General features: G+C 62.8%; 35 protein-coding genes and 2 pseudogenes. 13 read left to right on the top strand and 24 right to left on the bottom strand.

The genetic code is table 11. The annotated features are described in order from the left end of the window. Window positions 1-178: 178 nt before the first annotated feature. The 5 genes from BST14_RS16225 to BST14_RS16245 are packed head-to-tail and all read right to left on the bottom strand — an operon-like array spanning window position 179 to window position 4022. Window positions 179-994, bottom strand: a complete 816-nt coding sequence (locus BST14_RS16225; RefSeq protein WP_083065374.1) for a mycofactocin-coupled SDR family oxidoreductase — start codon at window positions 992-994, stop codon at window positions 179-181. A 9-nt stretch (window positions 995-1003) separates the two neighbouring features. Further along, window positions 1004-1222 carry a hypothetical protein gene (locus BST14_RS16230; protein WP_083065375.1) on the bottom strand — a complete coding sequence of 73 codons (219 nt, stop codon included), beginning with the start codon at window positions 1220-1222 and terminating at the stop codon, window positions 1004-1006. Window positions 1223-1227: 5 nt separating this feature from the next. After that, window positions 1228-1683 (bottom strand): Zn-ribbon domain-containing OB-fold protein, encoded by a 456-nt coding sequence (locus tag BST14_RS16235; RefSeq protein ID WP_083065376.1) that lies wholly within the window; start codon window positions 1681-1683, stop codon window positions 1228-1230. After that, window positions 1680-2879, bottom strand: a complete 1200-nt coding sequence (locus tag BST14_RS16240; RefSeq protein ID WP_083065377.1) for a thiolase C-terminal domain-containing protein — start codon at window positions 2877-2879, stop codon at window positions 1680-1682. The genes BST14_RS16235 and BST14_RS16240 overlap by 4 nt, the downstream gene beginning before the upstream one ends. A 3-nt stretch (window positions 2880-2882) precedes the next feature. Further along, window positions 2883-4022, bottom strand: a complete 1140-nt coding sequence (locus BST14_RS16245) for an amidohydrolase family protein (protein WP_083065378.1) — start codon at window positions 4020-4022, stop codon at window positions 2883-2885. A 126-nt stretch (window positions 4023-4148) separates the two neighbouring features. On the opposite strand from BST14_RS16245, the gene BST14_RS16250 reads away from it, so the two are divergent. Next, on the top strand, window positions 4149-6665 hold the full coding sequence (locus BST14_RS16250; RefSeq protein WP_083065379.1) for a CaiB/BaiF CoA-transferase family protein: 2517 nt from the start codon (window positions 4149-4151) through the stop codon (window positions 6663-6665). After that, window positions 6658-7290 (top strand): TetR/AcrR family transcriptional regulator, encoded by a 633-nt coding sequence (locus BST14_RS16255; protein WP_083065380.1) that lies wholly within the window; start codon window positions 6658-6660, stop codon window positions 7288-7290. Before BST14_RS16250 ends, BST14_RS16255 begins: the two co-directional genes overlap by 8 nt. A 926-nt stretch (window positions 7291-8216) precedes the next feature. On the opposite strand, the gene BST14_RS16260 is transcribed toward BST14_RS16255, so the two are convergent. Further along, entirely contained in the window at window positions 8217-9431 is a 1215-nt protein-coding gene (locus BST14_RS16260) for an IS110 family RNA-guided transposase (protein WP_083065381.1), read from the bottom strand. Between the two features lie 691 nt (window positions 9432-10122). On the opposite strand from BST14_RS16260, the gene BST14_RS16265 reads away from it, so the two are divergent. Together BST14_RS16265 and BST14_RS16270 are read left to right on the top strand one after the other, a co-directional pair. Continuing rightward, the gene (locus tag BST14_RS16265) at window positions 10123-10761 is read left to right on the top strand and encodes a TetR/AcrR family transcriptional regulator (protein WP_245845438.1); all 639 of its coding nucleotides are present in this window, start codon (window positions 10123-10125) and stop codon (window positions 10759-10761) included. Window position 10762: 1 nt separating this feature from the next. Continuing rightward, entirely contained in the window at window positions 10763-11674 is a 912-nt protein-coding gene (locus BST14_RS16270) for an SAM-dependent methyltransferase (RefSeq protein WP_083065382.1), read from the top strand. Window positions 11675-11785: 111 nt separating this feature from the next. Here BST14_RS16270 and BST14_RS16275 read toward each other — a convergent pair whose 3' ends face one another. Then, on the bottom strand, window positions 11786-12619 hold the full coding sequence (locus BST14_RS16275; protein ID WP_083065383.1) for a TetR/AcrR family transcriptional regulator: 834 nt from the start codon (window positions 12617-12619) through the stop codon (window positions 11786-11788). A 122-nt stretch (window positions 12620-12741) separates the two neighbouring features. Between BST14_RS16275 and BST14_RS16280 the strand changes: the two genes are divergently transcribed. Genes BST14_RS16280 through BST14_RS16290 form a run of 3 tightly spaced genes read left to right on the top strand, consistent with a single transcriptional unit; the run spans window position 12742 to window position 16570 of the window. Then, window positions 12742-13185, top strand: a complete 444-nt coding sequence (locus tag BST14_RS16280) for an MmpS family transport accessory protein (RefSeq protein ID WP_083065384.1) — start codon at window positions 12742-12744, stop codon at window positions 13183-13185. Further along, on the top strand, window positions 13182-16094 hold the full coding sequence (locus BST14_RS16285; protein WP_083065385.1) for an MMPL/RND family transporter: 2913 nt from the start codon (window positions 13182-13184) through the stop codon (window positions 16092-16094). The genes BST14_RS16280 and BST14_RS16285 overlap by 4 nt, the downstream gene beginning before the upstream one ends. An 11-nt stretch (window positions 16095-16105) precedes the next feature. Continuing rightward, the gene (locus BST14_RS16290; protein WP_083065386.1) at window positions 16106-16570 is read left to right on the top strand and encodes a hypothetical protein; all 465 of its coding nucleotides are present in this window, start codon (window positions 16106-16108) and stop codon (window positions 16568-16570) included. A gap of 47 nt (window positions 16571-16617) precedes the next feature. On the opposite strand, the gene BST14_RS16295 is transcribed toward BST14_RS16290, so the two are convergent. Continuing rightward, window positions 16618-16863 carry a hypothetical protein gene (locus BST14_RS16295; RefSeq protein WP_083065387.1) on the bottom strand — a complete coding sequence of 82 codons (246 nt, stop codon included), beginning with the start codon at window positions 16861-16863 and terminating at the stop codon, window positions 16618-16620. Between the two features lie 310 nt (window positions 16864-17173). Beyond that, the gene (locus BST14_RS16300) at window positions 17174-17965 is read right to left on the bottom strand and encodes a TetR/AcrR family transcriptional regulator (protein ID WP_083065403.1); all 792 of its coding nucleotides are present in this window, start codon (window positions 17963-17965) and stop codon (window positions 17174-17176) included. A gap of 349 nt (window positions 17966-18314) precedes the next feature. Here BST14_RS16300 and BST14_RS16305 point away from each other — a divergent pair, with 349 nt between their 5' ends. The 6 genes from BST14_RS16305 to BST14_RS16330 all read left to right on the top strand — a co-directional run bounded on the left by BST14_RS16305 (window position 18315) and on the right by BST14_RS16330 (window position 24662). Further along, entirely contained in the window at window positions 18315-19142 is an 828-nt protein-coding gene (locus BST14_RS16305) for a class I SAM-dependent methyltransferase (protein WP_083065388.1), read from the top strand. A gap of 196 nt (window positions 19143-19338) precedes the next feature. Next, window positions 19339-19974, top strand: coding sequence for an HXXEE domain-containing protein (locus BST14_RS16310; RefSeq protein WP_158085879.1), 636 nt, complete (start codon window positions 19339-19341; stop codon window positions 19972-19974). A gap of 98 nt (window positions 19975-20072) precedes the next feature. Beyond that, on the top strand, window positions 20073-20495 hold the full coding sequence (locus BST14_RS16315; RefSeq protein ID WP_281252808.1) for an MmpS family transport accessory protein: 423 nt from the start codon (window positions 20073-20075) through the stop codon (window positions 20493-20495). After that, a complete protein-coding gene (locus BST14_RS16320) occupies window positions 20492-23365 on the top strand; it encodes an MMPL/RND family transporter (protein WP_083065390.1) in 2874 nt (957 codons plus the stop codon). Before BST14_RS16315 ends, BST14_RS16320 begins: the two co-directional genes overlap by 4 nt. A 51-nt stretch (window positions 23366-23416) precedes the next feature. Continuing rightward, complete coding sequence (locus BST14_RS16325; RefSeq protein ID WP_083065391.1) at window positions 23417-23941, top strand: hypothetical protein; 525 nt, start codon at window positions 23417-23419, stop codon at window positions 23939-23941. 28 nt (window positions 23942-23969) lie between these two features. Next, on the top strand, window positions 23970-24662 hold the full coding sequence (locus tag BST14_RS16330) for an HXXEE domain-containing protein (RefSeq protein WP_083065392.1): 693 nt from the start codon (window positions 23970-23972) through the stop codon (window positions 24660-24662). 60 nt (window positions 24663-24722) lie between these two features. Here BST14_RS16330 and BST14_RS16335 read toward each other — a convergent pair. The 15 genes and pseudogenes from BST14_RS16335 to BST14_RS16410 all read right to left on the bottom strand — a co-directional run. Next, a pseudogene (locus BST14_RS16335) lies at window positions 24723-25088 on the bottom strand (IS110 family transposase); the annotation flags it as partial. 119 nt (window positions 25089-25207) lie between these two features. Then, window positions 25208-26404 carry an IS110 family RNA-guided transposase gene (locus BST14_RS16340; protein ID WP_083065393.1) on the bottom strand — a complete coding sequence of 399 codons (1197 nt, stop codon included), beginning with the start codon at window positions 26402-26404 and terminating at the stop codon, window positions 25208-25210. 632 nt (window positions 26405-27036) lie between these two features. After that, the gene (locus tag BST14_RS16345) at window positions 27037-28272 is read right to left on the bottom strand and encodes an IS30 family transposase (protein WP_083065394.1); all 1236 of its coding nucleotides are present in this window, start codon (window positions 28270-28272) and stop codon (window positions 27037-27039) included. A gap of 348 nt (window positions 28273-28620) precedes the next feature. Next, window positions 28621-29229: a TetR/AcrR family transcriptional regulator gene (locus BST14_RS16350; RefSeq protein ID WP_211280735.1), complete on the bottom strand. Its 609-nt coding sequence runs from the start codon at window positions 29227-29229 to the stop codon at window positions 28621-28623. A 63-nt stretch (window positions 29230-29292) separates the two neighbouring features. Further along, a complete protein-coding gene (locus BST14_RS16355) occupies window positions 29293-32157 on the bottom strand; it encodes an MMPL/RND family transporter (protein WP_083065396.1) in 2865 nt (954 codons plus the stop codon). Further along, window positions 32154-32585, bottom strand: a complete 432-nt coding sequence (locus tag BST14_RS16360; RefSeq protein WP_142279433.1) for an MmpS family transport accessory protein — start codon at window positions 32583-32585, stop codon at window positions 32154-32156. Before BST14_RS16360 ends, BST14_RS16355 begins: the two co-directional genes overlap by 4 nt. A gap of 404 nt (window positions 32586-32989) precedes the next feature. Then, window positions 32990-34242: pseudogene (locus tag BST14_RS16365) on the bottom strand (IS30 family transposase). A 326-nt stretch (window positions 34243-34568) separates the two neighbouring features. Beyond that, window positions 34569-35945 carry a replicative DNA helicase gene (dnaB, locus tag BST14_RS16370; RefSeq protein ID WP_083065397.1) on the bottom strand — a complete coding sequence of 459 codons (1377 nt, stop codon included), beginning with the start codon at window positions 35943-35945 and terminating at the stop codon, window positions 34569-34571. 530 nt (window positions 35946-36475) lie between these two features. Next, window positions 36476-36934 (bottom strand): 50S ribosomal protein L9, encoded by a 459-nt coding sequence (gene rplI, locus BST14_RS16380; protein ID WP_083065398.1) that lies wholly within the window; start codon window positions 36932-36934, stop codon window positions 36476-36478. Between the two features lie 32 nt (window positions 36935-36966). Beyond that, window positions 36967-37221 (bottom strand): 30S ribosomal protein S18, encoded by a 255-nt coding sequence (gene rpsR, locus BST14_RS16385; protein WP_003874730.1) that lies wholly within the window; start codon window positions 37219-37221, stop codon window positions 36967-36969. Between the two features lie 43 nt (window positions 37222-37264). Next, the gene (locus tag BST14_RS16390; RefSeq protein WP_083065399.1) at window positions 37265-37783 is read right to left on the bottom strand and encodes a single-stranded DNA-binding protein; all 519 of its coding nucleotides are present in this window, start codon (window positions 37781-37783) and stop codon (window positions 37265-37267) included. A gap of 126 nt (window positions 37784-37909) precedes the next feature. Next, complete coding sequence (gene rpsF / locus BST14_RS16395; RefSeq protein WP_083065400.1) at window positions 37910-38200, bottom strand: 30S ribosomal protein S6; 291 nt, start codon at window positions 38198-38200, stop codon at window positions 37910-37912. A gap of 134 nt (window positions 38201-38334) precedes the next feature. Further along, on the bottom strand, window positions 38335-38976 hold the full coding sequence (locus BST14_RS16400; RefSeq protein ID WP_083065401.1) for a DJ-1/PfpI family protein: 642 nt from the start codon (window positions 38974-38976) through the stop codon (window positions 38335-38337). Further along, on the bottom strand, window positions 38973-40628 hold the full coding sequence (locus BST14_RS16405; RefSeq protein ID WP_083065402.1) for a glycosyltransferase family 87 protein: 1656 nt from the start codon (window positions 40626-40628) through the stop codon (window positions 38973-38975). Before BST14_RS16405 ends, BST14_RS16400 begins: the two co-directional genes overlap by 4 nt. After that, window positions 40625-40862: hypothetical protein (locus BST14_RS16410; RefSeq protein ID WP_211280734.1), on the bottom strand; the 238-nt coding region annotated here is incomplete at its 5' end. The genes BST14_RS16405 and BST14_RS16410, both read right to left, overlap by 4 nt.

Below are 40862 nucleotides of genomic sequence, written 5' to 3' on the forward strand. Positions count from 1 at the left end.
AGACCGCGACCTCGGCCGCACCCCCGCGGCCACCACCACTGAGGAATAATCACCACCACCACCCCAGGGGGTCAATTTTCACTTGCCGCCAGGGGGTCAAAATTCAGATGCCGTCGACAGACGTGTCGACTGTTGCGCTTGACATTCGAATCATCCGTTCCGTCAGGAGATTTGAAGACTATCGGACCGAGAAACCGGCATCCAGTGGCCACGCGATGCCGGTGATGAATTTGGCTTCGTCGGAGACCAGCCAAGCGACGGCTCCCGCGATGTCCTCGGGTTGCAGGATGGGGATCGGAAGCGTGTTTTGCATGGTCGCGAGCGCCGGGTCGTTGGACTCGAACAGCTTGGCCATCGTTTCGTTCATCACCATGCCGGTGGCCACGCCTGTTGGATGAATGGTGTTGACCCGAATTGAGTGCTCGCCCAAGTGATTGGCCCACACTTGCATCAGCCCGACCAGGCCACGCTTGGCGGCCGTGTAAGCCTGTCCACCGGCGCGGTCGGTGCCGGTGCCCTTCAGGCCGGCGCTGGAACTGGTGAGCACGATGGATCCGCCGCGTCCGCCCGCAACCAATGCAGGAATAGCGGATTCCACGGTGTTCCACGCGCCGATCAGGTTGACATCGATGATGTCACGGAAGACCTGTCGGCGGTCGGATCCATTGGTGAGGCGGATGATTCCCGCGTTGGCTATGACGATGTCGAGACGGCCAAACGCATCGACGCCTTCTTGGACAACGCCCTCGACTGAATCGGCGTCACGCACATCAGCCTGCAGTGCGACGATGCGCCGGCCTCTGTCCTCGACAAGCTTGACCGTCTCCCCGAGGTCGGCGGGTGTTGCGTTCGGATAGTCCATCGAGTCGATATCGGCGCAGATGTCCAGCGCGATAATGTCCGCGCCGTCAGCGGCAAGCCGAACGGCGTGGGCGCGGCCCTGTCCACGTGCGGCGCCGGTGATGAAAGCGACTTTGCCTTCGAGGCTTCCCACAGCTGCTCCCTACGTCCCATCGGGTTGGTTGCCGGTATGGGCCCGCGCAAGTCGTAGGCCCTCTTCGGAGTCGTCTACCTCGACACTCCAGTTGCCGCATGAACATGAGGCACGAAAGTGCCCGTTCTCCGGCAGGATCGACTGCCCATCGCAGCTGCCGTCGGTGTTGGCGATGCTGCTGAGGAACTCGAGTGGTTTCTCATGGAGTGCGTTGTCGTCGTCAGCCATGACGATTACTCCTGTGGGCCTTCGGGTCTCACGGCACGGAACACCGGGAGCACCCAGCCGTCGGTGATCGGTGAGAAGTCGACCCGCAACGGCATGCCGATTTCCACATCGGCCGGCACCACGTCGATAATGTTGGTGACCAGGCGCGCGCCGGGCGCGTCGGGCAGATCCACCACCGCTGCGACCACAGTCAATTCGGGCATGCCGGGTATTCCATGCAGGATCGCGAAGCTGTATACGGTTGCCTCACCGCTGAGTTTCACCCAGTCAACTTCCGTGGACTGGCACGAGGGGCAGAACGGAGTCGGCGGGAGCCGGAAGGTGCCACACTTCCCGCATTTCGGCGCGGTGAGGCGACGGTCCTTTGCCGCCTGCCAGAAAGGTTCGGTGTGCCTGTTGACTGCGATGCGCACGTGTTCCCCCGGGATGGTGGTCGCCAATTGGGCGGTGCTGGTGCTCATGCGGCCCGACCAAGGATCAAGCCGCTGACCGGAAGGCTGGCCGGCCCGCCGGTGATCAGAGCTAGTTCGGCGTCGGGCACTTGGTTGATGGCAGTGCCGCGCATCTGCTCGACCCCCTCCATGATGTGGGTCATGCCGATGATGTAGGCCTCGGAGAGCTGGCCACCGTGGGTGTTGACCGGTATCGAGCCGCCGTCGTAGCGGACGGCTCCGCTTTCGACGAACGCTCCGCCTTCACCTTTCGGGCAGAATCCATAGTCCTCTAGCTGCATGAGCACCATCGGGGTGAAGTGGTCGTAGAGCAGTGCGACATCGATGTCGGCGGCGGTGATTCCGGCTTGCCGGTAGAGCCGTTGGGCGATGGGTTTGTTGCCAGAGGACGCGAAGTATTCGTCGGGCATGCCCATCCATGCGAAGGCTCGCCCCCACTCCTTGACTCCACCGTGTGCGGCGGCAACCACCGGAACCGGTGGTTGCCGAAGGTCGCGCGCGCGGTCGACGGAGGTGGTGATCACCGCGGCGGCGCCGTCGGTCTCTTGACAGAAGTCATAGAGGCACAACGGTTCTGAGATCATGCGTGCGTTGAAGTAGTCCTCCAGCGTCAGCGGCGTGCGATGGATCGCCTTGGGCCGATTGAGTGCGTTGGTTCGGGTGGAGATGGCCACCTCTGCGAAGGCTTCGCGCCGGGTGCCATACAGGTACATGTGCCTGCGCGCCAACACCGACATCAGCTGACCAGGCCCCGCCAAACCGGACGGCTGGAGGAACGAGTTGATCGGATCGGGCTCGATCGCGGAAAAGATCGTTCCCAGACGTTGTTTCGATTGTTGCAACGCCATCACGGTGACCACGACAGAAGCGTCGCCGGCAACGATCGCTGCGCGGGCCAACCCGATGGCGCCGGCGGATCCCCCGCCGCCGGATGTCAGGGCTGCGCTGAATCGGACCTCGGGGATGCCGAGGGTTTCCATGAAATCCCCGGTGTCCATCTTGTCGGTGTAGCCGGCATTGGCACCCGAGTAGTAGGCGAACCCGTCGATGTCCTTGACGGACAGTCCCGCATCCGCGCAGGCGGCCAGGATCGCTTCGCCGGCCATCTCGTACATGGTTCTCGGAAGCGATTCGCCGCGCTTGTAATACGGTGTGGCGCCGATCCCGACGATGGCGACGTCAGGTAACCCGTTTGACTTCGGCACGGCTCAGATCGCCTCCGCCGGCACGGGCGGGACGTCGGGGAACAGCTCGTAAAACGTGCCCTGGGTAATGCGCAGCCGGGTCTCGTCGCTCACCCCGTCGAACAGGCCCTTGAGCGTGTCCTGGGTGTGGCCGAAGGTGCCTTCCATGTGCGGATAGTCGCTGCCGAACATCACGTTCTTGTAGCCCATGTGGTCGAAGGCGGCGACCGCCGACTCGTCGTGCTGGAACGACGCGTAGACCTGACTGAATAGGATCTCCTTTGGATTGCGGCTGAGCTTGGGACGCACCGCCATGTGGTGCTGGCGGTAGCCCTCGAGGAGCCGATCCCCCAGGAACGGCACCCACGTCGCACCGCCCTCCGACACCAACACCTTCAGATTCGGTTGGCGGTCCAAGGCCCCCGAGGCCACCATCTTCATGGTCGCGCGCTGGCCGGAGAACGTCGTCTCGGTGTAGTTCATGATCGCCCCGCCCGGACCCCGATACACCTGACCCATCCCACCGGTGGCGCTGTTGCTCATGGTGATGTCCACCGGATCGGTGCCGATATGAAATGCCAGCACCACGCCGGCCTCTTCGGCGGCCGCCCAGAAGGGCTCCCAGTCATTGCGATGCCAGTCCGGGGCGCTCGGATGCGGCGTCGTTGGCAAGAACACCGCCTTGAAGCCCTTGTCGGCGGCCCACTGCAGCTCCTCGACCGCGTCGTCCACCACCAGCGTGGGCACCTGAGCCGTCACCACGTAACGGGGCGACACCGCCACAATCTCCTCGAGCGCCCACTCGTTGCTGGCGCGCATGCAGGCCTTGAGCAGCTCCGGCGTCCGGAACATGGAGGCCCACATACCCAGCGACGGGAAGATGACCTCGCCCCACACACCTTCTTGGTCCAAATCCCCCAAACGCGCACGAGCGTCGCGGATGCCCTTTGGTTTGGCACTCTCCTCGGCGAAGAACACCATGGCCGACGACGGCAGTTTGCGCCGGAAAATCTGGCCATCGACGAAAACGGTCTCGTACTCGCCGTCGGGGTCCTTCTCCGTGCGCGGGGTTAGCTCGGCCAACCGCTTGGGCAGCCGCGATTGCCACAGATCGTCGGGCTCCAGAAAGTGGGAGTCCCCCGAATTCGTCCAGATTTTCGTCATCAGGTCCTCTGCATTCGCCGTAGATCGCGAAAAATTGATTTTCAGAAGACTATGGGGTGGGTTTTGCCGTGTCAACCATCGATTATGCGAGTTGCGGACTTCCCATGATGATCGGGGCGGATTAGGATGCAATCCAACTCACAATCAGTACGCGAAGCGAAAAACATATTTTCGAGGAGAGCGCCCGTGACAGCCGCCGCCAGGACCCCGGAAGACACCGTTTCGCCCCTGGCCGGGATTCGTGTCATCGACCTGTCCACCACCCTGCCCGGCGCGATCTGCACACAATTCCTGGCGGATGGCGGCGCCGACGTCTTGATGCTGGAAGCGCCCGGCGGCAGCCCTGTGCGCGGGCTGCGTGGGTGGCCTGCACTGGGACGAAACAAGCGCAGCCGCGTTGCACACCTGAAGACCGAGGCCGGCGCCGCCATCCTCGACGAGGCACTCGCCGGCGCCGACGTGTTAGTCACCACTTTCAGCCCGGCGGCATTGGCCAGAGTCGGTATCGACTCCCAAGCGCTGTCGGCTGCACATCCGCAGTTGGTAATTGCGCACATCACTGGGTGGGGACGAAGCGGGCCATGGCGCGATTTGAAAGGGTATGAGGCTCTGGTGCACGCCAAAGCCGGCTTGTCGCATGCCCTGCGCCGGATGGCCAATCCACCGCAACCTGCCTACATCACCACCCCGTATGCCAGCTTCGCGGCCGGCCACATCGCCGTACACGGCATCCTGGCCGCCATACATGAAAGGCGCCGCAGCGGGATCGGGCAGATTGTGGACGCGGATCTGGTGCGCGGAGTGCACGCCATCGACGCTTGGAACTGGTTCGGCGAGTTGGTGGGTATTCGGTGGCCGGACTCCTACACCACGGCCGAGGCATGGACGCCTGAAGGCGCGCCGCAGAGTCCGCTGCTGCTGGCGCTGTTGGCCGGCACCACCAAGGATGGCCACTGGTTGCAGTTTGCGCAGGTGTCGCCCCGCTTGTTTCGGGAAATGCTGACCGAGTTCGGTGTGCTGCCGCTGCTTGCCGATCCGAAGTGGAAGGGATTTCCCGCGCTGGAGGATCCGGGGTTGTACAAGGAATTCTGGTCCATCCTGTTGTCGAAAGTAGCGGAGCGAACTCTCGCCGAATGGACACAGTGCTTCGAGAACAACCCAAACCTGTGTGCCGAACTGTTTCGGTCCGGACCGCAGGTCTTCGACCATCCCCAACTCGTGCACGACGGACGCTCGATCGTCGTCGACGATCCCGAGGTCGGTCCAGTGCGGCAGCCAACGACACTGATTCACACTCGGCGGGGTCCGCTACGCTGTCCGCGTCCGGCACCCCGGATCGACGACGCGGCAAGCGATCGGCCGATGTTGGGGCGTCAAACCGCATCGGAGAAAGGCGGTCTCGCCGACGCGCCGCCGCTGGCGGGTGTGACCATTCTGGAGTTCGGCGAAATGTTCGCCGCTCCCTATGCGTCGAGTGTGCTCGCCGATCTGGGCGCTCGCGTCATCAAATTCGAAGCGATGAACGGCGACAACATTCGGACGTTGCTACCATTCCCAGAAGCCGCCGGCGCCAAGGTGATGCAGGGCAAACAAAGCATCCAAGTGGACTTGCATACCGACGAAGGCCGTGCCATTGCGCACCGGCTGGTGGCCTCCGCCGATGTTGTGTTGCAATCCATGCGATCCGGCGCCGCCGACCGGCTGGGAATCGGTGCAGACACCCTGCGCGCGATCAACCCCGACCTCATCTACGTGTCGGCTCCAGGTTACGGCCAGGACGGACCATTCGGCGATCGGCCTGCGTACGCACCCAGCATCGCGGCTGCCGGTGGGATCGCCCTGACGAACATGCCGGATGCCATGCGGGCAACTGCGGACCTCGACGACACCATGCACCAGGTGCCGCGAGTGACAGCCGCCGGGGCAGCGCCGGAGCTGCAGTGCGATGGTCTGGCGGCGCTCGCCGTCGCCTCGACCATCCTGACCGCACTGGTCGGTCGCGACCGGGGTCGCCCCCTCGGCGCGGTTCGCACGTCGATGCTCGCCACCGTTACCCATGTGTTGACGGATTGGGTCGTTGACTATCCGGGGGCTCCCGAACCGGTAGCTCCAAAGCATGGTGTGTACGGCTTGTCGGCCCTCTACCGCATCTATGAGGCCAGTGAAGGGCGGATTTTTTTGGCAGCGCCGCAACCCAAGGAGTGGCCGGCTTTGGCCGCGGCGCTCAGTGCGTTCACTGACCTGGCCGACGACGAGCGCTTCGCTACCCCGGAAGGCCGCGAAGCGCGCGACAGTAAGCTCGCCGAGCACCTCTCGGAAGTATTCGCCAAGGAATCGGCCGCAACATGGGAGAAGCACCTCAGCGCGGCCGGGGTCGGCTGCGTACAAGTCCACGACGGCGCGCCAGCTCGACTGCTGCAAGTTGACCCGCAACTGGCGGCCGAATACACCGCGCGTGCTTTCAGTCCCATTTTCGATGAACACCTACGGCTTTCGCCGTTGGTCAACATGAGTAGGTCATCGACCCTCTCGCCGGGAGGATGCCTGGCCGGCCAACACACGGACGCGGTGCTGCGGGAGTTCGGCTACGATAGCGAGGCCATCGCAAAATGGCAGGATACCGGTGTAATCCACTGTGGTTGAGTCAAAGACGAGTCGCTCATCGGAACGACAGCACATCATCGACGCCGCGTACCGGTGCATGGACCGCAATTCTGGTGCCTCGACGTCCATCACCGAAATCCTCAATGAAGCCGGGCTGAGTACCCGCGCCTTCTACCGAAACTTCAGCACCAAACACGACCTCCTGCTCGAGATGTTTCGGCGGGATCGTGAGGCGGTGCTCGCGCAGCTTCGCGAAATAGTCGCGCGCGCACCCACCCCGACCGAAGCGCTGCGGCTGTGGATGATGCACATGTTCGAAATCGTCTCCGACCCGCGCAAGCGCAAAAGGATGGCCACCTTCTACTCCGAGGAGATGCGCCGCACACCAGGGTATGCCCGAGAACTCGAACTCGTCGCCACCGCCGAGGAAAGCGCGCTCGCCACTATCCTGCACAGAGGACGAGCCGACGGCACCTTCACCGCATGCGCTCCCGAAGCGGATGCGAGGACGATACGCGCGGCTTTCGAAGCAGCCTTCCTCGACCGGTTTCACCAGAAATCGACCACCACTGTGGCCGAGGACGTCGACCAGCTACTCGGATTCGTACTGCGCGGAGTTGGGGCGCTTGAATCCAGTCACGCAGCTCTGTCCTCAGCTGAATAGTCGGATGAGATTTGTTGGACGACTTTCGATTTGGAGTGGCGCTATCGACGCTGAAGTCGCGAGACCAATGGCGGGCCGCGCTGCGTCGTGCCGAAGACTTTGGTTAGGACACCTTTGGTTCAAGGCGTCGTCGAGGCCCTGCGCCAGTGCCTGCACTAACGCATCGAGTGCGGCATGATCATCGTCGCCTCCATCAGGTCAGAGATGGTCCCTGACTGGACGTTATTGCAGTGCAGAGTTTCTCACCGAAGCTAGCACGCTACCGTCACAAGCGACTTGACTCGGGAACGAGCCAGGATGCGATCATGGCAAGTATGGACTGTGGTGACCGGTTAAACTCGCATTAGAAAGAGCGGAACAACAAGGAGCAGGAAGAACCTGATCTCAAATACCGTAAACCACGCTCCGAACCGAGCCAACTCAAACTTTCACCGCGCAACGGTCAGTTCGTCCGGGCACTATCGGCACTGGCAGCCAGCCTGGAGATCTATCAGCGCACCCCGGCGCGGGTCTTGCCCAAGATCGACTTCGACGTCCCGTCCTGGCTGCGCATCCATTTGCGGCCGGCGTGGTCAGCGCCATCAATGTCCTCGGCCGGGTCGCGCCTATCGCAATACGAGTGGTAAAACACTGCCGCTGCAGCCAGTTTCGAACGATTAGGGCAACGTTGGTGCCGATTTTGTCGGCCTTCCTATTCATGCTCCATACGATTGGTTCGATGCCCTGATATCGCCCTGAGTCTTACCGTCTGCGTGAAACGCAGCCGACCGACTTTCACCGTGATCCACACGGCGACAAGACCTGCCGCTTGGACGCGCTATGAAGGTAGATAGATGCGCTAATCACCTTGTTTAACAATCCGGCGCGTTTGTTCATCTTCGTTGCATCTCGACCCCCCAGTGTAGATATCCCAGGGTCGTAACTTGTCAAGCCGCTTGGGCGGTTTGACGGTGGGCCCAGGCAGTTTGTTCGCTGTAGTGGGTGTCGTGGCGGAGGCAGCCGTGCAGGATGCCGACGAGTCGATTGCCCAGGGCGCGTAGGGCTTGGTGGTGGAGGTCGCCGGCGGCGCGGTGCTGGTCGTAGAACGCTCGGGCGCCGGGGCTGTTGTTGATGGCGCCCAGGGCCCATTGGTCGATGACGTCGTAGAGTCTTCGATTTCGGACCCGGCGCGCCAAGATGGCGCGTTTCTTGCCGGAGGCGACGGTCAAGGGTGATGTTCCGGCGTAGTTTTTGCGAGACTTGGCGGTGGTGTATCGGTTCGGGTCGTCCCCGAACTCACCGAGCACCCGGGCGCCGAGCACAGCACCAAGTCCTGGCAGGGAGAGGTAGATGTCGGCGTCCGGGTGTGTTTCAAAATGTGTGACCAGTTCGGTTTCAAGCTCGCTGATCTGGCGGTTGAGTTCGCCGATGATGCCTATCGCAGCGCGGGTGGTCGCGGCGAACGCGGCGTTCAACGGTCCGGGAGCGGCGAGGTGTTCGGTGTGCAGCGCCGCTGCGATCTCTTGGGCGCGAGTGTCGATATTGCGTTGACGCCCCGCCTTTTTGAGGGCGGATCGGATCTTGGCCAGGCTCAAGCGCACACCTTGTTCCGGGGTGGGAGCGCGGCCCAAGACTGCCAAGGAGTCGCGGTCATGCAGGTTCTCGAAGGCCTCCAATGCTGCCGGGTAGTACTCCCGCAGCGCGCTGCGCAGCGCGTTGGTGTGCCGGGTGCGGGCCCAGATCAGGTTTTGGTGTGCTCGGGCGAGGACCTTGATCGCTTCGGCCTCGGCGCTGTCGCCAGCCAGGGCGCGGTGGTTGTGCCGGTCGGTGCGGACCAGGTCCGCCAGCACTTTGGCGTCGCCGGCGTCAGATTTCGCACCGGACACTTGATGGCGGTCGCGATAGCGGGCGACTGCCAGCGGGTTGATCGCGAAGACCTGATACCCGGCTGCGCCCAGGGCCTGTACCCATAGACCGCGGTCGGTTTCGATGCCGATCACTACGTCGCTGGGTTCGTTGGCGTGAGTGGCGATGATCTCGTGCAACCCCGCAATACCAGCCAGTCCTTCGGGTAACCGCCGCGACGCCAACCTTGCTCCGTCAGCAGCCATTAGGTAGATATCGTGGTGATCCTCGGCCCAATCGTCACCGACGAAGATCATTCATCGGCCCTCCTAATCCCGTTGTGGTCCAACCAATTCAGAGCCGAAGGACACCCGGCTGCGACCTAATGGACCAGTGCTCTGCCGGCACGACATCCCATCAGCGCTACAGGCGGCCTCACCAAACCGGCTGGGGCACCTTCTACAGCTAGAAGTCGACTCACGCCACAGGTTCTCACCAGTGCTCACCCAGCCGGCGGCTCGGTGATCAGCTTCCCCGCAAACCAGCCATAAGGCCGCCAACGGCACGCCGATCGGATCCCATTAGGTTCCCAATCTTCCTGGCGGATGGCGCCGCCACTACGTCGGGGTTTGCAGAATTCTCATCAAAATGGCGGATCCGCTTTTCTCATCTTTATGGCGGATCCGAGAACCGGACGGTTGTGCCTACTGTGGTCGCTCAGTTCGCTAACGGCAACGAGGTTCGGCGGTTGGCGACAAGGCCGCTTGCTTGCGCCGCTGGCTGGACGAGAACGCCGAACGCAACGCAATGAAATCGACAGGCTCCCAACGGAACTAGCGGTTCTCTATCTCCTTGCAACGAACCTTCGGAGTCGGGTCCGACGCGCGTAACGTGTTTCAACACTTAGAGCAACTCCGCGAAGAAGACGTTCCGCTCGAGTCGAAAAAGCACCATGCTTGCGCATAAGGAACAGCTGTCCTTTAAGGCACACATGTGTATGATTGCGACGTGACATTTGCTTCGACCTTGTCCCCACCGACGGACCGCCGGGTGCGACGATCACGTGCGGCGCTGATGTCCTCCGCCATCGCGGTGGTGACCACCCACGGCACCACCAATGTTGGACTATCCGAGATCGCCGAGCGAGCGGATGTGAGCCGCAAAGTCGCTTATCAGCAGTTCGGAGACCTCCAAACGCTGCTGCTGGAGGCCGGACTGGACCTCGCGCGACGTGAATTGGTACCCGACGTCGAGACGCTGCCCCCCGGTCGTACGCGGGCTCTGGCTTGCGCACGACACTTCGCCGAGCACCGGGTCTTCTACCGGGCACTGCTTACCAGCTCCAGCGGGTTCGCCCTGGAAGCCGGTTTGGCGCAGCTACTTTGGCCCTATACCCGAGACCGCCTCGAGGAGCTTTTCGGCGGTGAATTCGACCCACAGCTGATCGGCGACCTAGCCGTACACCTTGGCGGTGGTGCGATGGCCATGCTCAAGGCCTGGCTCACCCGCGGTGAGAATCACTTGGATGCCGAGGCATTCGCCGACCGGATGCTTCGTGTGGCGTACTTTTTGGTGCCCGCGGGCGCCGCGAGCTTGACCGACAACGGCGTCGACGGAAGCCCGACGCCATCGAACGGAGGAACCTGACATGGTCCGCCAAGCGAACGACACCTGGGACCTCACCTCGGGCGTCGGCGTGACTGCCACCAGTTGCGCGGCAACGCGTGCTGTCGCATCACGTCGATACCCGCATCTTGTGTGCGATCCCTACGCGGAGGCGCTCGTCGACGCCGTCGGCATCGACGCCTACTCGAAGCTGGCCCGCGGTGAACTGACATCGGAAAACGCGACTGCGTTGGACGAGTCGGCGATCGCCTACACCGTGGCACGCACGAAATTCTTTGACGACTTCTTACTCGACGCCGCGATCGATTATGGCATCCGCCAAGTCGTGATCCTGGCCTCCGGCCTCGATACCCGCGCCCACCGATTGGCGTGGCCCCCGGCTACGGTGGTTTTCGATGTTGACCAGCCAGAAGTCGTGTCGTTCAAGACGCGCACCTTGCACCGAGTCGGTGCCGCCGCCGCGGCGTTGACCAGGGACGTCGGTGTCGACCTACGCGACGACTGGGCGACCGCCCTGGAGACCGCCGGCTTCTCGACACTGCAGCCCACCGCCTGGATTGCCGAGGGCTTGTTCGGGTATCTGCCACCAGATGCCCAGGACCGGCTGCTCGATCAGACCACCGCTTTGTCCGCGTCGACCAGCAGGTTGGCGATCGAGTACGTCGATGCGCCCAACCTTATCGAGGCGATGAACGCCGACCGCGCCAGCAGCGCCCTCCACAGCGCCGACGGCGCGTCGGAGAGCACGACGAATCTGGTGTACGGCGGGCCACGCCACATCATCGGCGACTATCTGTCGAGCTTGAAATGGTCTGTCTCGGAGGTGAAAACCGCCGACTTGCGAATGAGGTACGGACTTCCGCGCGCCACCGACCCCGACTCGTTGGTCAATCGATTCGCTTACGTCTCCGCGTTGCTGGCACCAGGTGACTGATCGAGTTCGATTCCGAGCTCGAACCCGCTGGTAAACCGAAGCACGTCGATTTCGGGCGCCGACCGCCGATCTGCAATAACCGCAGATGGTCAACGACGACGCCCTGATGCGTCAATCGGCAGCCACGGCTCGCACGAAGTTAGCGGTGAATTCCTCGCACGTAGTGTCCATGTCAGGCACATCGATCACAGCGGCGGTGGATAGCGCGGGTCGGCCAAGCATGTGTAGCACCATCGGGCCCATCAGTTGCTGAATGAGCAACGGCGTGGGCGAATCGCGTATCCGTCCTCGCTGCGCCTGTGTATTCAGCCATGTACCAAGCACTTCCAGCATCCGAGGAATGGCGTGTTGGGCAAGCGTCTGGACGGTCGGGCTGGTGGGACGGGCGAACACCTCGGCGAGGATCGCCGGCGCGACCCGCGGCTCGCGGCCCAGCGCTGTGGCCAGCGCCTGATACAGGCGCCGCACCGTAGCGGTCAGGTCATCAGTGGCGGTGTCGAGGACATCCTCGAGCTCAGGGATGGGGCTGTGGTGTTCGAACACGATCCGCAACAGTTCATCGCGACTGCCGAAGGCCATGTAAAGGCTGTGCGCCGCACAGTCGGCACGGGTGGCGATGGCCTCCAAAGTAGCTGCAGCCAAACCGGATTCGCTGATCAACGCCGCCGCCGCGGCCAACGCCCGAGTGCGGACCGGCACCTGACCACCAGGATCCACCCCGGCAGCGCGGACAGCCTCGTCCAACGCGGCCCGAGTGCCGCCAAGGCGGCGCAACAGGGTGCTACGCGAAATCCCAGCCTCACGCGCGATCACCAGTACCGGCACATCGGCTACGTCTACGCCCCGCTTCTCGGCAGCCCGCAGGGCCGCTTGCACGAGTTCCCCGGCAACCGGGAGTTCCTCAACATCAAGGCGGCTGTCGAGCCTAGATGGCGCGGCAGTCATGCTATAAACTCCTGTGGAACTAGATACAAGCCCAAATTACTTTCTGTACCAATTAGGTTAACACGGTGAGACGGCAGTCGAGCATGGTGGCGCCACGGCGCAGCTGAATGAGAACGGGATCAATGAAGAGGTTTTCGATCGGCCGCCGCCTACAACGGTCCTGGGTCGTTGTGGTTGCGCTCGTCGTGATCGCCGCCGCGGGCTCGGGCGTCTATCGACTGCACGGCATTTTCGGCTCGGATAACGACACCTCGACCCCCGGTCCCATCGGCAATGACGTCAACTACAACCCAAAGCACATCACCTTGGAGGTGTTCGGCCATCCCGGGACGGTGGCCACCATCAACTATCTCGACATCAACGTGCAGCCGCAGAAGGTCATGAATGCGCCCCTGCCGTGGTCGTTGCAGATGGTCACCACTCAACCCGGGGCGTTCACCAACCTTGTCGCACAAGGCAATAGCGACTCGCTGGGCTGCCGCATCATCGTGGACGGCGAAGTCAAAGACGAAAGGATCGTCAACACCGTGAATGCCTATACGTTCTGCCTGGTGAAGTCCGCATGACCGACCGTGGCGGACCCCGGCGTTCGGTACCGCGGCTGCTCCTGCGGTTCTCGGTGCCGATTGCGGCTTTCTGGCTTGCCGTGGCCGTAGTCACCAATGTCTACGTGCCGCAACTGGAAAAAGTTGCCCAGGCCCACAACGTGTCACAGAGCCCGCAGGACGCACCGGCTCTGCTGGCCAGCAAACGCATCGGCAAGGTGTTCAAGCAATTCGACTCCGACAGTGCGGCCATGATCGTGTTGGAAGGCGATCAGCCACTCGGCGCCGCCGCGCATCGCTACTACGACGGCCTGATCAAACAGCTCGCACATGACACGAAGCACGTTCAGCACATCCAGGATTTCTGGGGGGATCCGCTGACCGCCTCGGGCTCCCAGAGTGACGACGGCAAGGCCGCCCTGGTGCAGGTCAATCTCGCCGGTAACCAGGGCCAGTCGCTCTCCAATCAGTCCGTGGATTCGGTGCGCGACATCGTGGCCCACTCGTCGCCGCCGCCGGGGGTCAAGGTATATGTCACCGGCGCCGCCCCGCTGGTCACCGACCAGTTCGAAGTCGGCAGCAAAGGGACTTTGATGGTCACGTTGATCACGATCGCGGTGATCGTGGTCATGCTGTTTTGGGTCTACCGTTCTCTGGTCACCGCCATTCTCGTGCTTTTCACGGTGATGATCGAGTTGACCGCATCCCGCGGAGTCGTTGCCCTGCTGGCGAACTCCGGGATCATCGGCCTGTCGACGTACTCGACGAATCTGCTGACGCTGCTGGTGATCGCGGCCGGAACCGACTACGCGATCTTCATCCTCGGCCGCTATCACGAAGCGCGGCATGTCGGCCAAGACCGTCGGGAAGCCTTCTACACGATGTACCGCGGGACCGCACACGTCATTTTGGGCTCGGGCCTCACAGTCGTCGGTGCGGTGTTCTGTCTGCACTTCACCAGACTTCCCTACTTCCAAACTATGGCCATTCCGGCTGCGACCGGCGTCCTTGTCGCGCTGGCAGCCGCACTGACCCTGGCCCCGGCGATTTTGGCCATCGGGCGCCACTTCGGTCTGTTCGACCCCAAGCGTGCGATGCGCACCCGGGGTTGGCGGCGCATTGGCACCGCCATCGTCCGCTGGCCCGGACCGATCCTTACCGCGACGGTGGCCGTGGCGCTCATTGGTCTGCTGGCCCTGCCCGGATACACGACGAGCTACGACGCGCGCAAGTACATGCCCGCCGATTCGCCGGCCAACCTCGGCTATGCGGCCGCCGAGCGGCATTTCGGCGCAGCCCGGCTCAATCCCGAACTGCTGATGGTCGAGGCCGATCACGATATGCGCAATCCCGCCGACATGCTTGTGGTCGAAAGGATCGCCAAAGCGATCTTCCACCTGCCCGGCATTCAGAAAGTGCAGGGGCTCACCCGGCCCCAGGGCACCCCTATCGTGCACACCTCGATCCCGTTTCAGATCAGCGCCGGAAACGTCGGAAACATCGAGAACCAGCAGTACCAGAAGGACCGCGCAGACGACCTGCTCAAGCAGGCCGACCAGATACGCCACACGGTCAGCATCTTGAACCAGCAGTACTCACTTCAGAAAAACCTCGCCGCCTCGACCCACGACGAGACCCAAGCCTTTCATGACACCATCGGCACCATCAATGAATTGCGCGACGAGATCGCCGATTTCGACGACTTCTTGCGCCCGATCCGCAGCTATTTCTACTGGGAGAAACACTGCTACGACATCCCGGCCTGCTCCGCGATCAGAAACGTCTTCAACGCCATCGACGGGATCGACCAGCTCAGCCAACAATTCACCACACTGACAGCGAGTCTGGACAAGCTGGATGCGGGCCAACAAAAACTCGTGACGCTGCTGCCGCCCCAGATCGCCGATCAAGAGAAGAATCTACGGCTGACGCTGTCCAACTACGCCACCAACTCCGGGATCAACGCCCAAACCCGGGCCAACACCGACACCGCGACCGCGCTGGGCCAGGCCTATGACGCCGCCAAGATCGACGACTCTTTCTTCCTGCCGCCCGAGGCCTTCGCCAACCCCGAGTTCCAACGGGGCCTGAAACTGTTTTTCTCCCCGGACGGCAAAGCCACCCAAATGATCATCACCCACGAAGGCGACCCCGCCACCCCCCGGGGCATCGCCAGTATCGACGCGATCAAAAATGCGGCCAAAGACGCGGTGAAGGGCACCATCTTGGCCGGCTCGCACATCTACCTCTCCGGCACGGCCGCGACCTATAAGGACATCCAGGAAGGCGCCACCTACGACCTGATGATCGCGGCGATGGCGGCGTTAAGCCTCATCTTTTTGATCATGCTGTTCATCACCCGAAGCCTGATCGCCGCGATCGTCATCGTGGGCACGGTCGCACTGTCGCTGGGCGCCTCGTTCGGCCTGTCGGTGCTGCTTTGGCAGGACATCCTCGGCATCCAGTTGTACTGGATCGTGTTGGCGCTGGCCGTCATCCTCCTACTGGCGGTGGGGTCGGACTACAACCTGTTGCTCATCTCGCGGTTCAAAGAAGAGATCCACGCCGGAATCAATACCGGCATCGTTCGTGCCATTGCCGGCAGCGGATCGGTGGTCACCTCCGCCGGTCTCGTCTTCGCGGCCACCATGGCCTCCTTCGTGTTCGCCGATCTACGGGTGCTCGGTCAGATCGGGACCACCATCGCGCTGGGCCTGCTGTTCGACACCCTGATCGTGCGTGCGTTCATGACCCCGTCCATCGCCGCGCTGCTGGGGCGCTGGTTCTGGTGGCCATTGCGGGTGCGGCCGCGCCCGGCCAGCACGATGCTGCGGCCCTACGGACCGCGCTCCGCGGTCCGCCAGCTGCTGCTGTGGGAGGACGGAGACCCTGTGGTGACCCCCGACAGCACCGTCAAAGCGAAGACATAGGAGCTTCAACGATGGCCTACGGTCTATACAGCTTCCTCACGATAGTCGTTGCCGCGCTGGGATTTACGTTTATCGGCTGCGCGTTCCTGTTCATCAGGCGGCTAGAGGATCGACGGCCCGCCGCGTTGGGTGAAACAATAGGCGCTCACAAAACAGTTCTGGCCAAACTCCGCAAGCGCCAACCCATGTCCGCAGACGAGATCGACTACGCGCGCGAAATCGTCTCGGACTGCCGCTCACCGCTCGCCTACTCGATACCGGCCACCCTGTTCGCGATGGCGTGCTTCTATGTGTTCGGCTGTCTGCAGCAACTCCACGGAGCCCCACCATCGATTCGCACATTCATCGGGGGGCTCCCCGCCATCGGAGCCACCAATCTGACCATGCAGCTGCTCAGGGTCGCGCGGCTGAAAGGGCGTCTGCAGAAAGTGGTTACGGCAGCGCGCGAGTCGCCCGATGCGCTGATTACGCGGTAGCCGGCGTGCCCGCAGCTCCAAAGGACCCGAGGCGACGATCGCGGCCGTCATAGCCGTAGCAAGCCAAATGGTGTGAACCATCTACGATTAGCGAGTTCGTGGAAGTAGTCCTTCAGCGATCGCGGTTCCCGGCCGAGGATCGCGCGCAGCACCAAAGCGTTGCCGCCGGGTAGGCCATGGCGGTCGTAATGGGCCAGCATGCGGGCCATGCCATCGCGGAACGACCCTTCGGGCATCTTGGACGTGAACTGCTCCGCCGGAAGGTGTGACGCAGTGATCGACCGTCCCAGCACCTCACTGAGGATCTCGGCGGCCTCTTAGCTGTCGAAGTTGCCCGGGGCGCTGAATTCAAAGGTGCCGCAACTGAGCTGGGAGCCGGTCATCGCGAGCGTGGCGACTTCGGCGACGTCGCGGTAGTCCACCCAGAACCCGCATGTGTCGGCACCTCTCTTAGGCTTTCAAGGTCTGCGGAGACCGACCACGCTCCGCATAAACCTCGGCGTTCGCCGCGAACTCGGTATAGACGTCGCCGATGTGTCGGTCACCGTGATCGACATCGAAAACTGCCTTCCCACCTTCTCGGTGCAGCCGCCGGGCGCAAGGCTAGGAGGATGACGGGGCGATACCGGCGGCCCGTACGAAGCCGTCGGCGAAAACGTCACAGACGACGTCGATATCAGGGAGGTCGGTGCCCAGTAGATTCGCCGCGTTGGGCCGCAGGAGCATGTGAATCACCATGGGAGCGAGCAGTTCCTGGATCAGAAGCGACACCGGCAGGTCGCGAATATGACCTGCCTGAATTTCAGCGGTCAGCCATTTCCCGATCACGGCGAGCACCTGTGGACCCTTGTGGTTGAGCAACGTCTGCATCGCAGGGCTGGCGGGCCGGGAAACCGCTTCGGCGAACATGGCCGGACCGACCCGGGGTTCCCGGCTGAAGGAGTCGGCCAGTAGCGCGTAGAAGCGCCGTACTGTCCCGAAAAGGTCGGTATGGTCCTCGGCCAGGAATTCTTCGATGTCAAGCAAGGGGCTGTGGCGGTCAAAGACGGTGCGCAGCAACCCATCACGTGTGCCGAAGATGGCGTAGAGGCTTTGCACCGAGCAGTCAGCGCGGACCGCGACGGCTTCCAGCGTGGCTGCACTCAAGCCACTTTCAGCGATCAAGGCCGCCGCGGCATCGAGGGCCCGGGTGCGTACCGGTGGCACCCCACCAGGATCGACGCCCCGACTGCGCACCGCCTCGTCGAGTGCGGCACGTGAGCCACCGAGCCGGCGCAGCAATGTGCTGCGCGAGATGCCGGCGTGGCGTGCGATCACCGTGACCGGCACGTCCGCGACATCCTTGCCGAGTTCCTCGGCAGCTTGCAACGCCGCCTCGACCAACGCATCGGCAATGGTCGAAACATCGGACGAGGCCGTTGCATCACTGGCTGCGTCTGTTGCTTCACGCGTGTTCATGACTGCCTCAGCATAAAGGTCGCGACGTCGACAAAGACCCAGCGTTTGGGATATGGCGCCGCGGCTCCCGCTGTGATACGTTATCAGATGTTAACTCTATACGAGTGTCAGCGGCGCGGTTTCGTTCGGCGTCCCTCGCCCCGACAACGACGGCGAAACGCGCCGTCAAACGGCCGAAAACGCCGGCGGTGCAACGAAACCTGGTCTGACGACCAAACAGGAGTTGTACTGCGCAGCCAACCCGAGGTGCTGCGAACACTCAGCGATACTTCGAAGGAGAGCTGCGATGAATGCGGAAGCGCCCGATCGCACGATCGCCTCGATGCCTCGGGGCGGCCCCGATGCGTCATGGCTGGATCGCCGATTTCAGACCGATGAACTTGAGTACCTCGACCGCGAGGATGCCCCCGACGAGGTCAAGCAGAAAGTCATCGCGATGCTTGATCGGCTGGGTGGATTGTTCAAAATGCATGAAAAGGACGCCCGCACCTCGCTGGACGTTGTGCAGGACGTCCCGAGTCCGCGGATCCTGGAATTAGGCGCAGGCCATGGCAAGCTGTCGGCGAAGATACTCGAATTACACCCGAAGGCGACCGTTACGGTCACCGATCTGGACCCGACATCGGTGGCCAACATCGGCGCCGAGGAACTGGGGACCAATCCACGGGCGCGTACTCAAGTGGTCGACGCCACCGCAATCGATGCCGAGGACGACAGCTATGACCTGGTGGTGTTCGCGCAGGCGTTTCATCACCTGCCCCCGGCGGTCGCCTCCCGCGCTATCGTCGAGGCCACCCGCGTAGGCAAGTCCTTCCTGGTCATCGACCTCGAGCGACGCACACCAGTGGGGTTCGTGCTGTTTTGGGCGCTGCGGCCGCTGTTGCAGCTGTTGACCCTGCCGTCGTCCTCGCTGCGACCCCTGCTCCACGACGGCTACATCAGCGCGCTGCGTGCCTACAGTCCTTCGGCGCTGCAGGCCCTGGCTCACGCCGCCGATCCGGCCATGAGCATCGAATTTCTGCCCAGGGCAAAGGGCTTCGGCCTCCAGTCAGTGGCTATCCTGTTCCGCCGGCCGGACCCAGCCACACAAGCAGGTCACTCGGGAACGTTCTGACCCCCGCGGGCCTCCCCCAAAACCTAGTGCGCAGTGGCCCGGCGTGATACGTTAATGAATGTCTACTCTAGTAGAGTGCCGGCAAAATACCGTTCGTCAATCGAATTACCCCTCAACATGTTTGGCTAGCGCAGTGAAATGGAGACTCAACGTGAGCACGAGATACTTAGACATTTATCGTCGGGAATGGCCTCGGGTGGCCGCGGTGCAGGCGATGGTGCTCGGCGGAGTGAGCCTGCTGGTCGGGCGCAAAACGCAAACAAATCTTCGCGCCTTGTCGGTGATGAACGCTATGACGATGTGCGCCCATCAATACGAGGAATACGTCGATCCTGGCTGGTTCCCGGGCATGGTCAACGTCGCCCTATTCAAGAGCGACCAGCCATACAACTATCCTTTCAACGCACATTCGGCAATGTGCGCCAACATTTTCTTCCGTGCCCTCTACGTGCCTGCGATGATCTTCCCGAAGGTCAAATGGCTCGGGCTACCGCCCGTGCTGCTCGGCATATTCCAAGCATTCGGCCATGCCATCGTGATACCCCGGGCGATCCATACTAAGTACAGTCCAGGCGCCCTGACCGCAGCGTTTCTGCATCTTCCAATCGGCATCACCTACCTTTCCGCATTGCGCGCCCAAGGACCGATCGGCCGCGGTAACTGGGTCAAAAGCGCTGTGGTGCTGTTGCTTTTCCTGATCTTCGGTGTCGCGACGCCCAACCTTCGCGGTCGCGACAAGAACAGTCCCCACGCCTTCACTGAGCATCAAATGGGTCGCTACGCCCCCGGCAAGATATCGCCAGAGCCAAGCACTCCCGGCACAAACGGCTAGCAGGGCCGAACGATCTCGGCGGCGGCGCATCACCCCGACGCGGACGCAACGATTATGGCCTTACGACAACAAAGACAAGGGATTTCATGATCAGGAGAGTGCTGCACGCCTGGTTGCCGTTGCTGGTGTTGGCCGCGATCGCGCTCGGGGTGTTCGTAATCTTCCGGCTGCACGGAGTTTTCGGGTCCGACACTGAAATTCGTCGCGAAGGCTCGGGGCTCGCCAAGGACGCCAAGCCGTTCAATCCCAAGCGGATCACGTACGAGGTATTCGGGCCGGCGGGAGCCGTCGCGACTATCAACTATCTCGATCTGTCGTCGAATCCTCAAAGTATCAAGCAAGTTCCGCTTCCATGGATCCTCACGCTGACAACAACGGCGCCGGCGAGCACGCCGATCCTGCTCGCCCAGGGCAACGCTGACACGATTGGCTGTCGGATCACGGTGGACGGCATGGTCAAAGACGAGAAGTCGGCTGACGGCGTGGACGCATTCACGTTCTGCCAGGTGAAGTCGGCATGACCATCCATCGCGCGGGAGTGCCGCCGTTCATTCCTCGGTTCATTCACACGTTCGCGGTGCCGATACTGCTCGGATGGGTGGCGCTCACCGTGTTACTCAACGTCGCGGTGCCCTCTTTGGAAGTGGTGGGTCAAAAGCACTCCGTATCGTTGAGTCCCGACACCGCCCCATCCACGAAAGCGATGAAGCACATCGGCCGAGTCTTCAAGGAGTCGGACTCGAATGCCTCGGCGATGGTCGTGTTGGAAGGCGATCAGCCGTTGGGGGATAAGGCCCACCGGTATTACGCGGACTTGATCAAGAAGCTCGAAGCCGATCCCGCGCACATCACCCACGTGCAGGATTTCTGGGGAGACCCGCTGACGGCCGCCGGAGCGCAAAGCAGCGACGGTAAAGCCACTTATGTGCAACTGAATCTTGCCGGCAATCAAGGTGAAGCTCTGGCCAACCAGTCCATCGACGCAGTCCGCAAGATCATCGCCAGCACCCCCGCACCGACAGGAATCCACGTCTATGTGACCGGGGCGACCGCGCTGACCGCCGATCAGCAACACGTCGGGGACAGCAGCCTGAAACTGGTCACGATAATCACGCTGCTGGTCATCTTAATCAGTCTGTTCATCGTGTACCGCTCTGTCGTCACCGTGTTGCTGGTCCTGGTGATGGTGGTCCTGGAAGTGGCGGCCAGCCGGGGCGTGGTCGCTGCCCTCGGGTACTACAACCTGATTGAATTGTCGACGTTCTCGGTGAACCTGCTGACCATGTTGGGCATCGCCGCGGGTACCGACTACGCCATTTTCGTCCTGGGCCGCTATCACGAGGCGCGTACTGCCGGTGAGGACCGACACGCCGCCTTTTACACGATGTATCGCGGTACTGCGCACGTCATCCTTGGTTCGGGTCTCACCATCGCCGGCGCGACCTACTGTCTGCACTTCACCCGGCTACCCTACTTCCAAACGCTGGGTGTACCACTGGCACTCGGCATACTGGTGGCGGTGCTGGCATCGCTGAGCATGGCGCCGGCGATTCTAATTGTGGGCAGTCGGTTTGGGCTCTTCGAGCCCAAACGCGTTGCGCGGACCCGCGGTTGGCGGCGGGTGGGGACCGCAGTGGTTCGCTGGCCGGGCCCGATTCTCGCAGCGGCCTGCGCCCTGGCGCTCGTCGGGTTGGCCACGTTGCCCGGGTATAAGACCAGCTACAACGACCGCAAATTCATGCCAACCAATATTCCAGCACAGCAGGGATTCGCCGCCGCCGACCGGCACTTCTCCCAGGCCCGCATGAATCCGGAAATCCTGATGCTCCAAGCGGATCAGGATCTGCGTAACTCCGCCAACATGCTCATCATTGAACGCATTGCCCGCAACATCTTTCACACACCAGGGATCGCACGGGTACAAACGATCACCCGGCCGTTGGGCACCCCGATGGACCACACCTCCATCCCCTATCAAATGGGAATGCAAGGCGTGGGTCAGCAATTGCAGCGCGACTACATGAAGGGCCAGATGGACCAGATGCTGGTCATGGCCAACCAGATGGGCACGATGGTGACCACCATGGAAAGCATGATCGAAATCATGAAGGAGATGACGGGCATCGTGCACAACCTCGTGGCACAAATGAAATCCATGGTCACCGAGATGAACGACCTACGCGACAAAATCTCTGACTTCGATGATTACTTCCGGCCCATCCGCAGCTACTTCTACTGGGAGAAACACTGTTTCGACATCCCGGCTTGCTCGGCGATGCGGTCGATCTTCGACGCCCTAGACGGCATAGATGACCTCACCGACCAAATCTCGCAGCTGATGCCGCAGATGCAGAAGATGGACGCGATCATGCCCGAGATTCTCAAAATCATGACACCGATGGTCGCGATGATGAAGTCGATGCACACCATGATGCTGTCGATGCACAGCACCATGGCCGGAACCCAAGACCAAGGCGCTGCCATGCAAAGCAAGGGCAACCCCATGGGTCAAGCATTCGATACCGCCAAAAACGATGACTCGTTCTACATGCCCCCAGAAGTGTTCGACAATGCCGACTTCAAACGGGGTATGAAGATGTTCATCTCCCCGGACGGGAAAGCGGTGCGCTTCATCATCTCCCACCAGGGCGAACCCGCCACGCTCGAAGGTATCGCCCACATCAACGCAATCCGCAACGCCGCATTCGAAGCCATCAAAGGCACACCGCTGGAAGACTCACGCATCTACATCGCCGGCACCGCGGCCACCGCCAAAGACATGAAAGAAGGAGCCACCTACGACCTGCTGATCGCCGGAGCCGGAGCACTGATCCTGATCTTCATTGTCATGCTCGTCTTGACCCGCGCCGTCATTGCCGCAACCGTCATCGTCGGCACCGTTCTGTTGTCGCTAGGTACGTCCTTCGGACTGTCAGTGTTGTTGTGGCAGTATATTTTAGGAATCCAATTGCATTGGATGATCCTGGCCATGTCGGTCATCATCCTGCTGGCGGTCGGATCGGACTACAACCTGCTGTTGGTATCCCGGTTCAAAGAAGAAATCCACGCGGGAATCAAGACCGGCATCATCAGGGCCATGGCCGGCACCGGCGCGGTCGTCACCTCGGCCGGCCTGGTCTTCGCCTTCACCATGATTTCCTTCGGGCTCAGTGCGCTGCTCATCCTCGCCCAAGTCGGCAGCACAATCGGGATGGGCTTGCTGTTCGACACTCTCATCGTCCGCTCGTTCATGACGCCGTCCATCGCCGCATTGATGAGCCGCTGGTTCTGGTGGCCCCAGCGTGTCCGCAGTCGGCCGGCACGAACGCCGGCCCTGGCAATCGCCACCGAAGGCGACACGCTGCGTTACCCCACCCCGGTAAGCCGATGAAGCGCGCCGCCGCCGATAGTGCCCAACCGATCGACACGAGGCGGTGACGCAATGTGGCCGCCGACGGACGAGCAGATCCAGGCGATGCCCCCGCAGGAGCGACGGGACTTGATCCGCCGCCTCGAACGGCCGGTGTCGGAACGGATAGACCCGGCAACGCGACGGGCACGGGTGCGGGTGATGGTCGCCGGATCGCTTGCCTTGATCCCCTGGATGGTTTACCTCTGGGCCACCCTGCCGGTCCGCCATCTAGTCACCAACTGGCCTTTCACATGGGTCGGCTTTGACTCGCTGCTGATAGCACTGGTGGCAGCGACAGCCTACCTCGGCGCGCGCCGCCGCATCGTTCTCACCGCGTTCGCCACCGCGGTCATGCTGATTTGCGACGCCTGGTTCGACGTCACCACCGCGGGACCCCACGACGTCTCGGTATCGGTTGTTACTGCGGTATGCGCGGAAGTGCCCCTCGCCGGGTTGCTGATCCTCGGAACGGTTCGCCTGATGCGAACTATGGCAAGCCGTCTCTGCCTGCTGACGCCCGATATGTACCTGTGGCAGCTGGAATTACCCGTCTGATGGCACCCAAGTAATAGAGGAGTAGACAATGAGTCCGGCAAAACTCTTTCGGCGGCATTGGCACGACATCGGGCTGGGTTCGGCTGTCGTGGCGGCAGCGTGGCTAGTGGTCGGCTGGGAGAATTTCGGCGTCCTACAACGGCTGCTCATAATCAACTTCGTCATCGTGCTGCTCCACCAGTTCGAGGAGTACAGCTGGCCAGGCGGATTTCCAGCGGTGGCGAACGTGGTAATGGTTCCGATGTTCGGCAACTCCCGGTACTTCAAGCCGCTCAACCAGCTCTCCTCCGCGGCGGCGAACGTCACTTTTGCTTACGTGTTCTACTTACTTCCGGTCTTTTTCCCGCGCACCATCTGGCTGGGGCTGGCCACCATCATCGTCGGGGCAGTTCTGCAGGTGATCGGCCATGCCATCGTGGTGAACTACCAGATCCGGTCCTTCTACAGCCCCGGCGTCGCCACCGCGGTTTTCGGCTGGTTGCCATTAGGTGCGGTCTATGTGCATTACATTCACCACCACGAACTGGCTACCGGGTGGGATTGGCTAGCCGCCGTCGCATACATGGTCGTCGCCATGGCTCTGATTTTTTACGTGATCGAGCAAGTCATCTTCGGCGGCGACAATCCTCCGTTCCCGTTCGAACAAGACGAGATGGAGCGCTTCCAAATTCCCGAAAAGCTTGCGGCCGCCCGCCGCAAGCGAGATGGCACTCCCCTCTGATTAGGGCAAGGACACCAGGATGAGCACATCCACCCTCGACGTCTACCGCAAGCACTGGCCACCCGCCAGTGCGCGGTGGTTGTGCCGGTCGGTGCGGACCAGGTCCGCCAGCACTTTGGCGTCGCCGGCATCAGATTTCGCACCGGACACTTGATGGCGGTCGCGATAGCGGGCTACTGCCAGCGGGTTGATCGCAAAGACTTCATACCCGGCCACGCCCAGGGCCTGCACCCATAGACCGCGGTCGGTTTCGATACCGATCACTACGTCGCGGGATTCGTTGGTGTAGCCGGCGATGACCTCGTGCAACCCAGCAATACCGGCCAGTCCTTCGGGTAGCCGCCGCGACGCCAACTTCGCTCCCTCAGTAGCCATTTGGTAGATATCGTGGTGATTTTCGGCCTAATCGTCACCGACAAAGATCATTCATCGGCCTCCTAACCCTGTTGTACTGCAACCATTCAGAGCCGAAGGACGCCCGGCGGCGACCTAATGGACCAGTGCTTGTATCGGCACGACATCCCATCAGTTCCCTGAGTCAACCCCTACGCAGCGGTTGGCTGCTTGGCCGGTTCGTGTCGAGCGGGGTCGTATGCGGTTTTGGTGCGCCAGCAGGCCCAGATGATGCGCAGCCAAGCTCGGCCTATGGTGCGCAGAGCGTGTGGGTGGCGTTGTCCTCGGGCGCGTGCGGCAGCATAGCGTTGCTGGGCCCAGTCACTGGATCGGCGGCTGTTGTCCAGCCAGGTGTGCAGTGCCTGGCGCGCGCGGCGGTTGGTGGCGTGCCGAAACGGCACCGTGTGTGTCTTGGAGGCGCGGGTCACCGGGGCGAGGCCGGTTTCGGCGGCGAGTTGGTCAAAACTGGTGGCGCGTTCGAGGATCGGCCCGACCGCACCGATGATCTGGGCCAGGTTGAGGGTGCCGATGCGCGGCAGAGCGGCCAGCAGCCCCGCGTAGGGGTGTCCTGTCGCCTTCTCGGCGATCATGGTGTCGAGCGTGTCGATGCCGGCCTGCAGGGCACGCACGACTGCGACCTGGGCACGGATCATCTGCCCCACCACCGGCTCGCTGAGCCGACTGGCCGATATCGGGGCATTGCCCAGACGGTTCAGCAATTCGGCGCCGCTACGACGGCCGCTGTATCCGCGGCGGCGGCAGAGCGCCTCAATCCGAGCAGGCGTGAGCCCAGTGGCGGCCTGCGGTGTCGGATAGCGGTCGAGGAAGTCCAGCGCGATCGGCGAATGCAGTTGGGCGAAAATGGTTTTCCCGCCGGGCCAGTACTGGTCCAGCAGTGCCGTCAACTGGTTGACCGCAGCGATGCGCAACCCGAGCTGATCGTCACGTTGACCGGTCAGCGCCTGCAGCTCGAGGGTTTCGGGCAGGGTCGGCGCCAACACGGGCAAGCGGTGGATGTCGGTGCGGGCGTAATCGGCCAGCTTGAACGCGTCGCCAGGGTCGTCCTTGGCTCTGGCTGCTCCCCATCGTGGACGCACGGCGTAAAATGCATTCGGGTGCACCGGGATCACCGGGTATCCGGCGGCCAGCAGCCGGTCCACGACCAGCCCGCGAGTGCTCTCGATCGCCACCGGCAGCCCGCCGGGATCACCATAGTCGGCCAGCTTCGCCACTGCCCGCGCGATGCCGTCCTCGGTATGCGGGATCGCCATGCGGTGCACCGGCTCACCGGCGGAGTCGATCACGGTCACGTCGTGGACAGTGCCGCCCCAGTCCCAGCCGACGAACAACGGCTGTCTCCTTCGAGGTCGATCCTCACCTCTGCGGAATCGAGAGCCGCTGCCGGAAGCTCACTAATAGGCCCTCCCACGGGCATGTCCCTGACGCCGGTCCACGGCCCTCGGCCCGGCAGGGCTGGCGGAACTGATGGTGGCCATCAAGTGGCTCGCGCTCAGGGCCATGCACCCGCCGAGACCGAGAGGTCACAACCCTAAGCTGTTCGGGCTGCAGCAAGGATGGTGCCCTAGTGAGCGCTACAGGCGACCTCACCGACCGGCCGGGGCACCTTCTAAGCTAGAAGTCGACTCACGCCAGAGGTTCTCACCAGTGCTCACCAGCCGGCGGCTCGGTGATCAGCTTCCCCGCAAACCAGCCATAAGGCCGCCACGGCACGCCAATCGGATCCCATTAGGTTCTCATTCCTTCTGGCGGACCACGTCGTCTACACCTGAATTTCGCGGGATTCTCGTCAAGATGGCGAATGCGCTTTTCTCATCTTGGTGGCGGATCTTGCAACCGTACGGTTGTGCAAATCTGCATCGTCACGCCAGTCCGCACCGCCGCGCCACATAAATCTTGCTGAGATGAGGTGGCTGTCGACGGCATCTGAATTTTGACCCCCTGGCGGCAAGGCGGCTTCTAGTCAACGTCGCAACAGTTGATGGTCTGGTGAGGTTAGCAGCGCGGTGAATAGTTCGGCGGGACTGCGGTCTTCGAGGGTGTGGCGGGGGCGGTTGTTGATCTCGTATTCGACAGCGCGCAGATGGTCGGGTGTGTAGCTGCTTAGGCTGGTGCCCTTAGGGAAGTATTGCCGTAGCAGCCCGTTGGCGTTCTCGTTGCTGCCGCGTTGCCAGGGCGAGCGCGAATCGCAAAAGTAGACGGGTACACCGAGGTCTGCGGTGATGTCGGTGTGCCGGGCCATCTCGATGCCCTGATCCCAGGTGATCGATCGGATCAAGTTGGATGGCAGGCCGCCCATGGTCGTGGCGATCGCGATGCGCAGCGAGTCGGCGTCACGGGCGGGGAGGTGCATCAGCCGAATCAGGCGGGTCTGGCGCTCAACGAGGGTTCCGATCGCCGAGCGCTGGTTCTTGCCGACGATGAGGTCACCTTTCCAATGCCCCGGTTGGCTGCGGTCGGTGGGAGCGAATGGCCGCTGATGGATCGACAGCATCGGATACGCGAACCTCGGACGACGCCGGCCCGGCCGCTGGTGAGCGCGGCGATGGGTCCTGCCGGTGCGCAACGGGCCGCGGTGTGGCGACCTGACCTGTGGCGGTCGGATCAAGCGCGAATGTGGTTGGTACACAGCCTGATAGATGCTTTCGTGGCACAACCACATCAATTGGTCCTCTGGGTATTCACGTCGTAGGTGTCGGGCGATCTGTTGTGGGCTCCACCGCTGAGCGAGCAGCTCGGCGATCAGATCGCACAGGGCCGGGTTCTTGTCGACCCGCCGCTGGTGGCGACGGGCTCGGCGCTGGACCGCCCACCGGTGCGCTTCGAACGGCCGGTACTGACCGTCGCGGCGGCTGTTGCGGCGCAACTCCCTCGATACCGTCGACGGTGCCCTGTCGAGCGTGGCGGCAATCCGCCGAATACTCATGCCTGCGCGGCGCAGATCGGCGATGCCGATCCGCTCCTCTTCGGATAGATATCGATCGCTGATCTGACGCACAGCCAAACGATCGAGTGCAGGTACGAATCCCACGACCTCGCCACGCCGATAAGTCTTATAGCCGCGAGCCCAATTGTTTGCTGCGGTACGGGACACACCCAATTCTCGAGCAGCCGCCGAGATTGACCAGCCCCGGGCGCGCAACTCCATGAATCGCTGGCGCTTGGCGGATTGCGGCCGGCGGCCCGGGCCATTCTTCATGCGACGCGACGATGGCAACACAACCTCCAAAACCTAGAGAAGTGTTGCGACCGCCCCTAGAAACCACCATGCCGCGCCGGGGTCAGTTTTCAGGCGCCGCCGACAGTGGCGTCCCCACCTGCTGACCTGAACTATCTTGCTCGACAGTCGTTCACACCGACACGGTAGATAATCTCAATCATCCAAATGGAAATGTTGCGCCGTTTTCGTCAGATGAATCAGCTGGTTGCTGCCCCCGACCGCCGTTGTGACCATCGCCCGTGTTGACCGAGTGCGGCTATTAGCCAGCGATATTCGGATTGACGGACAAATCCGGTGAACTCAGTGAGAACACGCCAGGCTGGCCAGTTAGTGAGGTTTCACCGCGGGCAAAATGAGGGTGTCGATGACCTGGCGCACAAATTCCGCGTCAACGGTCTGTCCGCTGACGACGCGTAGCAGCCCCATCGCGGTCAGGACGTCAGTCACTAGAGACCAGTCGCGTGCAGAGGATATTTCGCCTCGGGCCGAGGCCTGGTTCAGAACCGCCGAAAGGACCCGTCTGCCTTTGAACAGAATCAGGTCATCGAGGGCAGTTGCGAGGTCGGGGTCGTGGGTGGCCTCCAACGCGACTCGCAAGATGAGGTCGTTGCTGATCGAGGTGTTGTCGTTATGCTCGGCTTGTTCGACGATGGCATCGAGGTCGCCTGCCAGGCTGCCGGTATCAGGTGCGTCGTTACTGACCAAATCGGGTCGCCAATACACGAGAGCGTCGGTGATCAGGGCGGCTTTTGATGACCATCGTCGATAGATTGCCGCCTTTCCCACACCGGCGCGCGCGGCGATGTCGTTCATGTTCGAAGCGTCATATCCGTGCTCTGCCAGAGCAGCCAGTGCGGCGTCAAGGATCGCTGGATCGCGCGAGCGGTCCAGTCGCCCGACAGTGCGTTGGCGCAGTTTGGATTTCGGTTCCGCCAGGGCTTCTGACCTGTCAGCTGACAACGTTGTCTCTCGTCAGCTGCGCAGGGTTGTTAACACGTTTCACCTTGAACTCAATTGGGGGATGGGGGCAGTGTGCACGTCCTTCTCGGCTTCGTCAATCTTTTTGGTCCGGAAGACGTTGAGCGGCCACCAGAACCAGCGGCCCAGCGCGGCGGCGATCGCCGGTGTCATGAAGGCACGGACTATAAATGTGTCAACGAGTAGGCCCATTCCGATCGCGGTGCCGAACTGTCCAATCACGCGCAGGTCGCTGACGATCATCGATGCCATGGTGGCCGCGAATATCAGGCCGGCCGCGGTGACCACCCGGCCCGAGGCGCCCATGCCGCGGATGATGCCGGTTTTCAGGCCGGCCGGGATTTCTTCCTTCAGCCGGGAGACCAGCAGCAGGTTGTAGTCGGACCCCACGGCCAGGAGGATGATGACCGTCAGCGGAAGCACAATCCATTGGAGGCCCAGCCCAGATATGTCCTGCCAGAGCAGGACGGACAGACCGCATGCGGTGCCCAGCGATGCCAGCACTGTGCCGACGATCACCAGGGCGGCCACCAGACTACGGGTGATGAGCAGCATGATCGAAAAAATCAAGATTAGGGTGGCGATGCCGGCGATCGTCAGGTCGACGACCACCCCGTCCTGCATGTCGCTGTACATCGACGCGGTGCCCGCCAGGTAAACCTTCGCGGATTCCATCGGGGTGCCCTTGATGGCGTCGGTAACCGCCTGCTTGATTCCCTGGACGTGCTGGATGCCTTCCACCGAGGCGGGGTCTCCTTGGTGGGTGATGATGAACCGGACGGCCGTGCCGTCGGGCGAGACGAACATCTTCAAGCCGCGTTTGAAATCGGGGTTTTTGAACACCTCCGGCGGCAAATAGAACGAGTCGTCATTCTTGGCTTCATCGAAGTACTGCCCCATCAGGGTCGATCCTTCGGCGCCCTCCTGCATGTGCGCCTGGATGCCGGCCATAGTGCTGTGGGTGGACAGCAGGAAATTCCGCATGGTCTTCATTGAGTCGATGGTCGCCGGGAAATCGGCCAGCAGCTTGGGCATCAGCTGATCCATGCGGTCGAAATCGCCGGAGAGCCCGGAGATTTGATCCGAGAGCTCGTCGATGCCGTCCAGCGCGTCGAAGAGAGATCGCATGGACCAGCAGACGGGAATGTCGAAACAGTGTTTTTCCCAATAGAAATAGCTGCGAATGGGCCTGAAAAAGTCGTCGAAATCGGAGATGTGGTCGCGCAACTCATTGGTAGTGTCGACCATCTCGTGCGTTCTGCCAACCATGCTGTGTGTGGTCGCGGTCAAGTCTTTCATAACCCCGTACATGTGCTCCATGATTGCGATGGTGTGGCTCAGTTCGTCGGCCTGTTGCAACATCTGCGCCGTGTTGTCGTTGTTGAACTTCGCCGTCTGTAACGTGGCCGAATTCTGCATCGCGATCTGAAACGGGATCGAACTATGCTCGATCGGCGCGCCCAGCGGTCGGGTGATGGTTTGTACCCGCCCGATTCCGCGTTCATGAAAGACGGCCTTGGCGATCCTGTCGATGATCAGCATGTCGGCGGGGTTGCGCACGTCATGGCCGGCATCGACCATCAGCAATTCCGGATTCATCCGCGCAGGGCTGAAATGCCTCTCGGCCGCCGCCTGCGCGACGTTCGCCGCGATGGTCGGCGGCGTGTACTTCCTGTCGTTGTAACTCGGGACATAGGTCATCAAGCTCACGAAGCCGATCACTGCAACAAAAAAGGTCACGACGATAATCGGCTTCGGCCACCTGGTCACAAGGGTGCCGACTTTGCGCCAACCCCGTTCGGAAACCTGACGTTTCGGATCGAAGAATCCGAACCGTGACGCGACCGCGAGCAGCGCGGGCGCAAGTGTCAGGCCCGCCAGCATCGTGACCACCAAGGCGATCGCGCACGGGACTCCCATGGTCTGGAAATACGGGAGCCGGGTCGCGGTCAGGCACAGGCAGGCGCCCACGATCGTCAGCCCCGAACCCAGGATGACGTGCAACACGCCGTGGTAGGCGGTGTAGTACGCCTGTTCTCGATCTTCGCCCCGGGACCGCGCTTCGTGGTAGCGGCCCAACAGGAAAATGAAATAGTCGGTCCCCGTGGCGATGGTCAGCATTGTGACCATGCTGACGGCGTACGGGGTAAGGCCGATGATGTTCAAATTGCCGGCGGTGGCCACGACGCCTTCGGCGGCATAGAGCTCGAATCGGACCAGTACCAAAGCGAGGAGCGCATTCTTGAGCGAGCGGTAGATGCCGAGCAGCATCACAAAGATGACACCGATCGTGACGGTCGTCATCAGGTCCATGCTGTTGTGCGCGGCGATGAGCGTGTCCGTATTGAGCACGGTGTTGCCCGCCACGTAGGCCTTGACGCCCGGGGGTGGCCGCACGCTGTCGACGATCTTTCGGACCGCAGCTACCGAGTTGTGGCTGGGGGTGGTGCCCTGAGCTCCGTCAAGGAAGACCTGGACATAGGCGGCCTTGCCGTCCGGGCTTTGGGAGCCGGCAGCGGTCAGCGGATCACTCCAGAAATCCTGGACGTTCTGCACATGCTTGTCGGCCTTGAGCTTCGCGACGATCTTGTTGTAGAACACGTGCGCGCTGTCGGCGAGCTTGTCGTTGCCTTCCAACACGACCATCGCCGTGGAGTCCGTATCGAACTCCTTGAACTTGTGGCCGATGGTCATCATGTCTTTGAAAGCGGGCGCCTGCACCGGCGTCATGGGCACCGAGTGCTTGCCCGCCACCTCGCCCAGCGACGGCGTCAACAGCGTGGTGCCGAGCGCGATAAGGAGCCAAAACAGGATCACCGGCACCGCCAGGACGCGGATCAGGCGAGCGATGCGGGAGCGAGGCAGTTGCGCGGTTTCGCTGCTCATACCGATTTCACCAAGCAGTAAACGAAGGGCAGGAATTCATCGGAGCTGCGGTCGTCTCGGATTTGGCCGTCGACGATGACCCGGCATCGAAGGTGGCGCATGCCGCTGCCCTGGACAACGATGTTGGCCGACATCGACGGCAGGGTCGTCACGATGGTGTACGACCATGGCAGTGCGGCGTTCTCGACGAGATGGGGTTGTCCGTTTTCATCGAGATAATTCGCGTTGACGGCACCGCCCGCTGGTGCCGTGATCTCGTAGGTGATGTGCTTGGGATTGAATGGCTTTGTATCGGCATAAACATCCCCTCCCCCGACAGCGGTATCGGCACCGAAACTGGCACGTACGCGGAGGACGACATAGCCGCCGAGTGCGATAACGATGACCAGAAGCAGCGGTATCCACGCCTTCTTGAGCAGTCGAAACACCCACTATCTCCTCACTGACGGCTACCGCGAAACGCTCATGAGTCATCGGCCCGTGGTCCGAACATGCTCAAATTGTCCGACCGCACCGACAACGGAACTTGAGTTCCATCAGTGGTGCGCTAGGGACTTTACCGCATCACCGAGCACTCCGCCGACGAAGGCCAGTTCGGCCGTGCACCGTGGGTTGTTTAATGTCGTTCGGGCAGTGATGATTCGCTGTTACGGGCACCGGTTGTGGATTAGGAGGCTAATGGCGTCATCGCCAGCTTGCACTTTCGACCGTCGCCGCTCCCGCCAGTTAGACGAGTGATGGTTCCGGCTATCGCGGCTGCCTCACCGTGTTCAACGACGTGGTTGTCGACGGCATCTGAATTTTGACCCCCTGGCGGCGAGGTGAGTTCCAGTCATCGTCGCAACAGTTGATGGTCTGGTGAGGCTAGCAGGACGGTGAAAAGCTCAGCGGGACTCCGGTCTCCGAGGATGCTCTTGGGTCGGTTATTGGTCTCGTACTCGACTGCACGCAGATGCTCGGCGGTGTAGGCGTTCAGGGTGGTGCCTTTCGGGAAGTATTGCCGCAGCAGGCATTACCATTTTCGTTGCTGCCGCGTGGCCAAGGTGAGCGCGAGTCGCAAAAGTAGACCGGCGCACCGAGGTCGGCGGTGATGTCGATGTGCCTGGCCATTTCGGTGCCCTGATCCCACGTGATGGAGCGGACCAGCGTCACCGGCAAGTCGCTCATGGTGTCGGTGATCGCGATGCGCAGGGAGTCGGCGTCGCGGGTCGGCAGGTGCATCAGCCGAATCAGGCGCGTCTGTCGCTCGACGAGGGTGCCGATCGCCGAGCCCTGGTTCTTACCAACGATGAGGTCTCCTTCCCAATGGCCAGGCTGGGAGCGATCGGCGGGATCGAATGGCCGCTGGTGAATCGACAACATCGGTTGGGCGAAGCGCGGACGGCGTCGACCGGGACGTTGGTGGGCGCGGCGGTGAGTCCGTCCTGTGCGCGGCGGGCCGCGGTGCGGAGTGGTGAATTTCGGCGGTCGGATCAAGTGTGATTGGGGCTGATAGACGGCCTGATAGATACTTTCGTGGCACAACCGCATCGACTGGTCATCGGGGTATTTCCGGCGTAGGTGCCGGGCGATCTGTTGCGGGCTCCATCGCTGGGCCAGCAGCTCGGCGATCAATTCACAGAGGTCGGGGTTTTGTCGATCCGACGCCGGTGACGACGGGCTCTGCGTTGAACCGCCCAGCGGTGCGCTTCAAACGGCCGGTACTGGCCATCTCGGCGACTGTTGCGGCGCAGCTCCCGCGACACCGTCGACGGTGCCGACCAAGCTTGTCGGCGATCTTGCGGATACTTAGGCCTAGCGACGCAGATCAGCCCTGTCGATCCGCTCTTCCTCGGACAAATAGCGACTACTGATTTGGCGCACAGCCAAACGATCGAGGGCGGCCACGAACCCGACGGCTTCGCCACGCCGATAAGTCTTATCTCCGCGGGCCCAATTGTTTGCTGACGTCCGCGAGACTCCAACTTCACGGCCCGCCGCCGAGACGGACCAGCCCCGAGCCCGCAACTCCATAAACCGCTGACGCTTGGCCGATTGCGGACGACGCCCCGGACCCTTTTTCACGCGGCGAGACGATGACAACACAACCTCCAGAACCTAGAGAAGCGTTGCGACCGCGCCTAGAAACCACCTTGCCGACAGCTGATCGGTTTTCGGTTGCCGTTTTACAGAGTCAACATGTTGGCTGATCCGTTGCAGATTCGCCGCCATCGCTCGCCGGCCTGCGGGGAGGAGTGAATTCCTCCGGCACTCAGGCCATTGCGCGGTCTTGAACGGCTCCGAGTGCTGCTGCAAGCGGGCCGCCCTGTCGGTGGCCCATCCGCTCGATATAACGGGCTCTAGCACCGAAACCTTGATCAGTACGACGGCGGCGGCCTGACAGCGGCGGGCGGCGGCTGCTGTCGCCTAGATCAGCGCGCCATGTTGGTGAACCGCGACAGATGAAGCTGGTGCGCGACGGTCACCGTCTTGGTGGGCCCGTTGCGGTGTTTGGCGAGAATGAAATCCGCCTCTCCCCCGCGCGGGTCGTCACGGTCGAACGCGTCGGGCCGGTTCAGCAGGATCACCATGTCGGCATCCTGCTCCAGCGATCCCGACTCGCGAAGGTCCGACAGCATCGGCTTCTTGTCGGTCCGCTGCTCAGGACCGCGGTTGAGCTGGCTGATCGCGACAACGGGCACCTCGAGTTCCTTGGCCAAAAGCTTGAGCTGGCGCGAGAATTCGGATACCTCGAGCTGCCGCGACTCGACCTTCTTTCCCGACGACATCAGCTGCAGATAATCGACGACGACCAGACGCAGGTCGGATTTCTGTCGCAGCCGGCGCGCCTTGGCCCGGATCTCCATCATCGTCAGGTTCGGCGAGTCGTCGATATACAGCGGGGCCTCGCTGATTTCGCTCATCCGCCGCGCCAGCCGCGTCCAGTCTTCGTCGCTCATGCGGCCCGACCGCATGTCGGCCAATTTGATCTTCGCTTCCGCCGACAGCAGCCGCATGACGATCTCGGACTTGCTCATCTCCAGCGAGAAGATGACGCTGGCCATACGGTGCTTGATCGAGCACGATCGCAAAAAATCCAGTCCCAGAGTCGATTTGCCCACGCCAGGCCTGGCCGCCACGATGATCATCTGCCCGGCGTGCAGGCCGTTGGTCACCTCGTCGAGCTCGGTGAAACCGGTCGGCACGCCGCGCGCGACGCCACCGTTGGAGGCGATGGCGTCGATCTCGTCCATCGTCGGCTGCAGCAGATCCTCGAGGGGAACGAAATCCTCCGACGTCCGGCGCTCGGCGACGTCATAGATCTCCGCCTGCGCGCGGTCGACCACCTCGGCGACGTCGGCCCCCTCAGCGCCCGCATAGCCGTACTGCACCACCCGGGTGCCCGCCTCCACCAGGCGCCGTAGAATCGCCTTCTCGGCCACGATGGTCGCGTAGTAACTCGCATTGGCCGCCGTCGGAACCGTCGAGATCAACGTGTGCAGATACGGCGCCCCGCCGATCCGGCGCAGCAGGTTGCGGCGGTCCAGTTCCGCGGCGACCGTCACCGCGTCGGCCGGCTCACCACGCCCGTAGAGGTCCAAGATCGCGTCGTACACGTTCTGATGGGCGGGACGGTAAAAGTCCCCGGGCCGCAAACGCTCGAGCACATCGGCGATGGCGTCCTTGCTCAGCAACATGCCGCCCAACACCGCTTGCTCGGCCGCCAGATCCTGCGGTGGCTGTCGCCCGAAGTCCTCGCTGGGCGGCGAAGAATCCATGCCCGACGTCAAGTCGTCGACGACCGCCACGGATTCCCTCCTCCCTTGATCCACGCATCCGAACATACATTCGATAACCGGTGTTGAGCGTAAGTCAAGGCCCTGACAACCTGCGCCCCATGGCACCCGCACGCCGGCGCCGGGACGACGTTAAACGTTGCTGGCTAGTCCGCAAAGGGGGCGCTGTTTATGAAGCTGTGCATCGTGTGTGGATATCCGTCGACACCGGTGTTGAGCGGGGTGTGGAGAACCTGTGGATTAATGCAAAGGGCTGGGACATCGGTGCAGATACCGGCCATACAACGCCATCAATTTAGTGTGGACAAGAATCTCTACGGCGTGTCGTCCCAGGTTACCGCCCCGGGCGTGTTGGCTTGCCGCCATATTTTCCCGACGTTACAGCCCGGTAAAGTGCGCAGCCCGAATACACCGCAGAAATAGTTCGCCAGGGAGCACGTCCGCGACGCTGCTAGCGAGGTGCGGCCGGGCGCAGGCAGCACAGACGAAGCCCGGCGGTGGCCGATCACGGCCACCGCCGGGAATGAGCAAATGTCGGGCGCTTAGCTCTGCGCGACAACCGCGAGCGCGACTTCGACGTCGACCTCGGGGTGCAGGTGCACCGCCACCGGGTGGGTCCCGACGGCCTTGATGTGCGACTTGGGCAGCCGGACGGTCCGCTTGTCCAGGTTGGGGCCGCCGGCCTTCTTGATCGCCGCGACGACATCGTTGGCGGTCACCGAGCCGAACAGCTTGCCCGAGTCGGCGGCGGTCTTCACCGGCAGCTCGACCGGGCCGAGCGCCTCGATCGCCGCCTTGAGTTCGTTGGCGTGCCCGAGGTCGCGCACCGCCTTGGTTTCGCGGGCCCGGCGGATATCGTCGGCCTGCTTCTGCGCGCCGCGGGAGGCCACGATCGCCAAGCCGCGCGGAAGCAGGAAGTTGCGGCCGTAACCGTCCTTGACCTCGACCGTATCGCCGGTGGCACCGAGATGGTCGACGTCAGCCGTCAGAATCAGCTTCATCGTTTCGTACTTTCGGTAGGCCCTCGGGGCGACTATCGCGCCGAGGAGGTGAAGGGCAGCAGCGCCACCTCGCGGGCATTCTTCACCGCGATGGCGATGTCACGCTGGTGCTGCACGCAGTTGCCGGTGACGCGACGCGCACGGATCTTGCCGCGCTCGCTGATGTAGGTACGCAGCAGCGCGGTGTCCTTGTAATCGATCGCTTGATCCTTCTTGGCGCAGAACACACATTTGCGTGCCTTGACCGGCTTTTCCGGAGCCGGCCGCCGCTTGTTGGACTTGGCCATGTCTGTCTTTCTTTCCGTTCTCTGTTATTGAAGTTTTCTCGAATCAGAAGGGCGGTTCGTCGTCTCCGCCGCCGAACGAACCCGATGCGGGCGCGCTGCCCCAGGGGTCGTCAGCGGGTGTGCTGCTTGCCGAAGCCGACTGCTGGCGCGGTCCGCCGCCGCCACCAAAGCCGCCGCCTCCGCCGCCACCGCCGCTGCGGCTGGCTTTGTTGACCTTGGCCGTGGCGTACCGCAGGGAGGGGCCGATCTCGTCGACCTCGACCTCGACGACGGTGCGCTTCTCACCCTCACGAGTCTCGAAAGAGCGCTGCTTGAGCCGGCCCGTGACGATCACCCGGGCACCGCGCGTCAGGCTTTCCGCGACATTCTCCGCGGCTTCGCGCCAGATATTGCACCGCAAGAACAGCGCCTCACCGTCTTTCCATTCCCCGCTCTGGCGGTCATAGATCCGGGGGGTCGACGCCACGGTGAAGTTCGCGACGGCGGCACCCGACGGAGTGAACCGCAGCTCGGGGTCGGCGGTCAGGTTTCCGACAACGGTGATAGTGGTGTCACCAGCCACAGTTTCCTCCTCGTTCCGCCCTGCGCCTCGCCGTTCGGGTGGTGGGTGTCATGAGCGTAGTTTCGCTGAGCTCTCCACAGCCTAAGCAGGTGCGCCGACGAGAATCACGCGACGCAGCCAAGGCTGTTAGTGCTTGTCGATGCGCATCACCTTGGTGCGCAGTACCGACTCGTTGAGGCTCAGCTGGCGGTCGAGCTCGGACACGGTCGCCGGCTCGGCTTTGAGGTCGATGACGGCGTAGATGCCCTCGGCGTGCTTGGCGATCTCGTAGGCCAGCCGGCGCCGGCCCCAGATGTCCACCTTGTCGACCGATCCACCATCCTTGCGGACGACGTTGAGGAACGTCTCCAAGGACGGGGCAACTGTGCGCTCGTCGAGCGTGGGGTCAAGAATGACCATGATTTCGTATGGACGCATGGAAACCTCACCACCTCCTCTGGTCTCAAGCGGCCACGGACGATCCGCGGCAGGAGGGTCGCCTGCGTCGGCAACCGCATCAGGCTACCGGATAGCGGGCTGACCAGAAAAATCCGGACGGTCGGGCAACCCCGCTAGTGCCGAGCGGCCAAGTATTCGTCGGCCCTGGCCACGGTCGCGCCGTCTGCTTTGGCGAGCGCGCCCGAGTCGAACGGCGGCTGTGGGTCGTATTCGATGAGCAGCTGCGCGGCCTGGGCGGCCTCGCGATCGACGAGCAGTTCCACCAGACGTAGCGCCATGTCGATGCCGCTGGACACGCCCGCGGCGGTGATGACCCGCTGCGGCAGGTGTTCGACGACTCGTTGCGGCACGTAGCGGGCGCCCAAACCATTGAGAAGCTCGGCGGCCCGCCAATGCGTGGTGGCCGTGAGCCCGTCCAGCAGCCCGGCCGCAGCCAGCAGCAGGGCACCGGTGCACACCGAGGTGGTGAACCGGGTGTTGAGGTGGACCGCGCGCAGCCACGCCCGGATGGTCTCGTCGTGGATCAGCTGTCGGGTGCCTATGCCGCCGGGGAACACCACCACATCGGGCGCGTCCACGTCTTCGAAGGTGGCATCGCAATTGACACCGAGCATGCCGTTCTCGGTCCGCACCTCACCACGGTCGTGCCCGACGAACACGACGTCGATGGACGGGATGCGTTGCAGCACTTCGTAGGGCCCCACCGCGTCGAGCGCGGTGAACCGCGCGAAGATCGGGATGGCGATCTGGATCATGGCGCCCCGCTTGCCACTGCGGTCCGCTCGTCGGCGTCCTCGGCTGCCGGGACGCCCGAGCGGCGCGACCCCGGCGGCCGCAGCCAGTCAGGCAACCAACCGGGCGGGGCGTCGGGTGCGCGGTCGAAGGGTCCACCCGCGGGATCGTCCGCCCGTCCGCCCCATCGCACCAAGTCTTCACCGGGCCGGTAGATCTGGCGAATCACCAAGGCGCACAATATGATAACGGCGATATCCCGCAGCAGCACGGTGGTGGTGAAGACCTGTTCGGGCAGGGAGCGGTTAGGGTTGCCGTACAGGTAATACATCCGCGGCACCCACACCAGCGCATCGACGGTCATCCACGCCAGCAGCAGCCGGCGGTGCGGCACGGCGAGCACCGCCAGCGGCACCAGCCACAGCGAGAACTGCGGGCTCCACACCTTGTTGGTCAGCAGGAACGCCGCGACCACCAAAAACGCCAGCTGCGCCACCCGCGGCCGCTGCGGGGCGGTCAACGCGATGAATGCGATTGCCGCGCAACACGCCACGAACAGCACGGCGACAACGGTGTTGAGCACCGTCGGTGGCTGCCAGAATCCGAGCTTGGGATCGAAACCCCGCCACCCGGTGAACGATCTGATGACGGTGTACACCGAGTCCATGTCGGCGCCGCGTCGCGTGTTGAGCCGGAAGAACTCCGACCACCCCCGCGGGAAGAACACCAGCACGGGCAGGTTCACCAACAGCCAGGTGATGACGGCCGACACGGCGGTGCGGACCCACGCGCGCAGCCGTCCGGTCCGGACTCCCAGCAGCAGCATCGGGCCCAAGAACAGCAACGGGTAGAGCTTTGCCGCGGCGCCCAATCCGAGCAGCACGCCCGCCAGCACCGGTTTTCGTCTCGCCCACGCCAATAGGCCGGCCATCGCGAATGCCGTTGCCAGCGCGTCGAAATTGGTGAAGATCTGGAAGATCAAGATGGGCGAACCCGCCACCAAGGCTGCATCCCAGATCCGTCGCCCGGCCAGGCCAGCGCTCGCCCAGACGGTGGCCAGCCAGGCCAGCGCCAGCCCGAACGCGGCGACGTCGAAGAACATCACCACCTCGGCGACTACCGGAAGCGGGGCGAGCTTACTCAGCGCGGTGTAGGTCTTGGCCAGCGCCATCGACACGTATTGATAGATCCCGGTCAGCACCGGATACTCCATGTAACGCACCGCGGGCCGGCCGTCGTAGCGGATCTGCTGGGCGCCGGTGGAGTCGGTCTCGACCCAGCTCGACTTGTAGGGAAACTTGCCCTGGCTCAACATCTCTGCGCCATAGAGCGGCACGGTGTCGGAGTAGCACAGCTCGTAGTAAGCGCGTTGGTTGTCCCAGTTGGCCACGCGCTGATCGGCGGTTCCGGTACCGGTGCTTTGCAGGCACGCGGCCTTCGTCGACCAACCCAACGCCAGGAAGACCAGCGCGATCAAGAACATCACCCGCAGCGGGGTCATCAGCCGGGAGCGGCCTATCAGCGCGTGCCGGCCCACCGGGCCACCGATGACGTCGGCGAGTGCGGCGCCCAGAAAATCGTTGCGGCTCGGGCAGTCTCGGTTGTCGGCGCTCCGCAAATCCGCGGCCAGCCGCTGCGGCGAAGTGGTGGCGCCTTGCTCCACGGCGTCGGTCACGGTGGCGGCGGCGGTGCTTGGGGTCCACCCGGCGGGACGCCACCACCCGGCGGCACGCCATTACCCGGGACGCCACCACCCGGCGGGCCGCCACCAAACGGGCCTCCAAACGGGCCCCCCGGCGGACCGCCCGGCTCGGGACCACCCGGCGGGCCGCCGCCGGGTGCTGGTGGCGCCGCAGTGATCGTCGTGGGCGGACCGACCGGGATGGTGATGCCGGGCGCCACTTCGATG

This window comes from Mycobacterium arosiense ATCC BAA-1401 = DSM 45069, assembly GCF_002086125.1.
In the GTDB taxonomy this organism is placed as follows: domain Bacteria; phylum Actinomycetota; class Actinomycetes; order Mycobacteriales; family Mycobacteriaceae; genus Mycobacterium; species Mycobacterium arosiense.

Bases quoted from the DNA above. Each gene is read 5' to 3' on its own strand.
- BST14_RS16280 (WP_083065384.1), top strand. From the start codon at position 12,742: ATGAAGAGGTTTTCGATCGGCCGCCGCCTACAACGGTCCTGGGTCGTT.
- BST14_RS16325 (WP_083065391.1), top strand. From the start codon at position 23,417: ATGTGGCCGCCGACGGACGAGCAGATCCAGGCGATGCCCCCGCAGGAG.
- BST14_RS16260 (WP_083065381.1), bottom strand. From the start codon at position 9,431: ATGATCTTCGTCGGTGACGATTGGGCCGAGGATCACCACGATATCTAC.
- BST14_RS16230 (WP_083065375.1), bottom strand. From the start codon at position 1,222: ATGGCTGACGACGACAACGCACTCCATGAGAAACCACTCGAGTTCCTC.
- BST14_RS16345 (WP_083065394.1), bottom strand. From the start codon at position 28,272: ATGAAGAATGGCCCGGGCCGCCGGCCGCAATCCGCCAAGCGCCAGCGA.
- BST14_RS16235 (WP_083065376.1), bottom strand. From the start codon at position 1,683: ATGAGCACCAGCACCGCCCAATTGGCGACCACCATCCCGGGGGAACAC.
- BST14_RS16270 (WP_083065382.1), top strand. From the start codon at position 10,763: ATGGTCCGCCAAGCGAACGACACCTGGGACCTCACCTCGGGCGTCGGC.
- rpsF (WP_083065400.1), bottom strand. From the start codon at position 38,200: ATGCGTCCATACGAAATCATGGTCATTCTTGACCCCACGCTCGACGAG.
- BST14_RS16330 (WP_083065392.1), top strand. From the start codon at position 23,970: ATGAGTCCGGCAAAACTCTTTCGGCGGCATTGGCACGACATCGGGCTG.
- rpsR (WP_003874730.1), bottom strand. From the start codon at position 37,221: ATGGCCAAGTCCAACAAGCGGCGGCCGGCTCCGGAAAAGCCGGTCAAG.
- BST14_RS16275 (WP_083065383.1), bottom strand. From the start codon at position 12,619: ATGACTGCCGCGCCATCTAGGCTCGACAGCCGCCTTGATGTTGAGGAA.
- BST14_RS16400 (WP_083065401.1), bottom strand. From the start codon at position 38,976: ATGATCCAGATCGCCATCCCGATCTTCGCGCGGTTCACCGCGCTCGAC.
- BST14_RS16290 (WP_083065386.1), top strand. From the start codon at position 16,106: ATGGCCTACGGTCTATACAGCTTCCTCACGATAGTCGTTGCCGCGCTG.
- BST14_RS16320 (WP_083065390.1), top strand. From the start codon at position 20,492: ATGACCATCCATCGCGCGGGAGTGCCGCCGTTCATTCCTCGGTTCATT.
- BST14_RS16355 (WP_083065396.1), bottom strand. From the start codon at position 32,157: ATGAGCAGCGAAACCGCGCAACTGCCTCGCTCCCGCATCGCTCGCCTG.
- BST14_RS16245 (WP_083065378.1), bottom strand. From the start codon at position 4,022: ATGACGAAAATCTGGACGAATTCGGGGGACTCCCACTTTCTGGAGCCC.
- BST14_RS16305 (WP_083065388.1), top strand. From the start codon at position 18,315: ATGAATGCGGAAGCGCCCGATCGCACGATCGCCTCGATGCCTCGGGGC.
- BST14_RS16250 (WP_083065379.1), top strand. From the start codon at position 4,149: ATGCAATCCAACTCACAATCAGTACGCGAAGCGAAAAACATATTTTCG.
- rplI (WP_083065398.1), bottom strand. From the start codon at position 36,934: ATGAAGCTGATTCTGACGGCTGACGTCGACCATCTCGGTGCCACCGGC.
- BST14_RS16285 (WP_083065385.1), top strand. From the start codon at position 13,182: ATGACCGACCGTGGCGGACCCCGGCGTTCGGTACCGCGGCTGCTCCTG.